Origin of the sequence: Oceanisphaera sp. (genome assembly GCF_048268965.1) — a bacterium.
GTDB lineage: Bacteria > Pseudomonadota > Gammaproteobacteria > Enterobacterales > Aeromonadaceae > Oceanimonas.
This window is the reverse complement of sequence record NZ_JBLWUK010000022.1, coordinates 1-56,784: the sequence shown is the minus strand read 5'-3', so window position 1 is coordinate 56,784 and position 56,784 is coordinate 1. Positions and strand designations below refer to the sequence as shown.

The 56,784-nt window shown below is 56.4% G+C and carries 53 protein-coding genes and 1 pseudogene (1 of these 54 only partly in view); 20 read left to right on the top strand and 34 right to left on the bottom strand.

The annotated features are described in order from the left end of the window. The 3 genes from ACN0VL_RS10940 to gorA all read right to left on the bottom strand — a co-directional run. Positions 1–633, bottom strand: partial view of a DUF3482 domain-containing protein gene (locus ACN0VL_RS10940; protein WP_417617279.1) — the 5' portion only. The gene continues 765 nt to the left of window position 1, outside the view; 633 of the gene's 1,398 nt are visible here — the first part of the coding sequence; its start codon is at positions 631–633; its stop codon lies off the left edge, out of view. After that, positions 626–2,008, bottom strand: coding sequence for a DUF2868 domain-containing protein (locus ACN0VL_RS10935; RefSeq protein WP_417617277.1), 1,383 nt, complete (start codon positions 2,006–2,008; stop codon positions 626–628). The genes ACN0VL_RS10940 and ACN0VL_RS10935 overlap by 8 nt, the downstream gene beginning before the upstream one ends. Positions 2,009–2,596: 588 nt before the next feature. Continuing rightward, the gene (gene gorA / locus ACN0VL_RS10930; RefSeq protein WP_417617275.1) at positions 2,597–3,949 is read right to left on the bottom strand and encodes a glutathione-disulfide reductase; all 1,353 of its coding nucleotides are present in this window, start codon (positions 3,947–3,949) and stop codon (positions 2,597–2,599) included. A 247-nt stretch (positions 3,950–4,196) separates the two neighbouring features. On the opposite strand from gorA, the gene prlC reads away from it, so the two are divergent. From prlC to ACN0VL_RS10915, 3 genes are all read left to right on the top strand, one after another. Next, positions 4,197–6,239 (top strand): oligopeptidase A, encoded by a 2,043-nt coding sequence (prlC, locus tag ACN0VL_RS10925; RefSeq protein ID WP_417617273.1) that lies wholly within the window; start codon positions 4,197–4,199, stop codon positions 6,237–6,239. A gap of 158 nt (positions 6,240–6,397) precedes the next feature. Continuing rightward, positions 6,398–7,090, top strand: coding sequence for a class I SAM-dependent methyltransferase (locus ACN0VL_RS10920; RefSeq protein WP_417617287.1), 693 nt, complete (start codon positions 6,398–6,400; stop codon positions 7,088–7,090). 175 nt (positions 7,091–7,265) lie between these two features. Beyond that, on the top strand, positions 7,266–8,156 hold the full coding sequence (locus ACN0VL_RS10915; protein WP_417617271.1) for an MBL fold metallo-hydrolase: 891 nt from the start codon (positions 7,266–7,268) through the stop codon (positions 8,154–8,156). A gap of 619 nt (positions 8,157–8,775) precedes the next feature. Here ACN0VL_RS10915 and ACN0VL_RS10910 read toward each other — a convergent pair. The 3 genes from ACN0VL_RS10910 to speB form a co-directional block, all read right to left on the bottom strand. Further along, positions 8,776–9,777, bottom strand: a complete 1,002-nt coding sequence (locus ACN0VL_RS10910; protein ID WP_417617269.1) for a CobW family GTP-binding protein — start codon at positions 9,775–9,777, stop codon at positions 8,776–8,778. A 176-nt stretch (positions 9,778–9,953) separates the two neighbouring features. Continuing rightward, positions 9,954–11,342: a YjiH family protein gene (locus tag ACN0VL_RS10905; RefSeq protein WP_417617266.1), complete on the bottom strand. Its 1,389-nt coding sequence runs from the start codon at positions 11,340–11,342 to the stop codon at positions 9,954–9,956. A 51-nt stretch (positions 11,343–11,393) separates the two neighbouring features. Beyond that, the gene (gene speB / locus ACN0VL_RS10900) at positions 11,394–12,353 is read right to left on the bottom strand and encodes an agmatinase (RefSeq protein ID WP_417617264.1); all 960 of its coding nucleotides are present in this window, start codon (positions 12,351–12,353) and stop codon (positions 11,394–11,396) included. A 221-nt stretch (positions 12,354–12,574) separates the two neighbouring features. On the opposite strand from speB, the gene ACN0VL_RS10895 reads away from it, so the two are divergent. Further along, positions 12,575–13,975: a sigma-54 interaction domain-containing protein gene (locus ACN0VL_RS10895; RefSeq protein ID WP_417617262.1), complete on the top strand. Its 1,401-nt coding sequence runs from the start codon at positions 12,575–12,577 to the stop codon at positions 13,973–13,975. An 84-nt stretch (positions 13,976–14,059) separates the two neighbouring features. Here ACN0VL_RS10895 and ACN0VL_RS10890 read toward each other — a convergent pair whose 3' ends face one another. Then, the gene (locus ACN0VL_RS10890; protein ID WP_417617260.1) at positions 14,060–15,034 is read right to left on the bottom strand and encodes an MDR family oxidoreductase; all 975 of its coding nucleotides are present in this window, start codon (positions 15,032–15,034) and stop codon (positions 14,060–14,062) included. Positions 15,035–15,141: 107 nt separating this feature from the next. Beyond that, positions 15,142–16,005, bottom strand: coding sequence for a carboxylate/amino acid/amine transporter (locus tag ACN0VL_RS10885; RefSeq protein ID WP_417617258.1), 864 nt, complete (start codon positions 16,003–16,005; stop codon positions 15,142–15,144). Positions 16,006–16,456: 451 nt separating this feature from the next. Here ACN0VL_RS10885 and ACN0VL_RS10880 point away from each other — a divergent pair, with 451 nt between their 5' ends. Next, on the top strand, positions 16,457–17,380 hold the full coding sequence (locus ACN0VL_RS10880) for a LysR family transcriptional regulator (protein WP_417617256.1): 924 nt from the start codon (positions 16,457–16,459) through the stop codon (positions 17,378–17,380). Positions 17,381–17,387: 7 nt separating this feature from the next. Here the strand turns inward: ACN0VL_RS10880 and ACN0VL_RS10875 are convergent, their stop codons facing one another. The 3 genes from ACN0VL_RS10875 to ACN0VL_RS10865 form a co-directional block, all read right to left on the bottom strand. After that, positions 17,388–17,828, bottom strand: coding sequence for a universal stress protein (locus tag ACN0VL_RS10875; protein WP_417617254.1), 441 nt, complete (start codon positions 17,826–17,828; stop codon positions 17,388–17,390). Between the two features lie 204 nt (positions 17,829–18,032). Further along, positions 18,033–18,830 carry an ion transporter gene (locus tag ACN0VL_RS10870; protein ID WP_417617252.1) on the bottom strand — a complete coding sequence of 266 codons (798 nt, stop codon included), beginning with the start codon at positions 18,828–18,830 and terminating at the stop codon, positions 18,033–18,035. Between the two features lie 89 nt (positions 18,831–18,919). Continuing rightward, positions 18,920–20,092: a methyltransferase gene (locus ACN0VL_RS10865; protein WP_417617250.1), complete on the bottom strand. Its 1,173-nt coding sequence runs from the start codon at positions 20,090–20,092 to the stop codon at positions 18,920–18,922. A 109-nt stretch (positions 20,093–20,201) separates the two neighbouring features. Between ACN0VL_RS10865 and ACN0VL_RS10860 the strand changes: the two genes are divergently transcribed. Next, positions 20,202–21,374, top strand: a complete 1,173-nt coding sequence (locus tag ACN0VL_RS10860) for an NAD(P)/FAD-dependent oxidoreductase (protein ID WP_417617249.1) — start codon at positions 20,202–20,204, stop codon at positions 21,372–21,374. A gap of 151 nt (positions 21,375–21,525) precedes the next feature. On the opposite strand, the gene ACN0VL_RS10855 is transcribed toward ACN0VL_RS10860, so the two are convergent. The 4 genes from ACN0VL_RS10855 to ACN0VL_RS10840 all read right to left on the bottom strand — a co-directional run bounded on the left by ACN0VL_RS10855 (position 21,526) and on the right by ACN0VL_RS10840 (position 23,937). Then, on the bottom strand, positions 21,526–21,693 hold the full coding sequence (locus ACN0VL_RS10855; RefSeq protein WP_417617247.1) for a hypothetical protein: 168 nt from the start codon (positions 21,691–21,693) through the stop codon (positions 21,526–21,528). A gap of 1 nt (position 21,694) precedes the next feature. After that, positions 21,695–22,786, bottom strand: a complete 1,092-nt coding sequence (locus tag ACN0VL_RS10850) for a YeeE/YedE thiosulfate transporter family protein (RefSeq protein ID WP_417617246.1) — start codon at positions 22,784–22,786, stop codon at positions 21,695–21,697. A gap of 1 nt (position 22,787) precedes the next feature. Then, complete coding sequence (locus ACN0VL_RS10845; protein ID WP_417617244.1) at positions 22,788–23,663, bottom strand: sulfurtransferase; 876 nt, start codon at positions 23,661–23,663, stop codon at positions 22,788–22,790. Positions 23,664–23,808: 145 nt separating this feature from the next. Continuing rightward, positions 23,809–23,937, bottom strand: coding sequence for a hypothetical protein (locus tag ACN0VL_RS10840; RefSeq protein WP_417617242.1), 129 nt, complete (start codon positions 23,935–23,937; stop codon positions 23,809–23,811). A 269-nt stretch (positions 23,938–24,206) separates the two neighbouring features. Between ACN0VL_RS10840 and ACN0VL_RS10835 the strand changes: the two genes are divergently transcribed. Next, a complete protein-coding gene (locus tag ACN0VL_RS10835) occupies positions 24,207–24,530 on the top strand; it encodes a hypothetical protein (RefSeq protein WP_417617240.1) in 324 nt (107 codons plus the stop codon). 131 nt (positions 24,531–24,661) lie between these two features. On the opposite strand, the gene murQ is transcribed toward ACN0VL_RS10835, so the two are convergent. The 8 genes from murQ to ACN0VL_RS10795 form a co-directional block, all read right to left on the bottom strand. Next, complete coding sequence (gene murQ, locus ACN0VL_RS10830) at positions 24,662–25,579, bottom strand: N-acetylmuramic acid 6-phosphate etherase (protein ID WP_417617238.1); 918 nt, start codon at positions 25,577–25,579, stop codon at positions 24,662–24,664. 126 nt (positions 25,580–25,705) lie between these two features. Next, a complete protein-coding gene (locus ACN0VL_RS10825) occupies positions 25,706–26,809 on the bottom strand; it encodes an anhydro-N-acetylmuramic acid kinase (protein WP_417617236.1) in 1,104 nt (367 codons plus the stop codon). 2 nt (positions 26,810–26,811) lie between these two features. Beyond that, positions 26,812–26,997, bottom strand: coding sequence for a hypothetical protein (locus ACN0VL_RS10820; RefSeq protein WP_417617234.1), 186 nt, complete (start codon positions 26,995–26,997; stop codon positions 26,812–26,814). 144 nt (positions 26,998–27,141) lie between these two features. Continuing rightward, positions 27,142–28,179 (bottom strand): alpha/beta fold hydrolase, encoded by a 1,038-nt coding sequence (locus ACN0VL_RS10815; RefSeq protein ID WP_417617232.1) that lies wholly within the window; start codon positions 28,177–28,179, stop codon positions 27,142–27,144. Between the two features lie 141 nt (positions 28,180–28,320). Beyond that, complete coding sequence (gene spoT / locus ACN0VL_RS10810) at positions 28,321–30,438, bottom strand: bifunctional GTP diphosphokinase/guanosine-3',5'-bis pyrophosphate 3'-pyrophosphohydrolase (protein ID WP_417617230.1); 2,118 nt, start codon at positions 30,436–30,438, stop codon at positions 28,321–28,323. A gap of 83 nt (positions 30,439–30,521) precedes the next feature. Next, positions 30,522–30,797, bottom strand: a complete 276-nt coding sequence (gene rpoZ / locus ACN0VL_RS10805; RefSeq protein WP_417617228.1) for a DNA-directed RNA polymerase subunit omega — start codon at positions 30,795–30,797, stop codon at positions 30,522–30,524. Between the two features lie 49 nt (positions 30,798–30,846). Further along, the gene (gene gmk, locus ACN0VL_RS10800) at positions 30,847–31,476 is read right to left on the bottom strand and encodes a guanylate kinase (protein WP_417617285.1); all 630 of its coding nucleotides are present in this window, start codon (positions 31,474–31,476) and stop codon (positions 30,847–30,849) included. Positions 31,477–31,779: 303 nt separating this feature from the next. Next, entirely contained in the window at positions 31,780–32,568 is a 789-nt protein-coding gene (locus tag ACN0VL_RS10795; RefSeq protein ID WP_417617226.1) for a glycosyltransferase family 32 protein, read from the bottom strand. A gap of 119 nt (positions 32,569–32,687) precedes the next feature. On the opposite strand from ACN0VL_RS10795, the gene ACN0VL_RS10790 reads away from it, so the two are divergent. Next, a complete protein-coding gene (locus ACN0VL_RS10790) occupies positions 32,688–34,463 on the top strand; it encodes a hypothetical protein (protein WP_417617225.1) in 1,776 nt (591 codons plus the stop codon). Positions 34,464–34,546: 83 nt separating this feature from the next. Here the strand turns inward: ACN0VL_RS10790 and ACN0VL_RS10785 are convergent, their stop codons facing one another. From ACN0VL_RS10785 to ACN0VL_RS10775, 3 genes are all read right to left on the bottom strand, one after another. After that, a complete protein-coding gene (locus ACN0VL_RS10785; RefSeq protein ID WP_417617223.1) occupies positions 34,547–37,702 on the bottom strand; it encodes an SNF2-related protein in 3,156 nt (1,051 codons plus the stop codon). Between the two features lie 113 nt (positions 37,703–37,815). Next, the gene (locus ACN0VL_RS10780; protein ID WP_417617221.1) at positions 37,816–39,783 is read right to left on the bottom strand and encodes an LTA synthase family protein; all 1,968 of its coding nucleotides are present in this window, start codon (positions 39,781–39,783) and stop codon (positions 37,816–37,818) included. A gap of 185 nt (positions 39,784–39,968) precedes the next feature. Continuing rightward, complete coding sequence (locus tag ACN0VL_RS10775; protein WP_417617219.1) at positions 39,969–40,832, bottom strand: YicC/YloC family endoribonuclease; 864 nt, start codon at positions 40,830–40,832, stop codon at positions 39,969–39,971. Positions 40,833–40,989: 157 nt separating this feature from the next. Here ACN0VL_RS10775 and rph point away from each other — a divergent pair, with 157 nt between their 5' ends. Beyond that, the gene (rph, locus tag ACN0VL_RS10770; RefSeq protein WP_417617217.1) at positions 40,990–41,709 is read left to right on the top strand and encodes a ribonuclease PH; all 720 of its coding nucleotides are present in this window, start codon (positions 40,990–40,992) and stop codon (positions 41,707–41,709) included. A 191-nt stretch (positions 41,710–41,900) separates the two neighbouring features. Next, positions 41,901–42,542: an orotate phosphoribosyltransferase gene (gene pyrE, locus ACN0VL_RS10765; protein WP_417617216.1), complete on the top strand. Its 642-nt coding sequence runs from the start codon at positions 41,901–41,903 to the stop codon at positions 42,540–42,542. Between the two features lie 143 nt (positions 42,543–42,685). Here the strand turns inward: pyrE and mscS are convergent, their stop codons facing one another. The 4 genes from mscS to coaBC are packed head-to-tail and all read right to left on the bottom strand — an operon-like array spanning position 42,686 to position 45,867. Next, a complete protein-coding gene (gene mscS, locus ACN0VL_RS10760) occupies positions 42,686–43,540 on the bottom strand; it encodes a small-conductance mechanosensitive channel MscS (RefSeq protein ID WP_417617214.1) in 855 nt (284 codons plus the stop codon). Between the two features lie 38 nt (positions 43,541–43,578). Beyond that, complete coding sequence (gene slmA, locus ACN0VL_RS10755; protein WP_417617212.1) at positions 43,579–44,187, bottom strand: nucleoid occlusion factor SlmA; 609 nt, start codon at positions 44,185–44,187, stop codon at positions 43,579–43,581. Positions 44,188–44,204: 17 nt separating this feature from the next. Further along, complete coding sequence (dut, locus tag ACN0VL_RS10750) at positions 44,205–44,660, bottom strand: dUTP diphosphatase (RefSeq protein WP_417617211.1); 456 nt, start codon at positions 44,658–44,660, stop codon at positions 44,205–44,207. Beyond that, entirely contained in the window at positions 44,641–45,867 is a 1,227-nt protein-coding gene (gene coaBC, locus ACN0VL_RS10745; protein WP_417617209.1) for a bifunctional phosphopantothenoylcysteine decarboxylase/phosphopantothenate--cysteine ligase CoaBC, read from the bottom strand. The genes dut and coaBC overlap by 20 nt, the downstream gene beginning before the upstream one ends. 151 nt (positions 45,868–46,018) lie before the next feature. On the opposite strand from coaBC, the gene radC reads away from it, so the two are divergent. The 4 genes from radC (at position 46,019) to mutM (ending at position 48,146) form a co-directional block, all read left to right on the top strand. Next, the gene (radC, locus tag ACN0VL_RS10740; RefSeq protein ID WP_417617207.1) at positions 46,019–46,693 is read left to right on the top strand and encodes a RadC family protein; all 675 of its coding nucleotides are present in this window, start codon (positions 46,019–46,021) and stop codon (positions 46,691–46,693) included. A 132-nt stretch (positions 46,694–46,825) separates the two neighbouring features. Next, the gene (gene rpmB, locus ACN0VL_RS10735; RefSeq protein ID WP_417617205.1) at positions 46,826–47,062 is read left to right on the top strand and encodes a 50S ribosomal protein L28; all 237 of its coding nucleotides are present in this window, start codon (positions 46,826–46,828) and stop codon (positions 47,060–47,062) included. An 11-nt stretch (positions 47,063–47,073) separates the two neighbouring features. Further along, entirely contained in the window at positions 47,074–47,241 is a 168-nt protein-coding gene (gene rpmG, locus ACN0VL_RS10730) for a 50S ribosomal protein L33 (RefSeq protein WP_071472289.1), read from the top strand. A gap of 92 nt (positions 47,242–47,333) precedes the next feature. Continuing rightward, the gene (gene mutM, locus ACN0VL_RS10725; protein ID WP_417617203.1) at positions 47,334–48,146 is read left to right on the top strand and encodes a bifunctional DNA-formamidopyrimidine glycosylase/DNA-(apurinic or apyrimidinic site) lyase; all 813 of its coding nucleotides are present in this window, start codon (positions 47,334–47,336) and stop codon (positions 48,144–48,146) included. Between the two features lie 80 nt (positions 48,147–48,226). On the opposite strand, the gene coaD is transcribed toward mutM, so the two are convergent. Continuing rightward, entirely contained in the window at positions 48,227–48,706 is a 480-nt protein-coding gene (gene coaD, locus ACN0VL_RS10720) for a pantetheine-phosphate adenylyltransferase (RefSeq protein WP_417617201.1), read from the bottom strand. Between the two features lie 81 nt (positions 48,707–48,787). On the opposite strand from coaD, the gene ACN0VL_RS10715 reads away from it, so the two are divergent. Beyond that, positions 48,788–49,807, top strand: a complete 1,020-nt coding sequence (locus ACN0VL_RS10715; RefSeq protein WP_417617199.1) for a glycosyltransferase family 9 protein — start codon at positions 48,788–48,790, stop codon at positions 49,805–49,807. Here ACN0VL_RS10715 and ACN0VL_RS10710 read toward each other — a convergent pair. Together ACN0VL_RS10710 and ACN0VL_RS10705 are read right to left on the bottom strand one after the other, a co-directional pair. Further along, positions 49,776–50,555 (bottom strand): glycosyltransferase family 2 protein, encoded by a 780-nt coding sequence (locus tag ACN0VL_RS10710; protein WP_417617197.1) that lies wholly within the window; start codon positions 50,553–50,555, stop codon positions 49,776–49,778. The genes ACN0VL_RS10715 and ACN0VL_RS10710 overlap by 32 nt on opposite strands. Further along, positions 50,555–51,616, bottom strand: a complete 1,062-nt coding sequence (locus ACN0VL_RS10705; RefSeq protein ID WP_417617195.1) for a glycosyltransferase family 9 protein — start codon at positions 51,614–51,616, stop codon at positions 50,555–50,557. The genes ACN0VL_RS10710 and ACN0VL_RS10705 overlap by 1 nt, the downstream gene beginning before the upstream one ends. A gap of 86 nt (positions 51,617–51,702) precedes the next feature. Between ACN0VL_RS10705 and ACN0VL_RS10700 the strand changes: the two genes are divergently transcribed. The 4 genes from ACN0VL_RS10700 (at position 51,703) to ACN0VL_RS10685 (ending at position 56,179) form a co-directional block, all read left to right on the top strand. Then, positions 51,703–52,410, top strand: coding sequence for a 3-deoxy-D-manno-octulosonic acid kinase (locus ACN0VL_RS10700; RefSeq protein ID WP_417617193.1), 708 nt, complete (start codon positions 51,703–51,705; stop codon positions 52,408–52,410). A gap of 13 nt (positions 52,411–52,423) precedes the next feature. Then, positions 52,424–52,774: a hypothetical protein gene (locus tag ACN0VL_RS10695; protein WP_417617191.1), complete on the top strand. Its 351-nt coding sequence runs from the start codon at positions 52,424–52,426 to the stop codon at positions 52,772–52,774. A gap of 103 nt (positions 52,775–52,877) precedes the next feature. Further along, positions 52,878–54,260, top strand: coding sequence for an NAD(P)-binding domain-containing protein (locus ACN0VL_RS10690; protein WP_417617189.1), 1,383 nt, complete (start codon positions 52,878–52,880; stop codon positions 54,258–54,260). A gap of 1,256 nt (positions 54,261–55,516) precedes the next feature. Further along, positions 55,517–56,179 (top strand): transposase, encoded by a 663-nt coding sequence (locus tag ACN0VL_RS10685; protein WP_417617187.1) that lies wholly within the window; start codon positions 55,517–55,519, stop codon positions 56,177–56,179. A 21-nt stretch (positions 56,180–56,200) separates the two neighbouring features. Here ACN0VL_RS10685 and ACN0VL_RS10680 read toward each other — a convergent pair. Beyond that, positions 56,201–56,566 (bottom strand): annotated as a pseudogene (locus tag ACN0VL_RS10680) (IS4 family transposase); the annotation flags it as partial. Between the two features lie 84 nt (positions 56,567–56,650). Here ACN0VL_RS10680 and ACN0VL_RS10675 point away from each other — a divergent pair. Next, positions 56,651–56,784 (top strand): DUF4277 domain-containing protein (locus ACN0VL_RS10675; RefSeq protein ID WP_417617283.1); only part of this gene is annotated, 134 nt, incomplete at its 3' end.

Below are 56,784 nucleotides of genomic sequence, written 5' to 3'. Positions count from 1 at the left end.
TTGCAGGCGGGGGCGCTGGCTGTCGAGGACCAGGCTCAGGTTTTCATAGAGCCGCTGCTCACCGTCTTCTGGTGGTGCCACGCTGTCAAAGCGTACCACTGCATGCAGCCCCAGGCGCGCCAGCACCTCTCGCCATGCGGCTTCTCGCTGCTCGGGTGCGTTAACAAAATTCAGTACCGGCAATAAGGGTTTGCCACACATCGCCAGAATGGCCAGCTCATCACGATATTTGGCCAGCACAGGTTCGCGCGAGTCGATCACATAAAAACCCGCATCCGACTGCAGCAGCTGGCGTAACACTTTCGCTTCTTGCTCGAAACGCTGGCGGGCTTCACTGCTATCGAGAAAGCGCTGTACCTGCTCCGGGCCATCCAGTCGCTGGTCGGTTTGCGGCAGTTGCTCGATGTATTCATACAGCGCAATCGCATCTTCAAAACCCGGCGTGTCATAGAGCTCGATCAGCGCCTCGCCATCCACCGACAAGCGCGCCCCTTCCACATGCCGGGTGGTGCTGGGGCGATGGGAGATAGCCCCAAAGCCGACGTCACGGGTCAGGGTGCGCAACAATGAGGTTTTGCCCACATTGGTGTGGCCGACTACCGCCAGTGTTAACGGAGTTGATTGTTCAGTCATTCGCTTGCTCCAACCAGTCCCAGGGGGCGGCACGACTATGCACTATTTTTAATTCATCCAGTTGTTCTTGCCAATAATCCAGCCGCTCGGCAGGTGCATCCACATCCAGCAACCAGACCCGGGTTTGGGTGGCGGCGCGTGAGAGCTCGGCAATTAAATGCAGGGTGCCCCTATCTGCCGAGCGTTGTGGATTGCAGGCAACCAGCAGCCGCGCGGGCGGGTGGGCACTGAATTGCTCGAGTATCTGCCGACGCTGCTCGCGGGTATCGATCACTCCTGCGTCCTGCACCTTGGTCGGCTGCCCTGGCCTTAGGTGCTCGGGCGGCCAGCTGATGCTGTCATCCAGTTCAATGGCGAGCAACACGGCGGCGTGCCCTGCCTGCTGCGAGCCGGCGGTGGTGCTGGGCAGTGCTGCGGGTGCCGCATCGACGACGCCCAGTCGTTCGCTGCTCGGCTGTACGCGCTCATGCAGGGGCTGCCAGACAGGGTCATCGGCGTTTAGTTGCAGGAGCCTGGTGCCCCGGCGCCACCGCCACTCGCAGAACAGGCTACAGACCAGGCGCGGCAGAATGCCGTAGATTAACAGCATGCCCAGTAGCCAGCTGGCCCAGATATGCCGCGCCTGTTCGCCGGCTGCCGCTTGCAGGCTGCTTTGCTGGATAAGCTCGGTGGTCGGTACGGAAAAGCCAAGCCAGGCGGCAGGGGTGCCCAAAGAATGCACCAGCATCACAAAGGAGTCGCTGGCCACTATGGTGGACTCCCAGACAAAGCCATAGCGCCGCGTGGCCAACAGTGCAATCAAGGTGAGCAGGGCGCTGCATAAGGCAAGCAGCCACCAGCCGTGTAATAACCGGCCCAGCCCCCAGCGCAGTAGCCGATAACGCTGTAATAACACCAATAATGCGGGTGCCAGCTGTGCCGCCCTGGCATCGCGCGCCAGCTTGTTGCTGAGCCACAGCCAAAGGTGGCTGAGGGGGGAGCTGGATTGTGTGGAAAATACCATCCCCACCCCCCAGGCCAGCAGGCTCAGCAGGTTCAAGCCGATTAAGCCTGCCAGCGCCCAAAAAATATTAATGGTCTCGGCATTGCCACTGAGTGCAGTTTTGGCCAGCACCACGCCGGATACGACGGCACTGAACATCAGTAACCAGAGCGCCAGTCTGGCACCTTGCAGCCAGTGCTGCTGAGCGGTAATCAGGCCGTCACGCCGGGCGAGAAACAGTCCACGCACCTGCAGGCGATCGCCCAGTGAGCCCTGGGTGGCACGAGCTTTACGGCAGGCTTCGCTGTCTTCGAGCAAGCCGGTTTGCTCTTCGCGTAAACGGACGGTTTCGCAGAGCCAGAGTGTTTGTAAATGTGAAGTTGAGTCAGTCACAAGCATCCCAAAGAATCACGATAATAGCCCTATTGTGCCTGAGAATAGGCCCTGAATAACGCGAATGCAGCGCAAATTATTAAAGACTCAAGACTTTCTCGCCACGGAATCCACTGAACCCACGGAAAAATTAAGATTAAGACCAAAACGAACGTTGACTTGGTAAAACCTTATACCAAACAGATTAAATAGCAGATCTATTTTCTTGCTCTATAAAGGTCGGATAAAGGGCCTCCTCCCCCGACACGCTTCAAGCACGCTCCCTGTGACGCTCAACACATGACGTCCCTGTCATGTGATGGTCGGTGGAGCAGAACCCTTCATCCTCCTTGAGGCTACGGAGTTGCCTGTTAGGGCTGTCTACAGGCAACTCGGTGCTTGAGAAGAGGCAGCAGAGATCGCCTCCCACGACCGTGAAATGACAGGGATGTCATTTCCCGAGCCCCCAAGGATGGGTTCATGGCGTGTCGTGGGAGGTGGCTGTGTTGCCTCTGAGTTCCAGTTTAAAATAGAGCATAAATTTATGTAGATAGGTATAAACAAAAAAGCCGAGCATTCGCTCGGCTTTTTACTCGTTATATCAACAAATTAGCGCATGGTAACAAACTCTTCGGCGCCCGTCGGGTGTATGGCTACACAGGCGTCGAAGTCGGCCTTGGTGGCGCCCATTTTCACGGCGACCGCGAAGCCTTGCAGAATTTCGTCCATGCCAAAACCAATGCCGTGTACGCCCACGACTTTCTCGTTCTCGCCCACACACACCAACTTCATCTTGCAGGGCTGGCGGTGGCTGGTCACGGCGGTGTACATGGAGGTAAAGGTAGAGGTGTATACCTTGACCTGATCGTCGCCATGCTGCTCGCGGGCTTCGGGTTCGGTTAACCCCAGGGTGCCGATAGGCGGGTGGCTGAATACCACGGTCGGGATCAGGCTGTAATCCATTTTGGCGTTGGTCTGGCCATTGAATAACCGCTCGGATAACTGACGACCGGCCTTGACGGCCACCGGAGTCAGCTCGACATAACCGATGTTGTCACCGACCGCATACACGCCCTTGGCACTGGTGTTCTGGTATTCGTCTACCTTGATGTAACCCCGTTCGTCTGTGGTCACGCCGGCGGCGTCCAGGTTCAGGTTGGCGGTTAGCGGGCGACGGCCGATGGCCCAGATCAGGCAATCGACTTCCAGCTGCTCGCCGTTCTCCAACGTCAGCAACAAACTGTCGTCGGCCTGTTTTTCGACGCTTTTCGGCACGGAGTGGGTGTGCAGCTGCGGCCCTTCGGTGGCCATGGCTTCAACCAGGGTGTCGGTCAGTATGGGATCGAAGCTGCGCAGTGGTGCGTGCTTGCGCACCAGCAGGTGGGTTTCGGAACCCAGTGCATGCATCACGCCCGCCAGTTCAACGGCAATATAACCGGCGCCCACAACCGCTACGCGTTTGGGCTGCTCGTTCAGCTCGAAAAAGCCGTCGGAGTCGATGCCGTGCTCGGCCCCGGGGATCTGCGGAATAACCGGCTCGCCACCGGTGGCAATCAGAATATGATCGGCGGTGTATTCTTCACCGTTTACTTCCACGGTGTTGGCATCTTTAAAACGGGCAAAACCCTTGATTACCGTGATCTTGTTATTGCCCAGCACGCGATCGTAAGACTGGTGAATGCGGCCAATGTACGCCTGGCGGCTTTCTACCAGCTTGCTCCAGCTGTGGTCTTCCAGTTTAACGTCGAAGCCGTAATCGGCGGCATACAGTTTAATGGCATCGGCCACCTGGGCGCCGTACCACATCACTTTTTTGGGTACGCAACCCACGTTCACGCAGGTTCCGCCCAGGTCTTTGGCTTCTATCAAGGCGACTTTTTTACCGTGCATGGCGGCACGGTTAGCCGAGGCAATGCCGCCGCTGCCGCCGCCGATGGCGATATAATCGAAATGCTGTGCCATATAATATGCTCCTGAAAGAGTGGGAGAATGGAAATGTGATGAGGCCAAACAGGCTACACCCTAAGCTATCGGCCGATTGTACACCATGCTTCCTTGAATGGGATGGTCACTATCTAACCGCTTTCGCCGGGTTTTGGCCTTAATCACCATGAAACGCTTGAACATTGCGGCCAGTATCACCATCTTATTAGCATTCCCTCGATTGCTTGTGCAGAAGTCGATGGCCAAAACACGAAGAGGTATCAAGATGACGAACCCGCTACTGACCATGGATTGCTTACCACCGTTTAGCCAGATTAAACCGGAACAGGTAAAACCGGCTCTGGAACATGCCATTGCCGACTGCAAGAAGCGCGTAGAAGCCGTGCTGGCCAATGATGAAAACTTTACCTGGGACAACCTGGTGGCGCCGCTAGAAGAAGTGGGTGACCGCCTGTCGCGCATCTGGTCGCCGGTGAGTCATCTTAACAGTGTGCTGAACAGTGATGAGCTGCGCCAGGCCTATGAAGAGTGTCTGCCGCTGCTGTCCGAGTACAGCACCTGGATGGGCCAGCACGAGGGGCTGTTTGAAGCCTATCAAAGCCTGGCCAAGCGTGACAACTTCAAGAAATTGAGCCTGGCTCAGCAAAAAGAAGTGAACAACACGCTGCGTGACTTCCGCCTGTCGGGCATTGCGCTGGAAGCGGCCCAAAAGGAGCGCTTTGGTGCCATTAAATCCCGCTTGTCGGATCTGGGTTCGCGTTTTGCCAACCAGGTGCTGGATGCCACCCAGGCCTGGGTGAAGCAGGTAACAGACCCGGCACAGCTGGCCGGTTTGCCCGAGTCGGCCCAGGCCGCCGCCAAGGCCCAGGCCGAAGCCCGTGAGCTGGAAGGCTGGGTATTCACCCTGGATATCCCTTCTTATCTGCCGGTGATGATGTACGCCGACGATGCCGGCCTGCGCGAAGAACTGTATCGCGCCTACTGCACCCGCGCCTCGGATCAGGGCCCCAACGCCGGCGAGTTTGATAACACCGCCGTCATTGAAGAAACCTTAAGCCTGAAGCAGGAGCTGGCCGAGCTGCTGGGTTACGAAAACTATGCGCAGCTGTCTCTGGCCACCAAAATGGCGGAAAGCGAACAGCAGGTGCTGGACTTCCTCGACCAGCTGGCCGAACGTTCTTACCCTCAGGGGCAGGCCGAACTGGCCGAGCTGACCGAGTTTGCCCGCGAGCATCATGGGGTAGAGCAGCTGAATGCCTGGGACGTGAGCTATTACGGTGAAAAGCTCAAGCAGCATAAATACACCATTTCCGATGAAGAGCTGCGGCCTTACTTTCCGGCCAACAAGGTGATCCACGGTTTGTTTGAAACCGTCAAGCGCCTGTTTGGTGTAAAAGTGACCGAGCGCTTTGGCGTGGAAGTGTGGCATCCGGATGTACGTTTTTTCGATATCTATGGCGAAGACGGCGAATTGCGTGGCAGCTTTTATCTCGACCTGTACGCCCGTGCCAACAAGCGTGGCGGTGCCTGGATGGACGACTGCATGGGCCGCCGTTACCGTGAAGACGGCAGCCTGCAAAAGCCGGTGGCCTATCTCACCTGTAACTTCAATGGTCCGGTAGGCGACAAGCCGGCGCTGTTTACCCATAACGAAGTAGAAACCCTGTTCCACGAGTTTGGTCATGGTATTCATCACATGTTGACCAAGGTGGACGTGGCGGGTGTGGCCGGCATTAACGGTGTGGCCTGGGATGCGGTTGAACTGCCCAGCCAGTTCCTGGAAAACTGGTGCTGGCAGCCAGAAGCGCTGGCGTTTATTTCCGGCCATTATGAAACCGGCGAACCCCTGCCTGCGGATCTGCTGGAGCGTATGCTGGCGGCCCGTAATTTCCACTCGGCGCTGATGATGCTGCGCCAGCTGGAGTTTGCGCTGTTCGATTTTCGTCTGCACATGGACAAGGACGCTGCCAAGCCCGGCCGGGTGCAAGCGATTCTGGACAAGGTGCGCGAGTCGGTTTCCGTCTTGCCACCGCCCAGCTTCAATCGCTTTCAGCATGGCTTTTCCCATATTTTTGCCGGCGGTTATGCGGCCGGTTATTACAGCTACAAGTGGGCGGAAGTACTGTCGAGCGATGCCTTCTCGCGGTTTGAGGAAGAGGGTATTTTCTCGGCCAAAACCGGTCGCGACTTCCTGCATGCTATTCTGGAGCAAGGTGGTTCTAAAGAGCCGATGGAATTGTTTAAACAGTTCCGTGGCCGCGAGCCGAAAATTGATGCCCTGTTACGTCATTCCGGCATTGCTGCCTAATAGGTAGTTGCTGGCAGGGTAATGGGTATTTTTGTAACGGCTGGCCTGGCGCCAGCCGTTTTTAATGGTAATTCAGTATGTCTGAACACTTGATTCCGCTGCAAATCGAGCTGGTTGACGCCAGCTTGCAGCATGAGGCCGAGCGACTCACGGTGGCCATGCAGGGCATCAGCGCCGAGGCGCCCTTTGCCCTGGTGCTGACCGACGGGCGATTAGAGCTGCGCAAGCTGGATGAACCCAAGCTGGGTGGCGTGTATGTGGATCTGGCCGAAGGGGCGGCGGCACACAGGCGCAAGTTTGGCGGTGGCCGGGGCCAGTCTATTGCCAAAGCCGTTGGCTTGAAGCACGGCCACACTCCCAGTGTGGTGGATGGCACCGCAGGCCTGGGGCGAGATGCCTTTGTGCTGGCCTCGCTGGGTTGCACCGTGACCTTGTGCGAGCGTCACCCCGTGGTACATGCGTTGCTGGCCGATGGCTTGCGCCGGGCGGCGCTGGACGCCGAAATAGGTGACTGGGTGAGCGAGCGGCTGCGACTGTTGCCGTTTGGCCAGACCCTGGCCGATGTAACCGAGCAACCCGATGTGGTGTATCTCGATCCCATGTTTCCGCACAAGAAAAAAGCGGCACTGGTCAAAAAAGAGATGCGGGTGTTTCACTCCCTGGTGGGACCGGATCTGGATGCGGATGCACTCTTGCCACAAGCGCTACAATTAGCTCGTGCACGGGTGGTGGTCAAGCGGCCCGGCTATGCCGGTTTCTTGAACGAAGTGCCGCCCTCGGCGCAAATTGAAACCAAGAACAACCGCTTCGATCTCTACGTCAAGCAGGCGCTGGGTGACAAGAGCCTGTGAGGGGGAAGCGTGAAAGGTAAGGGGGTCATGCCTCACCCCTTACCTTTCACTGCTGGCGGCTGAGAGCATGCTTCCGTTATCGCCTGGCATTGTTGAACAAGCTGTTGCACCTGTGTGCTCAACAGTTAGTTTAGTATATGCTAATGTTTGATGGTGATGCCGAGAGGAAAATATCATGACACAGACAGCCCAGCCCCGGATGCCCATGCCTCAGGTCAGGGCATTTTTAGACGACAGCAGCGAAACCTTCAGTTACGTGGTGTACGACCGCCAAGGTGGCCAGGCCATGATCATAGATCCGGTGCTTGGTTTCGATCCGGCTTCCGGGCGTACCAATACGGAGCTGGCACAACGGCAAGTGGACTTTGTGCGCGCGCAGCAGCTCACCGTACCGTGGATTCTGGAAACCCATGCCCACGCCGATCATCTGTCGGCGGCGTCCTTCTTGCGGAAGCAGCTGAATGCCAGAATTGGCATTGGCGAGCAGATCACTCGGGTGCAGGGGGTGTTTCGCGAGATCTTTGCCCTGGAACCTGAATTTATGAGCGACGGCAGCCAGTTTGATGGTCTGTTTGCCGATGGCGATACATTCAGCGTGGGTCAGCTGCAGATCCGGGTACTGCATAGCCCGGGCCATACGCCGGCGGATGTGGCCTATCTGGTCAACGAGCAGGCGCTGTTTGTGGGCGACACCCTGTTTATGCCCGACAAGGGCACGGCGCGCTGTGATTTTCCCGGGGGCAGCAGCCAGCAGCTGTATCGCTCAATCCGGCGTTTGTTGGCCCTGCCCCCCGAGACCGCTATCTATGTGTGTCACGATTACCCCAACGAGGATCGGGACTATGAATGCCGCACCACGGTGGCCAGGCAACGAGCCGAGAATATTCATGTGCACGACGGCATAGACGAAGCCAGCTTTGTGGCGATGCGCGATAAAAGAGACGCCACCCTGGGCATGCCGAGGCTGATTTTGCCGTCCATTCAAGTCAATATTCGCGCCGGCGACATGCCCCCCGCCGACGCACAAGGCAAGGTCTTCCTGAAACTGCCGATTAATGCGCTGTAAGGCACAGCTGTCAGCTTTAAGCCTGTCTCTTAGTCACAACTATTTTTTGTTGGTGTTTTTTGAAATTAGTGTGGCTTGTCAGGCAGAGGGCACTACTCCTCCGACACGCCGTGGGTTAAAGCCATCTTTACTGGGTAACGGCTGCGAATATTCACTGGATATTCAGTCCATTACCCAGCAAAGATACACGGCAGCAAGCTGCCCCATAAAGGCTCAAACCGCGCCATCCCTGGCGCGGATGGTCGGCTGAGCAGACACCCTCTGCCTTTCCATTGGCACCGGTGCCGTCGGTCAGTGATGCTCACCGAAGACTCGGTGCCTAAAAAGAGGCGGCTGGGATAGCCTCAGCCGACCATCACATGACAAGGACGTCATGTGTTGAGCGTCGCAGGGATGCAGTTTAGCGTGTCGGAGGAGGGTACCTAGCTGCCTCTGGGCATTCATTTACTGGCTAGCGACTTGTGACTAAGAGACAGGCTTTAAGCCGTCAGCGATCAGCCTGAAAACCGAGACAGTACCCTGTCGTCTTGCTTGGGTTTGAGTGAAGTGCTGCTTTGCAGAATGGTGGTGTAGCGGTCTTTATCTGATAGCTGACCGCTGACCGCTGACCGCTGACCGCTTACTGCTTTTTAATGGTTTGCATCAGCTCTGTCTGTAGTTGCTGGGCGGGCAGGGGGGCTGCGTCGATCAGCTCGAGCCGACCCTCTGCCTGTGCGGCAATGCGATACACGGTGAGCTGGTCGTCCACCTTGTTGAAGGCGCGCCAACCATCCGCCGTGGGTAACACGGCTTTTAACCGTGCCACTTGTTGTGCTCGGCAAAAGGCTTCTACGGCGGCCAGGTCGAAACAGACTTCATCGAGAAAGCGCCAGCCAAGGGAATAATGATCCTGCCCCAGATTGCTGTAACGGCGCCAGGGCTGAGCGCGGCTTAGCCGTGGGGCCGAGTCGGCAATCAGTGGTCGAGGGCTGTTGGCGGCATGAGCCTGGGGCTTGGCGGCGCGGCGTTCCGTGCTGTGGGTTGCCTGCAGCCAGTCGAGGTCGAGCTGACCCTGACTCACCACGGCCAGCTGCTGGGCGGGCTGTTCGGCAAACAACCCCTGCTTGATGCCGTCCTGCAGGGCGGCCAGCTGTTCTGGCTGACACAGGTCGGTTTTATTGGCGACGATTACATCCGCCAGTACGAGTTGATCCTGATAGGTGTCGTGTTCCCGGTAGCGCGCATCAACCCACTGGCTCGGATCGACTACACAAAAGGTCGCGCCCAGCTGCAGTACATCCTGATAATGTTCGGCAGTTAGCGTGCTTAAAATCTTACTGGGGTGTCCCAGGCCGCTGGGCTCGATGAACAGCCGGTCCGGTTTGGCCTTGTGCAGCAGGGCGTTAAGGCCGATTTGAAACGGCAGGCCAGACACACAGCACAGGCAACCACCCGGTACTTCTTTGATCATGGCGCCCTGTTCGGTCAGCAAGGCGCCGTCTATGCCCACTTCGCCAAACTCATTCACCAGAATAGCCCAGCGTTCGTGCTCGGGTTTATTGGCCAACAGATGGCGCAGCAGCGTGGTTTTGCCGGTGCCAAGAAAACCCATCACTAGGTGGGTGATAACAGGAGAGGTCATGGTGCAGTCCGCAATAAATGGTTTTGTTACTTTATAACACATAATGTGCGGGCGTTTACAGGATCAGAAAAGCCATGGGGGCGCGGGAAGTGCCCCCATGGCAGGTTACGGTGGTGGGAGGGCAGTTGGTGCCGGCCCCATGCCGCTATGGGGCCGGCATGGGGACGACTCGCCGCCTAGAAAAAGAACAGGTGGGCCATCACGGCGATGATGGGTAAGGTCACCAGGGTACGCAGCACGAAAATAACCAGTAACTCCAGGAAGTTGAGCGGAATTTTGGATTTCAACAGCAGCGCACCCACTTCCGACATATACACCAGTTGGGTCAGCGACAGGCAGGCCACCACAAAGCGGGTCAGCTCGCTGTCGATATCCTTGACCAGTACAGCGGGGAGAAACATATCGGCAAAGCCGACCAGTGTTGCCGGTGCCGCCGCCGCGGCTTCAGGTAACTGCAGCAACTCGAGCAGCGGTATCATGGGGTAGGATAACCAGACAAACAGCGGTGTGTATTCAGCCAGTATCAGAGACACGGTGCCAATCGCTATCACCAACGGCAGCAGGGCAAGGAAGATGTCCATGACGTTGATTAATGCACTCTTGGCCAGCTGGCCGGCACCGGGAGCCCGGTCAGCACGGGTGACGGCCAATTCCAGACTGTAGCGAAACAGCCCTTTGTCACTAGGAGGCGTTTCATCAATCTGGCAACCTACCGGCTCGTGATAAGTATTAGGCTTACGGGACAGAGGTGGCAGGCGAGGCACGATAATGGCGGCGGTGAGTCCGGCGACCACGACGGTGAGGTAGAACTGGATAAACATGTGATTCAGTCCGACAAAGGTCGTGATGAGCAGACTGAACGCGATGGAGGCCACCGAGAAGTTGGTGGCAATGACCGCCGCTTCTCGCCGGTTATAGAAGCCCTGCTCATATTGCTGGGCGGTGATCAGCACCCCGACCGTCCCCGACCCCAACCAGGAAGCAGTTGCATCGATGGCACTACGCCCAGGCAAGCGGAAGATAAAGCGGAAGGGTTTGCTCACCAGGGCACCGATGAACTCCATAAAGCCGAAATCGACCAAAAAGGGCAGCAGCAAGGCGGCAGAGAAAAAGAATGTCAGTAATACGGGGGCCAAATCCTGCAGCATCACGCCGCCGGTGTTGCGGCTCCAGATAAACTCCGGGCCGAACTGGTACAGGGTAATGAGGCCGAACAGGGCACCCAGTCCGCGCATCATGAACCAGACGGGAGCGACATCAAACATATCGTGCCAGACTCCTTCTCTGGACCAGCCCGGCCTGACTACTTTGACCAAGGCCGTCAGTACGACAGACAGGCACAATATGGCAACGGTAATGGCGGGCAGGGTGTCACCAAGCAGGGTCTTGAGCCCCTCTGCCATCACCCCCAGACCAATAGTGACCTGATCACCCAGGCTAATGGGAATCAGGAACATACCTATGCCCAGCAGTGAGGGGAGTAAAAACTTCAGCAAGCGTTTCCAGCCTAGTGATGGACCGGCGGTTTTTGCCTGTTTTGCGGTGGCTTCCAGAGAAGAAGACATGGGAGTACACTCCATTGTTTATTTAATAAGCATTCAGTGCGTCAGTATCCGTTACTTTCGTTGCACACCAGGCAACACGCACAGCATTTCATATAGCAGGTTGGCGGCGAGCAGGGCGGTATTACCACTGGTATCGTAAGGAGGAGAGACTTCTACGAGATCCCCGCCCACTATATCCAGCCCCCAGGCGCCACGAATAATCTCCAGTGCTTGCGGCACGGTTAAGCCTGCAATTTCAACGGTGCCGGTGCCTGGCGCGTAGGCGGGATCGATGCCATCGATATCGAAGCTGATATAAACCGGGCCACTACCAATTTTTTCCCGTACTTCTGCCATCAATGACACCAGAGAGGTGTTCCAGCACTCTTCAGCGGGTACGACTCTAAACCCTTGCTCCCGGCTCCAGTCGAAGTCATCAGCGGCGTAGCCGGTGCCACGCAGACCGATTTGCACCACGCGATCACAATCGAGTAAGCCTTCTTCCACTGCCCGGCGAAACGGAGTGCCGTGCGCAATCTTTTCACCGAACATATGCTCGTTGATATCGGCATGAGCATCCACATGGATCAGACCTATGGGGCCGTACTTCTTGCGCAGGGCGCGCAGTATGGGCAGCGCTATGGTGTGATCGCCCCCCAGGGTCAGTGGGCGGCAGTCATGTTCGAGTACTTCATCGTAAAAGGATTCGATAATGGCCATGCTTTTTTGCAGGTTGAAGGTGTTAATCGGAACATCGCCGATATCTGCTACCTGCAGGCTATTAAAGGGCGCGGCGCGGGTGGCCATGTTGTAGGGACGCAGCATTCGCGATTCGTCACGGATCTGGCGAGGGGCCAGGCGGGCTCCCGGGCGGTTCGAGGTGCCGATGTCGAAGGGGACACCGATAAAGGCCACATCGAGACCGGCTGCCGTCTCTTGAGTAGGAAGACGCATCATGGTGGCGGGGCCACCGAAACGGGGCATTTCATTACCGCCCAGAGGCTGATTAAAGGTTTTCGGTGCTGTGCTCATGTGTCTCTCCTGTAAATCACTATTGAGTAATATGATCGAATTTCAAAACCTGTATGTTAATAGGCAGTTATCGTGCCAGTTTTAACTTATTGAAAAGTATGTATTTTTAAATCTGGTGATGCATTTATGTATTAATTACGGGCGCTTGATGATTCAATTGTGGATTGTGATTCTATTTTGTATCGACAGGCGTATTCTCAATCAGTGAGTAAGGAAACGGGATGACGGATATCAATACCAAGGTGCTCGATACCATTATCGACACCGCCTACGATCATCTGTTTTTGACCGATGCCGCAGGGCGCGTGCTGCAGGTGAGCCCGGGTAGCGCTGCTGTTTACGGCATGAGTCAGGATGAGCTGTGCGCCAGCACGGCGCAGGAGCTGGAGCAGCGAGGGATTTTGTCGCCGTCGGTGACGCTGGAAGTGCTCCGGACCGGTCGGCCAGCCCAGGTCATGCAGAATACGGGGACCGGGCGGCGGGTGATCGCCGAGGGTTATCCGGTTTACTGGAACGGCAAGCTGGCCCGTGTCATCAGTCGCTCCCGGGATCTCACCGATCTGCAACTGCTACAGGATGAATATGCCCTGCTGCAACAGCGCTTCAGCGAGCATCTGAAACGGGGAGGCGCCCCCTTGCTGGATGATGCCCTGGAGCTGGACAACCTGGAGGTCCGTAGCAGCCTGTTGCGGGAAGTGGTGATGCTGCTCAAGCGGGTCGCGTCTACAGACGCCACCGTCATGATGCTGGGGGAGTCCGGGGTAGGGAAAACGGCGTTCGCGCACCAGCTGCATCGTTGGAGCCAACGCAGCCGGGAGCCCTTTATCGACGTCAACTGTGCCGCCATTCCGGAGACCTTGTTTGAGTCGGAAATGTTCGGTTATCAACCCGGTGCCTTCAGTGGTGCGGCGCGGCAGGGGAAGGCGGGGATCCTGGAGCAAGCCCAGGGAGGCACCTTGTTTCTCGATGAAATAGGCGAGCTGCCTCTGGCCATGCAAACCAAGCTACTCAAGGTGATTCAGGATGGGAGCATCACCCGGTTGGGGGATACGCGTTCCAGACGGGTGGACTTTCGCTTGGTGGTGGCCACCAACAGAGACCTGGCTCAGCAGGTAGAGGAGGGCTCCTTTCGCCTGGATCTCTACTACCGGCTCAATGTGATCCCGGTGACCATTCCTCCGTTGCGTGAACGGCGGGAAGATATTCCCAGCCTGGTGGAGCTGCAACTCAGCCGGCTAAACCAGCGCTATGGAAGCCAAAAGATATTGCATCCCAGTGCCTGGCCCGAGCTGATGAACAATGACTGGCCCGGTAATGTGCGGGAGCTGGAAAACTGGATGGAGCGCTCCTGGCTATCCACACCCGGGGATCAGATAGGTGCCAGTGATTCAGAGATGCAGGTAAAGGCATCCCGGTCTGCCGGGCTGGCAGAGGACGAGGGGGTGGGAGGTCTTGCTCCAGACCAAAGCCTGAAGGCTGCCCTGGAGAGTTACGAGCGAGAGATTCTGGCCGAGCTGTGCCAGCAGTTACCCAGTACCTATGCACTGGCCAAACGTTTGGCTATCAGTCAGCCCAGCGTGGTCCGCAAACTACAAAAATACGGGCTGCGGATTACGCGCTGAAGCGTGCGGCAGCGCGTGCAGATGGTAGGTATCCATCTGCACGCTTTTTGTGTTATCTGCTGTTAACCGACCGCTTACCGCTTTTTAGGGCTGGATCAGCACTCGACCCTTGAGCTTGCCGGCCAGTAGATCCTGTGCGGCAGTAATGCTTTGCTCCAGAGTATAGACTTCCGACTGTTCCTCAAAATCCAGCGGCAGGCTTTCCTGCAGACGTTGCCAGGCCGCCAGGCGCCGCTCTTTCGAAATATATACAGAGTCGATACCCAGCAGTTTCACACCGCGCAGAATGAATGGCATTACCGTGGTATTCAAGGCCACGCCACCGGCCAGGCCGCAGGCAGCAACGGCGCCGTTCATCCGGGTCTGGCTCAAAATCCTGGCCAGGGTACGGCCACCGACGCCATCGATAGCACCGGCCCAGCGTTGAGACTCCAGCGCGGCAGGCTCTTTATCAAACTCGGCACGTTCAATGACTTCGTTGGCACCCAGATCACGAAGCCAGGCCGCGTGCTGAGGGCGACCGGTTTCGGCATGGACTTCATAGCCGGCCTTGGCCAGCAGCCGTACTGCTATGGAGCCCACACCACCGGTGGCCCCCGTGACCAGAACAGGGCCTTGTTCGGGTTTAATACCGGCCTCCTCAAGTGCCATCAGAGACAGCATGGCGGTCAGGCCGGCGGTGCCGATGGCCATGGCACGCTTGGCACTCATGGTGCCGGGCAGGGGTACCAGCCACTCTCCTTTAACGGAGGCTTTTTCTGCCATGCCGCCCCAATGTTGTTCGCCGACGCCCCAACCGGTGAGGATCACTTCATCACCGATGCGGTAGTCCGGGTTATCCGAGGCCAGTACGGTACCGGCAAAATCGATGCCGGGTACCATGGGCCATTGGCGAACGATTTTCCCTTTGCCGGTAATGGCCATGGCATCTTTATAGTTGAGGCTGGAATAGTCCACCTTGACCAGCACATCGCCGTCGGCGAGCTGGTTTTCGTTAAGGCGTTGCACACTGGCTTTGGTTTCTTTGCCCGATTCTTCTAATAGCAGTGCATTGAACATGATGGTTTCTCCTGGCACGGTTTCCTGCCAGCCAGTGTAAAGGGGCAAGCGCCGATTGCCATGGTTTGGGCGCACAGAATTGTGATTCTGTGAGCTTGTCGAAAGGTTCAGCTGGTTTCCGTGACGGCGGGTTTGATCCAGGCCTCATTTATCCAGAGTGAGGCGATCAGGATCAGGCCTCCCAGACCCAGGCGCAGCAGGTCGGCATCCCGATTCCAGATCAACAGGTTCACCAGCAGGCCGGCGGGCACCAGGGCATTGTTCATGATGGCCAGCGCACCGGCATTCACCCGGGTCGCGCCCTTGTTCCACAGAAAATATCCCAGGCCGGAAGCGCCCAGCCCCAGCCACAGTAAAATGCTCCATTGCAGGCCGGACGTTGGATACTGGTCGCCCCCCAGCAGCAACCAGGCCGGCAGCACCACCGCCAGCGCACCCAGGTAAAAGTAACCGAATAGCCGGTGCTGGGGCGAGTGATTGGGGTGGCGTTCCATTAACACCTTGTAGCCGACCTGACCGAGGGCGAAGCACAGGTTGGCACCCTGCACCACGGCAAAGCCCAGCAGGTAATTCTGGGTCAGTCCGTCGAAGCGGATCACCAGGGCGGCCAGCACGGCCAGGGCGGCCGTCAGCAGATAACCCGGGTTGAAGCGGCGGTGCAGCAGGTCGTAAATCAGGGTCACATAGACGGGGGTGAGCACGGTGAAAATCAAGACTTCCGGCACCGTTAACAGCAAAAATGACTGATAGTAAAACAGGTACATCAAGCCCAGTTGCAGGGCGCCGCAGCCCATCAGCCCCAGGGCCAGACGGGGAGGCTGGCGCCAGGACATGAACGGCATAAACAACAAGGCCGCCATGCAGATGCGGCTGAATACCGAAAAGTAGCTATCCACGGCACCGGCAAGATACACGCCAATCAGACTAAAGGAAAAGGCCCATAACAGGGTAACCGACACTAAATAAGACATGAGTCACAAGCTGTTGAGAATGAAGATAGGGCGCATAATGGCGCAAAGTCGGACGGCAAGCCAGAAAACAGCCATAAAAAAAGCCGATGCAATGCACCGGCCCGGGACCCATTTCAGGTTGGTCATACAGGAGAAGATGACGCCCCTAAACAAGGTGGTTTAACACCACTCGCAGCATTTAACCATCAAGAGGTTGTCAGCGTGACTACCGACGCTGTCAGATCGTGAATATTCCGTTGGTATTGCCACCATCGAATGACCTCGAATCATTCGTTAGCGACGATAGACAGGCAGTACCCCCCATGATGCCACCATGCCCGGAACCTGCAGATCCGACTGTCAGATGAATGACTTCATCACGCCGACGATAAACGTGTTCAAGTGGGCTATTTTATGGTCTGATCACTTATGTAAAAAATGAATTATCATCATAAAGCTATGGTCAATATCGATGGATAACCTTTATCAACGGCTCGATCTGAATTTGCTGCGCGTGTTCGACGTGCTGATGCACAGCCGCAACGTCACGCGTGCCGCAGAGCAGCTGAATCTATCCCAGTCTACCGTCAGTCACGCGCTGGCTCGGCTGCGCCAGGCGCTGGACGATCCCTTGTTCGTGATGACCCGTAAAGAAATGCGCCCCACGCAACGGGCGCTGGCGCTGGCGGCCCCGGTACGGCAGGCACTGCTGCTGCTGGAGCAAGGGGTGCGGCAGTCGGCGAGCTTCGATCCTGCAGTATCGGCCCGTACCTTTCGGCTGGCGGTGCCCTCTTCCATTGAACATGGCGCCGTGCCCCAGCTGGTCGATCTCTTGCATCAACGCGCGCCTGGCTGCCGGCTGGCAGTGACCGAGCTGGTGCACTCCGACTACGAAGACAGCCTGTCGCGGGACGGCATGGATCTGGTGGTGGCGTTTGCCGACGGCAACCATCTGTCGCCCAGGCTGAGAGTCGATCCCTGGTTTGACAACCCCATGGTGTGCTTGTCGGCACAAGGCAGTGGCTTGCCCGAGTGCGTGTCGGCGGAGCAGCTGGTGAGCTGGAGCCATGTGTCTACTTCTACCTGGGGGCACAATCAAACCCTGGTCGAGCAGTGGCTAAAGAAAAAGGGGCTGGAGCGGCATATTGCGGTGTGGGTGCCCAGCTTTGAGGCGCTGCCCAAATTGCTGGCCACCGGACGTTATCTGGCCATGGTGCCCGAGCTGATCGCACGGGATTTTTGCCATTACTATCCGTTGCAGCAGCACAGCTTAAGCGAACCGCTGCGCAGTACTTACATACTGGCCCAGCATCCGTTAACCGAATTTGACCCGGCCTTGAGCTGGTTTCGGCAATTGTTGGCAGAGGTGGGCGACCGGCTGCGCCAGTCGCCCTGAATAGCCGTTATTTTTTGGGAAGTGGCACTACCAGCAAATCGCAGGGTACCGTATTCATCAACTGGCGGGCAGAAGAGGTTAACAGGCTCCAGAAGCTCTGTTCATGGCCACAGATCAACAGGTCTACGCCGTGCTGCTCGACGGCTTCGTTCACTTTCAGCGCCAGATCGCCGCAAATGACCAGCTTTTTTTCGATCGGGTAGTCGAGATTGCCAATATATTCTTCGAGTCGCTGTTTGGCGTCGGCGACAACCTGATCCTGAATGTTGTCGATGTCGATGTCGATCATCTCGGTATAGAGATCTTTGAGATCCACATCCACATGAATAACGGATAGCTTGGCATTATTTGCCCTTGCCCTATCTACCGCCTTGGCAATGACTTTGCGGTTGCTTTCGGTCATGTCGACCGCCGCAAGTATATGCTTATACTGGTAGGGTTCATTCATAGCGCTTCTCCTTTTTTACAAGCCTATCAATCCATTAGTAGATAAACCGTGAGCTGGATGGAACTTTACACCTCCAGCAGCATAGGCCACAAAATGGCCCTTAGACAAGCAAAACCCGCTAGTCCAATAGTCTACGAGCGGTGAGGAGTGAGGCGTGATACGCAACACTGAGTCCGCAGGTTTGGTGTTCCCCCCCCTCACTGCTTACTCCTTACCCTTCACGTTTTGTTGCAGCAAAGATTTAAGCGAGCTGATCTCTTCTCTGAGCTGGCCGACCTCTTGCTGTAATGCGCCAAGCTGGGTTTTTACATCCTGTCGATATTGCAGCTGGTTGGCCTTTTGCTGCTTTTCTGCTTCTTCGGCCTTGGGCGTTAACAGCGTAGAGGCGACCAGGCCTGAGATGCCCGCGAATATGGATACGCCGGTAAAAATAACGACCGCAGAAATGATCCTGCCGGCAGTGCTGACGGGGTAATAGTCGCCATAGCCGACGGTGGAGATGGTGACCAGTGCCCACCAGATGGCATCTTCGGCCGTGACGATATTCGAGCCTTCATGACCGGCCTCGGTCATCAAGATGGCAATGGCACTGCCGCCCAATACCACCAGCAAAATCAACAGCATGGAGGCCAGCATGGTGCTTTCGCTGTGTTTTAACAAATGCCGGATAACCTGATTGGCCACCCGCAACATGCGTAACACCCGTAATACCTGAAAGATCCGCCCATAACGGAGAATATCGATGGCCGGAATGGAGGCGATAAAGTCGATCCAGTGGGTGGCCAAAAACTGCTTTTTATCTCTGGCGCTAAACAGGCCATAGAAGAAATGACTCAGCAGCACCAGACAGATGCCGGTATCCAGCTTGAGCAACAGATCTTTTTCTGCCTCATCAAAGGGGCCAAACTGGTGCAGGACGATAATCACCACCGAGATGATGGATAGCACCATCATGGCGAGATCGAAGGCACTGGGCGGTAAGATGCGTATTTTTGCGGTCACGGGCGCTCCTGTCCGTTTTAATCATTGTAAAGCAAGCTAAAAGGGCGTGTCTCTAGGGTGGCTACCTGATGGTGAAATAGTGCCATGAGTCAGCTTCTGGTGGCCTGCAACAGGTATCTCCGAGGCGTGTTGCTGACGGCGGTAAAGGTGCCCAGGGTGACCCGGTAGCCTTGCTCCTCCAGAAACAAGGCCCTGTCCAGCAGTAACCACAGCTCCAGCAGATAACGATAACGGTGGCGGATCAGCTCGATACGTTTCACGAGCAAGCGGCGTTGTTCGGCCAGTGCCAACCAGTGCTGACTATCAATAGACTCGGGAATGGCCAGGCCCTTTTGTGTGCAGGCCCAGCGAGCAAAGTCGGCAAAATCGCCGCTAAGCAGCCGTTTGGGGAAGGCGGGCAGCGGTAAATAACGGGCTTGCCCCGTGATCTGTTGTTGCAGTTCATCGAACGCCAGTCGCCAGCTGAGTTCTATGTGTCGCAGGCGACGCACCCGCTCACCCCCGGTCACTTGTTGCTGCAAGGGCAGGCGCAGGCTGTGGCGATCCAGCTGTAAGTCCTGCTGTTGGCCGGCCACGGAGAGCGGCTGATAACGATCGCCGCTAATCAGGTGATAACAACAGGGCGAAAGCGCCAGTTGTTGCGTGCCTGCCTGTGCCGCCTGGCGCAAAAAGCGCAGGTGCAGCTCGCCACAGGCATGCAGGGCCACCGCCAGTTGTTGGGGCTGAAACAGGCAGGAGGTGTGGCTATCCAGGGCATCGGCACAGTGAAACTGGTGGTTGAGATCCAGCTGTTGCGCCAGCTGCTCGCCCTGGGCGCAGAGATCGGCATTCCATTCCAGGCTGGTAACGGAAGCTGCCCCCTGTTGCGCCAGCAGGCGGCCCAGGTGCCCCTTGCCGGCACACCATTCCAGAATCGGATGCTCCAGGGTCACATTGGCGGCAAAATCTTTGATTTGCGCCCACTTTCGCCCGCCAATGCCATTACTCCAGCGCGGAGTGGCGTAGTCTGGCGCGCGTTCAAGCTCGGGTAAGCGAAGGTGATGGGCCGCGACCGTGTCGGGCCGCTGGGGGGCCAGCCAGGCAAGGGCGGCCGCCTCGTTTTCGTCCAGGGCGTCTATCTGTGTTTCATTCAGCGCCATCAGCATGGGGGTGAGTTCGGGCCAGGGCAACTCACGACAGCTAAACGGAGTCTGTTGCCAGTCGCCGCGGGTGTGATGCAACAGGGCACTGAGTTGCTGGAAGTGTTCGGCGAGTATGCTCATGGCGCAGATTATAACCTTGTGAGGAAGTTCGGCATAGTTTATCGGCATGGCTCTATGGCGGCACGACCGTTAGAATAACGCCTTGTCGACAACAACTGTGTGAAAATCAATGAAAGCGTGGGATGTGATAGTGATTGGTGCCGGTGCCGCCGGTTTGATGTGTGCCGCCGAAGCGGGCAAGCGGGGCCGCCGGGTGCTGTTGCTGGATCACGGCAAGCGCATTGGCCGAAAAATCCTGATGTCGGGCGGCGGCCGCTGTAACTTCACCAATTATTTTATCGAGCCTGGCGCTTATCTGTGTGACAACCCGCATTTTGTTAAGTCGGCGCTGGCCCGCTATACCCAGTGGGACTTCATTGCCCTGGTAGAAAAGCACGGCATTGCCTATCACGAAAAGACCCTGGGCCAGCTGTTTTGTGATGACTCGGCACAAGATATCGTCGATATGCTGGTCAAGGAATGTGAAGACGCCGGAGTGCGCATACAGCTGCGCACCGAGATCCTCGATGTAGAGCGACTGGGTGAAGGCTTTATGGTGGCCACGGCGGGCGACGAGTACAGCTGCCAGTCGTTGGTGGTGGCCAGCGGTGGCCTGTCGATGCCCAAAATTGGCGCCACGCCTTTCGGTTACAAGCTGGCTGAGCAGTTTGGCCTCAAGGTGCTGCCTACCCGTGCCGGCCTGGTGCCTTTCACGCTGCAGCCGGAAGACAAGGCGACGCTGGAGCCGCTGGCGGGGGTCTCCTTGCCGGTGGTGGCCGAGAGCGAAGACGGCACTCGCTTTGCCGAAAACCTGCTGTTTACGCACCGGGGCATCTCCGGGCCTTCTGTGCTGCAGATTTCATCTTACTGGCAAGCCGGCGAACAGGTTAAGTTCGAGCTGTTACCCGCGGGTCGGCTGGCACAGGGCATCGCCGACCACCCCAATCAGGAACTGAAAACCTGGCTGAGCCATCAGCTGCCCAAGCGGCTGGTGGAGGCCCTGCTGGAGCGGGAAAAGATAATCAGCAAGCCGCTCAAGCAATATGTGCCGAAGGAAGTGGCCGCCATAGAGCAGTTGTTGGCGGCCTGGCCCCTGAAGCCGGGGGGCACCGAAGGCTACCGTACCGCCGAGGTGACCCTGGGCGGGGTGGACACCAACGAGCTGTCGTCCAAGACCATGATGGCCAACAAGGTACCCAATCTGTATTTTATCGGCGAAGTGGTGGATGTAACCGGCTGGTTGGGAGGCTACAACTTTCAGTGGGCCTGGAGCGCCGGCTGGTGTACGGGGCAGGTGGTTTAAAGAAAAATATTTATTATCAACGTCTTATGTTGGTGCTGATGAATGCCGTGAAATGCCGTTCATGGCATTTCACGGTTGTGGTGGTATCTGCTGTCAAGCAGCGAAAGCGCCAGAGACAGCGCCAACGCGCAATGTGATAGGCCGACAAAGCCTAGAAGGTGGCGCAATGCCCGCCAGAAGGCGCCTGCCCCGAGCCGATGGCAATGATGGGGGCTTCCAAACGCAAGTTGACGGGTTGTGAGCAGTGCCAATCCCAAACGAAAAATCCGACCAGCAGGGCCCAAAATACCACCATACGTAAGCTGTTTAATCTACTCATATCAGTACCCAAAGTAACGGCGCACGCGTACACCCATCAGCGAGCCCAGAAAAGCCATGACCACCCAAATCCAGCCATGAAGGCTGCCGGTCGAAATACCGCTGACCATGGCGCCTACGTTACAGCCGAAGGCCAGGCGCGAGCTGTACCCCAACAAGAAGCCGGCAATAATGCCCACCATCCACTGTTGGCTATTGAGCTTGTTTGACTTGCCAGACTGCTTACGAGAGAAAATCCACAGGGCACCGGCCAAAATACCAATATTGGTGATCGACGTGATATCTAAAAATACTGATTGTTGTAGTGTCGTTGCGTTGACTGGCTGGCTCCAGAAGGCATTGCTGGCTGGGTCAAACAGGTTGCCCGCCTGAGCAATTTTTGCGCCCCACAAACCAAACCCATACACCACGCCCCAAGGCTGACCGGCAATCACCAGATTTAATACTGCTAATCCCGCAATCAGCACGGCCCCCATGATTAAGGTTTTATTGAAGAGGCTGCGTGACACGCCACTGGTTTTTGACCACCACCAGGCAGCCACACCAATCACGACCAAACCCAGATAGGTAAGCCCGAGTGCGCCGCTTAAGCCCACTTCTTCTACCAAGCCTACGGGTTGTACGTGGCCTAACTCCAGCCACCAGCCAAGGTGTGCCGAACCCAAAAAGCTGCCCAGGGCAAACACCGGCAGAATGGCCATGTTCAAGGGAATACCCAGCCCGGCTTTATACAGGGTGCCGGAACCACAGCCATCGGCAATTTGCATTGCACCGCCAAATACCAAGGCGCCCACCAGCAGGCTGATACTTGGCGGACCTAAAGCGGCGCTCAGCTCAGTCGGGAAGCTGGCCAGCAAGGGCATGGAAAAGGCGGCGGCAATGGCGAGCAAGAGTAGTTGCGCAAATACGCCACTGGCATCACGCTGCTCAATCAGGTTGCGCCAGCCAGTAGTAAAACCAAAGCGCGCCCCCGCGAGCACGGCACCCAAGCCAATCCCCACGATAAATAACAGGCTTTGGCGTACGGAGACAAACCAAAATAAAAAGCCGGTAAAAACGACGAACACCAGGGTTAAAGCCAAACGATTGTTCATGTTATTGAGCTACCAACTTGGAAAGTTTAGTTTTCAGCTGCTCGAAGCGGCTGGGGGTATTGTCCATCGGCAAGCTTTCTTGATCCTGAGTCCATTCCGCCAGAGAGGCGGGGTAAAGGCGTACATCTTGCAGGCCTGCCAGTTCAGACAACACAAACCAGTTGGTGGCAGCCCAATGGCCGGTATTACAAAAGGACACGGTTTCCTGGGCTTGGTCCAAGCCTTGTGCCCGTACTAGCGCTTTAATTTCAGCCACGGGGCGGACGCGCATATCGTCTTTATTAAACCATTGCCCAAAGGGCGCATTTTGCGCAGTGGCAATGGTACCGCCGATGCTGGCAGTGGGTGCCTTTACTTTACCTTGGTAGAAAGCAGGTGGACGGGCATCCAATAATTGGTAGCGGGTGTCTTGTTGCGCAATTTTATTCAGCAGCTCTTCTTTGAAAATCACCACCTTGGGATTATTTTGCACCGTGAATTGGCTGGCTTGCACCTGGGGTGTGTCGGTGGCAATGGATTGCCGTGTTTTTTGCCAGTGCAAGAAACCACCATTGAGCACACTTAAATCTGTTAACCCCAGATATTTAAGTGTCCAGTAGACCCGTGCGGCTGCGCCAAAGTCCGTGGTATCGGCACCGCTAGAATAAACAACGATAGGCTGTTGGTCGGTTAAACCAAGTTGGCGGGTGAGTTGCTCGAAATACGCGGTATCCGATAATTGACCGGGGTTATTCGCCGGGCCGCGCCATTGGCCATAAGGTGCTGACACCGCGCCTGGAATATGCCCTGCTGCGTACTCTGCTGGGCTGCGAATATCGACAATATGCAGTTTTGGTTCGGCCCCAAGCGCGTTATTCAGCTGCTGCGCTTCCAACAAGGGCGGGTAGGTTGCAGCCTGAGCGCTGTCAAATATCAAGCACAAAAAAAACGCCAGACTGGCGTAGTAGTGTTTCATCGCGGTGAGCTCCTTAATGGGGCATTTATGCTCGCACAGAGCGTGCTGTTGCAAAAATAATTATTTCTTATAACTTATTTTTCGGCAGAGGAGCACTGAACGAAGGTCTACCGGCCCCAGCTTCACCCACTATCTCTTCGACGCCACCGTCGGCGTACATCTCGGCGGTATCAATCAGGGCCAGCCCTTCGCCCATGTACCAGGTGCCCTGGCCAATGGCGGGCAGTGTAACGGTGGACTTGGCAGTGGTAGCCTGAGAGTAACGATAGCGTCCATGATAGCCTCTTGATAATGTGGTAGATGATTTTTTGCCTGTACTGAGCCAATATGTTGACAGAGCAAGCTAGGGGCAATAGCCCCCGGGGATGCAAATGCCCGGCTCGGCTTTATCCTTTAATCAGGGGGTGGCTCAGCTGTCGTCAGGCAGCCGCTTAACTAAAGTAAAGAGCAAGCAAGGAGGGACAGATGACCACATCAGGCAATAATGACCATGCCGAACTTGTTCCGGTACGGCGGAGGCTGCGGCTGGATAATCTGAATCAGCTACAGATAGAGCTGCTGGCCAAGCAATTTAACAGTGAAACCGGTGTGTCCAAGGTGGTGGTGCGCAAGCAGTGGCTCGAAATCGAGTACGATGTGGCGGTGTTGACTCTGGAGCGGGTCATCAAGCTATTAGAGGCCTACGGCGGCGAGCTGTCCCATGATTGGTGGACATCGTTCAAGGCCAGCTGGTATTTGCGCCGCGAAGAAAAGCTCCGCGCCCAGCTGGGCGAAGATCAAGATCCGTAAAGATAGCGGTAAGCCAACTTATCGTGAGGGGTGAGGTGTAAAGGGTGAACAGCAAACCCTGAGCCTGCAGATTCGGTGTTTACTCGCCCTTCACTCCTCACCCCTCACCCCTCACCCCTCACGTATTCCTTTCACTCTTCCGTTACGGCTTTGCTTAATACGCCCTGGTGTTGCTGTAATCGAGCTTGGGCTGTGGCTTTATCCAGCCCCGAAAGCAGCATTAAAATCGCCAGTTTGACGTTGTTATCTGCCGCACTCAGAGCCGCCGCTGCCTGCGTTTCGCTTACCTCGGTGGCCTGCATCACGATGCGCTGCGCGCGGGCCTGCAGCTTCAGATTGCTGGCGTTCAGGTCCACCATCAGATTCTGATAAACCTTGCCAATGCGGATCATGCTGGCGGTGCTCAGCATATTGAGCACCAGCTTTTGCGCGGTACCGGATTTCAAACGCGTCGAGCCGGTAATGACCTCGGGGCCGACTTCGGGCTCGATGGCAATGTCGGCAGCCTTGCCAATCGCCGAGCCACTGTTGCACGCCAGTGCGACCGTGGTGGCGCCTATACTGCGGGCGTAGTGCAGGCCGCCCAGTACGTAGGGGGTACGCCCACTGGCGGCTATGCCCACCACCACATCCCTGGCGGTGAGTGTCAGCTGCTGCAGGTCGTCGGCACCCAGCTGCGGGTTGTCTTCGGCGCCTTCCTGAGCGCGAAACATGGCCTCGGGGCCGCCGGCAATCAAACCGATGACCATATCCGCAGGTACGCTGAAGGTGGGGGGACACTCAGAGGCATCCAGCACGCCCAGGCGACCGCTGGTGCCGGCACCCATGTAAATCAGCCGTCCCCCCTGTTGAAACGCCGTCACTATGTGATCGACGGCGGCTGCTATGGCGGGCAGCACGCGGGCAACCGCCCGGGGTACCTGGCTATCTTGCGCATTCATGGTGGTGAGCATATCGAGGGTGGACTGGCGGTCGATATGCAGGGTGTCGGGGTTGCGCCCTTCGGAAGCCAGTTTGGCCAGATCACGCAGCAAGTTCGGGGTGGGCATGAAGTACTCCTATCTGGGGGAAGGTGGGGGGAATAGTGAAGCGTAAAGAGTGAAGGGGAACAACCAAAGCCTGAAAGAGTGCTGTTGTGCGTAGCTTCTCATGCTTTCCCCTTTACCCTTCACCGTTTATCCCGGTAGGTGAATGGCACCTAAAATGGCCGGTCGGCTGGCGCCGGTGACGGCGGGCAGGTTGCCAGGCAGGCCATGCCAGGTTTGATGGGCCAACCAGGCAAAGGCCATGGCTTCCATGGCGTCCATATCGACGCCGGCACTGTTGGTGGTGTCCACGTGCCAACGGGGCAGCAGGGCTGCCAGGCGCTGCATTAATAACGGGTTGTGGCCCCCACCACCACACACCAGCAGCTCGCCGGCTGGCCACTTGTTGACTTCGTTGGCAATGGCGCTGGCAGTAAACTCGGCCAGGGTGGCCTGTACATCGGCTACCCTGATGCTTGCGGGTAAGGTGGCGGGGAGGCGAGCGGTAAGCCAGGCTTCGTCAAACAGCTCGCGGCCTGTGCTTTTAGGAGCAGGCAATGCCAGCCAGGGCTCGGCCAGTAGCCTGGCCAACAGGGCAGTATCAACCTGCCCCTGCAACCCCAGGGCGGCGTCTTTGTCATAGGGCTGGCCACAGTGCCGCTTGCACCATGAGTCCATCAACATATTGCCCGGGCCAACATCGTAGCCGAGCACCGGTTGCCCCGGGGCCAGTACGGTAATGTTGGCGATGCCACCTATGTTCACTACGATGCGCATCTGGCCGCTGTTGCCCAACACCTGCTGATGAAAGGCGGGTACCAGGGGTGCGCCCTGGCCACCCAGGGCCATGTCTTTACGGCGAAAATCATTAATCGCCACTATACCGGTTTGGGCGGCTATCCGGTTGGCATCACCCAGTTGCAGTGAGAACGGCAACGGTCCCTGGGGGTGGTGCCACACGGTTTGACCATGGCAACCAATGGCACGCACCTGCGCGGCCGGAGTGCCAGACTCCTCGAGCAATTGCAGCACAATATCGGCATAGGCCTGGCCCAGCTCGGTATCCAGTTCGCCCCATTGCCTGGCGGTAATGGCACTGCCTCCGGCCAGGCTCAGCAACTGTTGGCGCAAACGAGTGGCAAACGGGCGGCTGGTGCTGGCTTTTAGTTCAACTTGCTTGCCATTGGTGGCCACCAGCACCGCATCTATCCCATCCAGACTGGTGCCCGACATAATGCCGATAAAGAGTTCCATGGTTACCAGTCACCAGGCAAGGTTAGGATGGGGGGCTCTGGGATGCTGATCACCTCGTTTTCAATCGGTTTGGGCTCGGGCACCGCGACAACGGGAGTGGGCTCAGGTGGCGGCGGGGGAGCGCTACAGGCGGTTAAGGCCAATGCCACCCCCAACAAAGAAAGCGCATAATATGCAGTGTGACGCATGAGAGAGGGTTCCTTGAATAGTCGGGCACAACATCAACCCGTTGGGCGGCGGTCAGCCCCATACACAGCGGTGAGCTTGCTACCGACCGCTGTGCCGGGTCTGGTCTTTAGCTGATCGCTGACAGCTTACGGCTTCCCGCTGTCTCACGGGTGCTGCTCAAAAAAAGATAGCACGGCTTCCAGTGCGGGGCGACGCTGCCGGTCCTGCTCGATAAACAGCTCGTGGGATGCCTTTTTAATGACTCTGGGTTGTCCACCATCACAATGGGCCAGGGCTCGGCAAAAGGCATTTTGTGCGGTGTTGTCCACCACCACATCGTTAGCGGCCTGCAAGACCAAGAGCGGAATGGTAATGCGACTCGCCTGTTTGATGGCCTGGTCCCCCGCCAGTAACGCCTGTTTTAACCAGTGCACGCTCACACCGCCCAGCTGTACTTGAGGCTGCTGCTGATAGAGATCCCGAAACAGCTGATAACGCACTTCGCTTTGGGTCAGCACGTTATCCTTGAACTCCAGGTCTTGATAATCGGCCTGGCCCGGTGCGTAACACGCCGTATGGCCCAGCCAGCGGCAGCCGCTATCAAATACGGTGAGCAGGCCGTTGACCAGCCAGCGAGGCAGTGGTTTGTGGTAAATGCCCATCATGGGGGATGACAGCGCCGCCGCCTGGAGTCGAACCTGGGTTTGGCTCAGCCACAGCGCCGAAATGGTGCCCCCCATGGAGTGAGACAGCAAGTAGAGTCCCTCTACCGGCTCCTGCAGCACTACTTGCTGCACAAACTGCTCCAGGTCTTGCACGTAGTCGTCAAAGTCGGCCACATAGCCTATTTGGGGATCGTCCAGCAGCCGCGGAGCCAGCCCCTGGCCGCGATGATCATACAGGTAGACGTTGTAGCCGTTGTTGAATAAGTCCCGCGCCAGCTCCTGATATTTCAGGAAGGTTTCGGTGCGGCCATTCACCAGTATGATGGATTTTTGATGCTGGCTGTTGAATAGCTTGGCATAGGGAAGTGTCAAACCGTCGTGGCTGCTGAATTGCCCGCGTTCGGCCTGCCGTTGCCAATAGGCATTCAGCCCGGGGCCTCCCAGGTCGCTCAGCTCGGATTCAGTGGTTAACTCGGGTGCGGCAATGGCGATATTCATAAACAGACACATTCCGATCAGCAACAGGCGGGCAAGCATATTAGGCTCCGAACGGTTTACTATTGGACAAAACGGATAGCAGTGTAGCGTGAAAGGACGGGGGATTACACCAGGCCCGACATGAGAGGTTGTGCCTCCTCACCTGCCGCTCTTTCCCCCACTTTTCACTCCTCACCGGATTCATTTCCGAAGCCGGTAGACCTTGAGTACGTTAGGTGTAACGCGGATCTTGCGCATGATATTCGCCAGGTGAATACGGCTCTTGGTGGTGATCAACAGCTCTACCTGGTAGACACGGCCATCTTTCTCTTCGGTGGCAATGCTGTGAATATTGGCGCCGGTGGCGGCAATCACATTGGCCAGCTCGGCCAGCGCACCCTGGTGGTTGATGAGTTCGATGCCAATTTCGGTTTTAAACTCAAAATCGAAATCCTGCTCCATGTCCCACTGCACCGGCAGATATTTGTCCTGTTCTTTGCTGTAACCACGAATATTGGTGCACGACTCCAGATGCACCACCAGACCGCGACCGGGGCTGATATGCGCCACTATGGGGTCGCCAGGGATCGGGCGGCAACAGTTGGCGAAGTTGAGCAGCATGTCGTCGGCGCCGCGGATCGGCATCTTCTTCATGGCCCTGTTGCGTTCTGTCGGCATCTCGTTCGGCTTGCTCAGCAGACGGCGGGCCATGACCACGCTCATGGCGTTACCCAGGCCAATATCCGCCAGCAGGCTGTTGATCGAACCATGTTTGGTGTCTTTCAGTACCTGTTCGATACGCTCGACCGGAATGTCTTCCAGGTTCTTGGCACCCAAGGCATGGTTTAGCAGGCGTTTGCCCAGCAAGATTGATTCTTCGGTACGCAGGTTTTTAAGAAACTGACGAATTTTGGTGCGCGCGCGCGACGTGACCACAAAGTTGAGCCAGGCGGCATTAGGTCGGGCACTGGGAGCGGTAATGATCTCTATGGTCTGGCCTGAATGCAGCTGCTGACTGAGTGGATAGGGCTGGCGATCGACTCTGGCGCCCACGCAGGCATGACCAATATCGGTATGTACCGCATAGGCGAAATCGACCGGTGTAGCACCAGAGGGCAGTTCTAAAATACGGCCTTCAGGGGTAAACACATAAATTTCGTCCGGGAAAAGATCGGTTTTAACCCCTTCAATAAACTCGAACGAGGAGCCGGCACTTTGTTGCAGCTCGAGCAGGCTTTGCATCCAGCGTTCGGCGCGAACCTGTGCAGTGCTATTGGAGCGCTCCGAGTCTTGTTTATAAGCCCAGTGTGCCGCCACTCCCTTATCGGCCATTTGATCCATGTATTCGGTACGGATCTGCACTTCTACCGGCACGCCATGTGGGCCCACCAGAGAGGTGTGGAGTGACTGATAACCGTTGGTCTTGGGAATGGCGATGTAGTCTTTAAAGCGACCGGGCCGAGGTTTGTACAAGGTATGCATTTGGCCCAGCACCCGGTAACAGGTATCAATATCCTTAACGATCACCCGAAAGGCATAGATATCCATTACTTCGTGAAACTGCAGCTCTTTTTTTACCATCTTGTTATAGATGGAGAACATGTTCTTTTCGCGACCCGATACCGACGCTTCTATGTGAGAGTCGTCTAACCGACCACTGATTTCTTCCAGAATCGACAGAATAATCTCGCGCCTATTACCGCGTGCACGGCGTACAGACTCACGCAGCACGCGAGTGCGCATGGGATACAGGGCTTCCAGTCCCAGCTCTTCGAGCTCGTTTTTAATGCTGTGTATGCCGAGGCGGTTAGCGAGGGGGGCGTGAATTTCGAGGGTTTCCCGGGCAATGCGACGACGTTTATCCGGCCGCAGTGCGCCAAGGGTGCGCATGTTGTGGGTGCGGTCGGCCAGTTTAATCAGGATGACCCGAATATCCTGGGTCATGGCCAGTACCATTTTGCGGAAGTTTTCGGTTTGCGCTTCCTTGTGGTTCCGGAACTTGATTTTATCGAGCTTGGATACGCCCTCTACCAGTTCGGCGACTGTATCGCCAAATTGCTCGGACAGCATCTTCTTGGTAACGGGAGTGTCTTCGATAACGTCGTGTAACAACGCCGCCATCAAGGTTTCATGATCGAGATGCATCTCTCCCAGAATGCGTGCCACAGCCACCGGGTGGGTGATATAAGGCTCGCCACTGGAACGAGTCTGCCCCTGGTGTGCATCTCTGGCGACCACATAGGCAGACTTGAGCTGCTCTACCTGCTCGGCCGGGAGATAACTGGTGGCAAGCTCTTTTAGAGATTCAAATAGATACAATCTATACCTCGATAAACGATATCGTCAATACGCCATTCTGAGGCAGGGCCCGCACGGTAACGGGCGGGCACATTGGTGCAAGCTTACAGGCGGCCTTCGGCAATGGCGGCAACGGCAGCCAGCTCGGCGGCGTCCATTTCCTGCTGCTCTTGGCGATCTTGTACATCCATCACCGCATGGTTAACCAGGCCTTGCTCTATTTCGCGCAGTGCAACAACGGTCGGCTTGTCATTTTCCAGCGGAACCAGGGCGTCTTTGCCCTGAGTCGCCAGTTGGCGGGCGCGACGGGAAGCAACCAGAACCAAATCAAAACGGTTGCCAACTTGCTCAACAGCATCTTCAACAGTAACGCGTGCCATAATGGACTCCAATGATTAAAAAAGGTGCAGAATTCTAATGGATCTTAGCTTATTCCGCCAGTAGGCCGGAAAGCAAGTCCTGGAAACGTATCGCCTGCTTGCCGGTATTGGCACGCTCGGCTTCGATAATGGCGCTAAGCTGGTTCAATGCATGGTCGAAATCGTCGTTGACCAGCAGATAGTCGTATTCGTCGTAGTGGGACATTTCCGATACCGCTTTATCCATGCGGCCCCGGATGACCTCGGCGCTGTCTTGCTGCCGGGCATTAAGGCGGCGCTCCAGCTCGACACGGCTGGGAGGCAGAATAAAGATGGATTTGGCGCTCGGAGACTGAGCGCGGATCTGGCGGGCGCCCTGCCAGTCGATATCCAGCAGAATATCGATGCCTTGTGCCAACTGCTCGTCAATCCATTCGCGCGAGGTGCCGTAGTAGTTGCCAAACACTTCGGCCCACTCGTAGAAGGCACCGCGTTCAATCAGCGTTTTAAACTCGGGCTGGTCAATAAAGTGGTAATGAATGCCATCCACTTCACCTGGCCGCACGGCCCGGGTGGTATGAGAAACTGAAACCTGTAGCTTGCCGTCGGCGCTGGGACGTTCCAGCAAGGCCCGGATCAGGCTGGATTTGCCTGCGCCACTAGGAGAAGAAATAATAAATAAGGTACCGCAGTGCGCCATAAGTATCGTGCCCATTCGGGTTTATCTGCCAGCACCGCGCATGGGCTGGAACCAAGGGCGGCGGATCTTACCAGAATACGAGGAATAAAAAAATGGCCGCTGTAAAGACAACGACCAGTCAAAAGTAACTATAGCTTGCTGCGGAAGTGCCCTCCACGCAAATTTCATTATGATCAGGTAGTGGCTTCGGCTCTATCAGTTTTTTCCTGCCGAATGATTCGTAAAAACCGAGTTATTACGAGTGTCAAGGAGACCTGCGGCCGTCTTTTCCCCGATCGAGGTGCGACTTTCTGACCAGAGAGTTCACTCCTCCGGCGAGCTCTTCCGGACCACGTCAACCTTGTGCTGTTCCTTGGTCCACTTTCCCTGGGGCTTGTCGATGTACTGAAAGTGCTCGTTGGTAAAGCTGCCCTGATTACAGGTGGTGCGATAGAAGGTTGTGGGCACCTTCTGGTAATCCAGCACCTGGTTGAACACGCCCGGGCCGGTCATGTTGTAAACCCCGTTAATTTTATTTTCCTGAATATTGGTCAACACAGTATCGATCAGACGGGCCAGATTGGGGTTGTCGGGTTTGCTGGCGATGAAGTAGTTGGTCAGTTCGTTGCCTTGGCGAATGATGTACAACTCTTGATGTTCGGGCTTGATGATGTAGCCCAGCGGCCAGACCGCGTGGGCGTCTATATCCAGATAAACGCCACCATGCTTTTGCAGCACCAGTAACCGCCAGAAATCGGCCTGAGCGGCGCCGATTTGCAAGCGGGAGTAGGCGTCGAAAATCTCCGGAGAATAATTGGCCCTGATAAAGTCGGCCCGGGCTTCGGTGATCATGAAGCGGTATTCGAAGGTCGGCGACATCAAACGGTTAAACAGATAGTTGAGATAAACCGGCAGTGTGGCCTTGTTGGTGTAGTTGGTCTGCCAGATGATTCGGGGAATGGGCCTGTCTTTGCCCTTTATCAAGGCACCGGAGCGTTCCGGCAGGGTAAAGCGCTTCTTGGGCAGTAGAGCGTGAAAGCCGTAGCTCAGCACTTTGGTAATGTTGGCAACGAGCTTGATTAGCCGGTTGGTCAGTAGTCTATGCGCCGTCACTGGAGCTCCTGTGGCAAGTCGTGGAGTTAAAACCTGATTTATTCTAGCATGTTCGGCCAGCAGACCGACCGCTGACGGTCCACAAAGATGGCATAACCCCAATTTAAAAGGAGCTTACCGTGCCGGCCAACCATAATGATCAAGACTTTCTGGATATTTTGAACCTGCTGACCGTGGATCAACTCAAGCCCCGGTTCAAGTCGTGTCCAGCCGCCGGCACGGCTCCGGCCCGCAAGGCGGAGCTGGTAAACGCAATGAAGACATGGCTGTCCGGGAACGGACTGGCACTGGTGTGGCAGTCGCTTTCGCCACTGGAACAGCAAGCGGTGCGTACCAGCCTTTACAGCAGCGACGGCTGGTTTGACGAGCGTCGCTTTGAAGTGGAATTTGGCGCCTTGCCGAGCTGGTTTACCGAGCGTTACCACTATTACCATACCCCGGCCGAGCAGTACAAGCTGGGGTGGTTCTTCTATCCGCCGGGGCGAAACCAGTCAGGGCAGCGCATTCCGGACTGGCTGCAGGAGCGGCTAATATCGCTGGTCTCGCCTCCGGAGCCGGCGCGGTTGCTGCCCGATGAATTGCCGGCCTCGCAGCCTGCCAATATGGTGATAGTGGAACGAGAGCGGGCGGCGGCAAGAGAGTTGCGACTGATGCTGGTATTGCTGCAGGAGGGAAAGCTTAAGGTCAGCGATAAAACCGGTCTGCCGGGCAAGGCGCTGCTGCAAAAGATCTCGACCCGGTTGGAAGAGTATTATCCGGACGCCCCTTGCGAAGATGCCCCGGGTGTGGCGCATATCAAGGCCTTTGGCTGGATCATGTTGTTACAGGCTTCACGCTGGGTACAGCGACAAGCCGGCCGGCTGGTGCTGACTTCCGAAGGGCTTGGACAAATGTCGGCCCCGCTGCATCAGACCCTGAGGCATTTGTGGCTGGACTGGCTGGATAGCCAGATACTGGACGAGTTTTCTCGCATCGATATTGTCAAGGGACAGACCGGCAAAGGCGCCAAGAGCCTGACGCCGGTACCGGATCGCCGGCATGCGATTGCGGCGGCCCTGACCGAAGCTCCGGCCGGAGGCTGGGTTTCTTATCCGGCTTTGTCCCGTTTTATACTGGTCGGCGGCCATGAATTCGAGATCACCGAGGATGTCAGTACCCTTTACCTCTGCGAGCGCCATTATGGCACTCTTTACCATGCCGAGTGGGAGGTGCTGCAGGGGCGTTATTTGCGCTGTGTGCTGATGGAATACGCCGCTACCCTGGGGTTGATTGATGTGGTGCTGGTACCGCCCCAGCAGCCGGAGCCCGACTACGGCTATATGTGGGGTGCCGATGATGTGTATTGCCTGAGCCGTTACGATGGCCTGCTGTATGTGCGGCTGAATGCGTTGGGTGCCTATTGCCTGGGGCTGACCAGAGACTATGAGGACCCGTCTGCCAGCCAGCGGACACCCCTGACCATGCAAAAGGGTGGGCGACTCGGCTTTAGCCAACCTCCGACCGAAGCGGAGCAATTGCTGATCGAGGGGTTCGCGGATGCCCTGGGCGAGCATGGCTGGCAGTTGTCCGGGGAGAAAATGCTGACCCTGCTGGAAAACGGGGGCAGCCTGGAGCCGCTGCGCGACTTTATTGCCAAGCGTGATCCCCAGCCCTTTTTGCCGGAAGACAGCGAGCAACTGCTGGTCAGTTGCGAGGGCAATGCCCGGGCGGTAGCGGTGGCCGGCTCCCGTTTGCTGCTGCATTGCCGGGACGAGCAGACGGCGACCGCCATTGCCGCTCATCCGCTAACTGCAAATCTGTGCCAGACGGCGGGCGATAATCGACTGTTGATTGAGCCTCGCCGGGAGCAGGACTTCCGTCAGGCCCTGCATCAGGCCGGTTACGGCATGGTGTAATCTATTGTGAGGCGTGAGGCGTGAGGCGTGAGGCGTGAGGAGAAGGAGTGCAGCCGGCAGGTTTGCTCTCCTTCGGCCTCGTTTTAACTCAGCAGTGCCAGCAGGCTGTCTGAATCCGAGGGCAGGCCGGCGCTGCCGGCGTCGCTGAACAGGGCGTCGGCCAGCGCCTGTTTCTGTTGCTGCATCTGCTGGATGCGCTCTTCCACCGTGTCGGTGGCCACCAGCTTGTACACGAACACCGGCTTGTCCTGCCCGATGCGATGGGCCCGGTCGGTGGCCTGATTTTCCACCGCCGGGTTCCACCAGGGGTCTACATGAATGACCACGTCCGCCGCCGTCAGGTTCAGGCCGCTGCCGCCGGCCTTGAGGCTGATCAGAAACACCCGAACCTCGCCCTGCTGAAAGCGGTCGATGGCCTGCTGGCGTTTGCGGGTCTGGCCGGTGAGCTTGCTGTAGGCGATGCTCTGCTGTTTGAGTTCGGTCTCGATCAGGCCCAGCACCTCGGTAAACTGGGAGAACACCAGAATATTACGTCCCTCTTCCAGCAGCCGGGGAATGGTGTCCGCCAGCCAGTCGAGCTTGGCATGTTCCCGGATATCGGCGGCTTTCTTCAGCTTGACCAGACGCGGATCGATACAGGCCTGTCGCAGTTTGAGCAGGGCGTCGAGAAACTCGATATGACTGCGGGCCATGCCCTTCTGTGCGATCAGGGTGCGCAGCCGTTGCTCCATGCTGACCCGGATGCTTTCGTACAGGGCCCGCTGTTTGCCCTGCAATTCCACATACTGGGTGATTTCGGTTTTCTCCGGTAATTCTTTCACCACCTCGGCCTTGGTCCGGCGCAGCATAAAGGGGGCGACCCGTTGCCCCAGCTCTTGCTGGCGCTGCCGGTTACCGTCGTTTTCGATGGGCTGGCGATAGTTGCGCTGGAATCGGCTGCGGCCACCGAGCAGGCCGGGCAGCACGAAGTCCATCAGCGCCCACAGTTCGCCCAGGTGATTTTCCATCGGCGTGCCGCTCAGGCACAGGCGCAGGCCGCCCTTGAGCTCGCGCACCCGCTGGGCAACCTTGGTGACGGGGTTCTTGATGGCCTGGGCTTCGTCCAGCGCCAGTACGCTGAAGTGGTGCTGTGCATAATGTTCGCCATCCCGCAGTATCAGTGGATAGGTGGTGATCACCAGATCGTGCTCGGCTATTTGCTCGAAGGCGGCATGGCGCTGGGGGCCGTGAATGATCAGCACCCTGAGATCCGGAGTAAAGCGGGCCGCTTCATGCTGCCAGTTGCCGACCAGACTGGTGGGGGCCAGTATCATGGCCGGTTGCCGCAGCTGGTCGGTTTCCTTGAGGTGCTGGATCAGCGCCAGGGTCTGCAGCGTCTTGCCCAGCCCCATGTCGTCGGCCAGAATGCCGCCCAGGCCATAACGATGCAGAAAGCCCAGCCAGTCCAGCCCCTGTTGTTGATAGGGGCGCAGCTCGGCTTTGAGCCCTGTCGGGACCGGCACCGGCTGCAGACCGGTGAAGTCCTGTAGCTGCGCCATCATGGCCTGGGTCAACGGCGCCTGGCGAGCATCCAGCTCCAGGCCCTGCAGCTGCGCCGCCTGAAAGGCGGGCAGGGTCACGGGCTGATCGAGTCGGTCCTGGTCGAACAGCTCCATCAGCAGATCGCGAATGGTCCAGAGCGGCTGGGTATCCACCCGCAACCAGTCGTCGCCGACCGGCAACAGCAGTTCGGCAGGCATGTCGGCCTGCAGCCAGGCACCGATCACCTCCATGGTGTCGAGTCTGGTCTCGCCCAGCTGCAACCCCAGAGAGAAATCGAACCAGTTGTTGTGGCTGTCTTGCAGCTCGATGTCGAAGCGGGCGTCGTGTATCTCGAACCGGTAATCCGGTGCCTGGCTGATGTGCCAGCCCTGACGTTCCAGCTCGGGAAAGCCTTCCGCCAGCAGCGTCTGCCATTCGCGCACGATCTGGACGTCGTCATCGGTATCCGGCGTCCAGAGTTCGTCCAGCCCGGCGTTCAGCCAAAGATTCAGATCGTACAGCTGATCGCAGTAGTCATTTTCAGCCGCTTCATCCCGCTTAACCAGGTACTGGTGGCCAGCGTGCTCATGGATCTGTGCCTGTTCGGGAACGTCGGAAAAATAACAGGGGCGCTGGACGATACCGGAATAGTCGAACTGCAGTTTGGCACCGGGTCGCGGCAGCCCCGCCTGTGTGTGTGCCACCGTCAGGATCAGATGAGGAATGGGGGTATCGGCGGTAATCAGCTCCGGCTCCTGCTCCAGTGGCAGTTGCTCGGGAGTAAAAACCCGGCGCAGATGGGCGGCAATGGTGGGCATCTTCTTGTTGGGAACCGGTGGCATGGCGCACAGATGGGCAATCTGCTCACCGCCGAGCGGCGTGATGATGTCACCAATAATCGCTTTTTCCCTGTTCAGATAGCAGGGCGGATTAACGGCCAGCAGCTGCCAGTCGGTTAACCCGTCCAGCTTGGCGAGTAGTTGCTGGTCGCTATCGGACGCCTGCCACTCCCAATTCAAGGCGCGTGGCTCGGCTTGCTGTAATGGCCGATTGCCAAACACCGGCATCAAGCGTTGGCTGTTTAACAACCGGGACAGCGCCTGATAACCGCTCGTTCCCTGAAGGGGAAGCATGGCACTGTTGTATGTCAGTGCAGGCAGCTGCTTGAGGGTGACGAGATCGTCCGGCAGGTAAAAGTCCGGCGTGTCCCATGTCAGGTGATAGGTGCTCACATAATAGGGCTTTTGCTGGCCCCAGCTGCCGTCTTTTTTCAGATAGGCCTTGTACAGCGCCAGCACAAACTGGCCCTGATGGTGTTCCAGCCGATACAGCAGATAATGCCGGCCCGGCTGCAGCCCGCCGTTGCCTGAGTCCGGCTCTGTTTCGGCGGGCAGGGCGGCCAGCCATTGTTCCAGGGGCGACACCGCCGAGGCACTGTCCGTTGCCTGTGAGCCGTTGAGCCACTGCAGGGCGACGGCTACCCCGTGTTTGCAGTTGTAGCCCACCGGGCAGCTGCAGTCCGAGACCAGGGTGTCGCCTTCCCAGAACAGGTACACCTCATAGGGAGCAGACTCGGTGCCCTTTACATCGGCAACGATCTGCTCATGTACCTCGTCCAGGTTGACTGACAATACTCTGTGCTGGCGAAAGTAGGCTTCACCCCGCTTGAAGGCCGCGGGGGAGGTCATTTTCTGAATCTCGTCGGTGGTAAAGTGCATGTCGTTCGTCGCTGTTGGTGGAACTGTCAGTCGCTATGATAATGGAGCGGAAGTACAGGAGAAACGGACAAGCCGGCCTCGGTACGGCAGCTGTCGAGTGCTCTTCCGGATGACTACTCGCTCCGCTCCGTCATCGCCAGGTTAGCTTGCTGCCGGGTGGCTGCGTGCGACAACAACTCTACAAACTCGCCGGTTTTGCCCGCAAACAGCAATGATTGAGTGTATCGGGTGTACGCCCGGGCTCGCTCCTGCATATCGGCGTAATGTGCGCCGGCGCAGCTGTCCGGGGTGAGCGACAGGCCGTTATCACTGATGCGCAAGCACTCGATATTGTCATTGCTGGTGACATCAAAGCGTACCAGCCGGTTGCCTTCAATCCAGTTAACACTTTGGCCTGCGGAGTAGTGAGCAAAGCCATCATAGTGTTCCGCCAGCAGGGATTGTCCGGTAAACCAGGGCACATTCCCGCCCAGCCAGTCGATAATGGAGGGGGCGATATCCAGCTGGCCGGCACTCACTGAGGCCGCTTGCGCCGGCACAGAGCCATCGGTGGCAAACATCAAGAAAGGAATGGCATTGCGCTCCAGCCCCCTGGGTTCGACGGATGCGGTGTGATCGGCCATCAATACTACCAGGGTGGGCTCGGTAACCACCTGGGGCAGCCGGGTTAAAAAACGCTGCAAGGCACCATCGGCACTGTGAATGACATTTCGACGCAGCGCGCTTCTGTTCTCCTTGCCAAAAATATAGTCGCTTTCGTCGGGCAGATAAGTGTCGTGGGTGGTACCGGTATTCACTGTCATCAGATAGGGGGCTGACAGGGTGGCGAGTTTATCCAGGGTAAAGCGATAAATATCATCATCCATGTACCCCCAGTAATTCTCGGTGCCGGCAAAATCATAGTCGGATTTACCGTAGGAGTGGGTGAAGCCCAGGCTTTGCGCAAAGGCCCCCACAATGCCCTTGCCGCTGCCTTGAATAAAGTGGGTATCAAAGCCCTGCTCTTTAAGCAGGCGGGGCAGGCAATAATAGTCGGCACCTTGCAGCTGAGTGCCGGCTACACCGCCACCAACAGGATTGGGAAACGAGCAAAAGGTAGCGAACATGCCTTCTACGGTGCGATAGCCATCGGCGTACAAGGCATTGGTGGTCAGGCTTTGCTGGCGCAAGGCATCAAAATAGGGGGCCGCCGAGGGCGGGGCGGCATCGCCATTGGCCTGTGTATAACTTGATAAGTCGACCGCGGGCCAGCTTTCGAGCAGCACTATCAGCACATTGGCCTGCCTGGTGGGTAATTGCAGATCTTGCTGGTGATGACTGCTGAAATAGTCGGCGAGCAGGGCCATATCCTGGGGAGTGGGAGCAGACGTTTGTTGTCGAGCGGCGCGCTTTTTACCTTTGGCCAGATAATAGCTGATGGCATAAGGCGCATTCCATGCCAGGGCGGCCTGATTGGGATCGCCGATTTTATAGACACTCATGGGGGATTGTGGCGCATCGCTCCAGCCGCCGCGCACCGCTGTGGTAGTGAAGGCCAGCCAGCCTACTAATATGCTGACGGCGGCAGGCCAGCGGGCTTTTTTATAGGCGTGATTCTGTGAGGTGTGGCCAGGTGGTGGGCCGGACAGCGGCAACATCCAGGTCGCCACGGCCAGCAGTAGCGTCAAGCCTAGTCCGGTGAGCGTCTGCGCAATATAGGTCGTCAATGCAGTGGCCACCAGCCCCTGTTCCAGCCCACTGCCGGTAAAGACTTCAAAGGTGACATGGCGGCCCGCTTCCAGCATATAGATGGCGTCGGCCGTGGTGGTCAGTATCAGCCATAAACCGGCCAAAAACAGCAGTGGTTTTATCAGACCGGGGCGGCCACCACCCAGATGAATTGCAAACAATAGCAAGACAATCGGCGTTGCCAATACGGTAGCGGCGGTCATGTCCAGGCGCAACCCCCACCACAGGCTGTAGGCACCTTCGCGACTGAATAACTGCGCCGCCAGGTAGGGGTTAAGCGCGGCAAGGGCAACTTTGCTGATCACGGCGGTGGTCAGCAGCAGTAATAGAATGCGTAGGGTATTGGTGAACAAAATAAGGTCTCGGCAGGTTAAGGCATTGCAGCAGATAGTCGATTGACCAGGCCGATAATCCAACGGTGAAAAGCCGATGTCAACCACAGAGGCTGGGCAATAAAAACGCCCTTGGCAAGCAAGGGCGTTATTAAGCGGCAGTCAACATGATCGCGAAAGGTCAACAGACCCTGAAACGCGATACATTATTCGATGTTTTGAATTTGTTCTCTCATTTGTTCAATCAGCACTTTCAGTTCGACCGCAGAGTTGGTGATGTCGGTGCTGATGGACTTGGAGCCCAGGGTGTTGGACTCGCGGTTGAACTCTTGCATCATGAAGTCCAGACGACGGCCACAGGCGCCGCCTTTTTTCAGGATCTTGCGGGTTTCGCCAATGTGGGTCACCAGACGGTCCAGCTCTTCGGCCACATCGACCTTCTGGGCCAGCAGTACCATTTCCTGTTCCAGGCGCTGGGGTTCGAGTTCAATTTTGGCTTCTTCAAAGCGATCCTGCAGGCGTTGGCGCTGCCAGGCCATAATGGCCGGCATGTCGGTTTTTACTTTATCGACTTCCTGCTCGATGCCGGCCAGGCGCTGCTCAATCAGTTCCTTGAGCTTTTCACCTTCGCTGGCGCGGGCCGCCAGAAAATCATCAACGACCTTGTCCAGGCAGGCAATCAGTTGGTTGCTCAGGGCGTCCATATCCTGAGCCTGCGCTTCCATCACGCCTGGCCAGCGTAAAATGTCTACCGGGTTCAGCGTGCCCTGGCCGGCTTCTTCCATTACCCAGTCTGCCCCTGCGATCAGTTGCTGGGCGAGCGATTTATTCATTTGCAGTTGGCCCTGGTTGGCCAGGTTGGACTCAAAGCGCAGGCTGCACTCTACCTTGCCGCGCTGTAAACGCGCGCGCAGTTTTTCGCGGACCAAAGGCTCCAGGCTGCGAAACTGCTCGGGCAGGCGGGTGTAGGTTTCCAGGTAGCGCTGGTTAACGGAGCGGATTTCCCAGACGGCGGTGCCCCAGTCTTGTTTGAATTCTTGTCGCGCATAGGCGGTCATGCTGTGGATCATGTGACTCTCGATGTGTGTTGCACGTTAATGGGCCCGAGTTTGACACAGCCACGGGCATGCGCCAATGGCTGGCCGCATGCAATGGGCGGACAGTTTCTTTATAATGGCGACGTTTCGCCCGCCGGGCGGCACGATTTTACCCCTATTGGAGAATGCCATGTCTACACGAGCCAGCGGCCGCGCGGTTGATGAAATTCGACCCGTTACCATTACTTCTAATTATACCCGCCATGCCGAGGGCTCTGTACTGGTGGAGTTTGGTCATACCAAGGTGCTGTGTACCGCCTCGGTTGAAAAGGGCGTGCCCCGCTTTTTACGCGGTAAAGGCCAGGGCTGGGTGACCGCCGAATATGGCATGCTGCCCCGCTCGACGCACAGCCGTATGCACCGTGAAGCCGCCAAGGGCAAGCAGGGTGGGCGTACCATGGAAATTCAACGTCTTATTGGTCGTTCGTTACGCGCCGCCATGGATTTGAACAAGCTGGGTGAATACACCATTACCGTGGATTGCGATGTGATCCAGGCCGATGGCGGTACGCGTACCGCGGCGATTACCGGTGCCTGTGTGGCCCTGGCCCACGCGATTACCTGGATGCAGGAACAGGGCATGATCACCACTAATCCGCTGAAAACCCTGGTAGCGGCCATTTCGGTAGGCATGGTGAATGGCCAGGCAGTATCCGATTTGGAATACACCGAAGACTCCACCGCCGAAACCGACATGAATGTGGTGATGACTGCCGAAGGCAACATGATTGAAGTGCAGGGCACCGCAGAGGCGGCACCTTTTACTCATGAGCAGTTGCTGGCCATGCTGGCCCTGGCTCGCAAGTCCATCGACGAGCTGGTGGCCCACCAGCGTCAGGCTATTGGTTAACAATAAACATACCTTCGCCACGGAATACACGGACTCCACGGAAAAATACTAAAATCTAAAAGATTTAAGGTCTTGCCAGTAATGGAAGTGTTTTTTCCGTGTTCTGCTGTGTATTCCGTGGCAAAAATATATACAGGGCTCTTAATGGCCGGATTGGCCGCGAGCTAAATGAAGATATTTGTGAGAAACATATGAAAGCCTACCAGCGTGAGTTTATCGAATTCGCCATGGCCAAAGAAGTGCTCAAGTTTGGCGAATTCACCCTGAAATCCGGGCGCAAGAGTCCCTATTTCTTCAATGCCGGCCTGTTCAACAGCGGTCGGGACCTGGCCCGTCTGGGGCGTTTTTACGCCGCGGCTCTGGTCGATGCCAACATTCAGTACGATGTTCTGTTCGGCCCAGCCTACAAGGGCATTCCCATTGCCAGTGCCACCGCAGTGCAGCTGGCAGAAGTGCACGACCAGGACGTGCCCTACTGCTTTAACCGTAAAGAAGCCAAGACGCACGGTGAAGGCGGCAACCTGGTCGGCAGTCCTTTGCAAGGCCGTATCATGCTGGTGGACGATGTGATCACCGCCGGCACGGCCATTCGTGAGTCGATGGACATTATTCAGGCCAACGGTGCCGAACTGGCCGGAGTACTGATTGCACTGGATCGCCAGGAGAAGGGCAAGGGCGAGCTGTCGGCCATTCAGGAAGTTGAGCGCGATTATAACGCCGAGGTCACCGCCATTATCACCCTGGCCGATCTGATCGACTACCTGAGCGAGCAGCCGGACATGGCCGGGCACCTGGAACGGGTGCGCAGCTACCGGGAGCAGTACGGTATTTGATGTTCGGTGAGGGGTGATGAGCCCTCGAGCAGGCACACTCACTGGCGAGCTCGGGCTGGCTAACAATAAAACAGCTTTTACCAGCATGTTTCATAAAAAAGCCGCGAATTCGCGGCTTTTTTACTGGGCGTGGAAATGTGGGCCTAGGCCACGTCGTCTTTTATGATGTGCACATCCATTTGCGGGAACGGGATGCCGATGTTGTTGGCGTCCAGCTCGTTCTTGATTTTCTCCAACAGATCGAACTTGAGCGCCCAGTAATCGCCAGACGCCACCCAGGGGCGAACGATAAAGTCCACCGAAGAGGCGCCCAGGTTGCTGACCGCAATGCGGCATTCAGGCTCTTTGAGCACCCTGGGGTCTTCGTTGATGATGCGGGTCAGCACCTCTTTGGTCAGCTTCAGATCGGCGCTGTAAGACACGCCAATAACCAGATCGAGCCGGCGGGTTTTCTCTCTGGAATAGTTGATGATGTTGTCGTTCAGGATCTTGCCGTTGGGCACCACTATCATGCGATTGTCTGCCGTCATCAGTATGGTGGTGAAAATCTGTACCGATTGCACGGTGCCGGCGGTACCGCCGGCTTCCACATAGTCACCGGCCTTGAAGAAACGAAAACCGATCAGCAAGACACCGGCGGCAAAGTTGGACAAAGACCCCTGTAATGCCAGGCCCACGGCCAGACCCGCGGCACCGATAATGGCGATAAAAGAGGCGGTTTGTACCCCCACCCGGCCCATAGCGGCAATAATCACGAAGGCCAGCAGCCCATACCGGATCAGGCTGGTGATGAAATCGGAAATGGTGTTATCCACGTTTCGCTTTTTCATCACCGAGTTTACGCCGCGCGTGAGCATACCCACCACGATGAAGCCGATGACCAGGGTCAGAATCGCCGCGGTAATATTGACCGCGTACTGGATGATCAGATCCTGGTTGTTACTGATCCAGCTTTGAGCCTGATTGACGATGTCGGGGCTGAGCATGTCTGTATCCATCGGTGTACCTCTCGCTATTTACGGGTGAACGACCATCCTCAGGGCTGAGGGGTCAGCGTGGTTAATTGTGCCAGCAGTAGCTGCCAGTGACTGTCGAAGTTCAAGGTGGGCTTGAGGCGAAACTGGCTGCGAACATACTGGTTGATACGACCTTCAAGGTAGGCCAGTAACAGGTTGGCCAGTACTTTTTCGTCGGTCGCAAAGCCGTCGCCTTCGTATAATCGCCGCTCGCGCATCACCTGCTTGAACTGAACATCCAGCCGTTCAAACAGTTGATTGATACGCGCCAGCAGTCGTTCGTGCTCACCCTGCAGGGCGTCACCATTCAGCAGACGGGTGATGCCGGGGTTGCGCTCACAAAAACCCAGTATCAGTTGCATGATGTAGCGCAGCCGCAAGGCGCTGTCTTTTTCATCCTGCAGGATCAGGTTGATGCGAGAGAACAGCGTGTCTTCAATAAAGTCGATTAATCCCTCAAACATCCGCGCCTTGCTGGGAAAGTGACGATATAGCGCCGCCTCGGAGACCCCGACTTCCGCCGCCAGCTTGGCGGTGGTAATACGTTGCCCCGGGCTGGTTTCCAGCATATGCGCGAGCGCCTGCAGAATTTGCTCGCGCCGATTTTTTTTGATTTGGGTGTTGGCCATGGCTACGCGTGACTCGGTTATTGACGACCGGAAGAGCCGAAACCGCCTTCTCCCCGCTCGCTTTGGTCAAACTCGTCAACGAGCGTAAATTGAGCCTGCACCACGGGCAAAATAACCAGTTGTGCAATACGCTCACCGGGCTCTATGGTAAAGGCGGTCGACCCACGGTTCCAGCAGGATACCATTAGCTGGCCCTGATAATCGGAGTCAATCAGTCCCACCAGGTTGCCCAGTACGATACCGTGTTTATGGCCCAGGCCAGAGCGGGGCAATATGGTGGCGCACAGACCGGGGTCGGCAATATGAATCGCCAGGCCGGTGGGCAGCAGTTGGGTGTCACCGGGGGCCAGGGTCAGTGGCGCGTCCAGACAGGCGCGCAAATCCAGGCCGGCCGAGCCGGGGGTGGCGTAGGCGGGCAGGGGAAAGTCGGTGCCTACGCGGGGGTCAAGAATCTTAAGCTCTATGGGTGTCATGGTATCTTTCTGCAATCAAGGTGAGAAGAAGGCTGGCCAGCTCGGACTTGCCAGCCAGTGGCAAGTCGGTCTGCCCGGTCGGCCACAGCACGGTAAGCGCATTGTTATCGCTGTTAAAGCCTTGTCCGGCTGCGGCCACGTTGTTGGCCGCTATCATATCTAATTTTTTTCGGTTGAGCTTGTCACGGGCGTATTGTTCCAGATCTTGTGTTTCCGCCGCAAAGCCCACCGTAAATGGCTTGTTTGCCCGTGCCGCCACATCGGCCACAATATCGGGGTTTTTGGTCAACTCGATGACCATGGCATCGGACTGCGTTTTTTTGATTTTATGCTCGGCGACCGTTTTGGGGGCGTAGTCTGCCACGGCGGCGCAGGCGATGAAAATATGCTGCTGATCGATATCTCGCATCACGGCGGCATGCATCTGGGCGGCGCTTTCCACATCGACGCGGGTAACCCCTTCGGGGGTCGCTAACGTCACCGGGCCACTGACCAGCGTCACGTCGGCACCCAGTTGCACGGCGGCCGCGGCCAGCGCAAAGCCCATTTTCCCCGAACTGTGGTTGGAGATAAAACGCACCGGATCCAGGGCTTCCCGGGTGGGCCCTGCGGTCAGCATCAGCTTGAGGCCCGCCAATGGGCGTACCTCTGGCTGGCATGGGAGGGCAAAATGTTGCTCGACGAGTGCCACCAGCTCCATGGGCTCCAGCATGCGGCCCGGACCCACATCGCCACACGCCTGTGCGCCTTGAGCGGGGCCCCATATCAGAGTGTGTCGTTGGGCCAGCACGCTCAGGTTGTCCTGGGTGGCTGGGTGGCGATACATCTGCTGGTTCATGGCCGGCGCCACGGCCAGGGTTGCCGGCGTGGCCAGGCACAGCGTGGTCAGCAGATCATCGGCCATTCCTGCTCTGAGCCGTGCCAGGGTGTGGGCGCTGGCAGGAGCAATCAGCACCAGATCGGCCCACTTGGCCAGTTCAATATGTCCCATACCGGCTTCGGCCGCGGGATCCAGCAAGGCATCGGACACCGGCTCACCGGATACGGCCTGCAGGGTCAGCGGGGTAATAAAAGCCTTGGCCGACTCTGTCATCACTACTCGCACCTCGGCGTGACGTTCTTTAAGGCGGCGCACCAGCTCGGCGCTTTTATAAGCGGCTATGCCGCCACTAATCCCTATTAAAATGCGTTTTCCCGTTAATGGCATGACTCTTTTCCACCTGCTGAGAGAGCGGCAAGATTATCATAAAAATGGCCTTTTCGGCGCCGGCTTGGCTTTAGGCTAGGCTTAACCCTAATCAGTACAAGACGTTAACAGTCAGCTTGTGTCGCGTAATCCTTGCGACAAGGAGGTGGTGATGAGCATCAAAGATTGGCCCCAGGGAGAGCGGCCGCGTGAGAAGTTACTCAGTCGTGGGCCAACCAGTCTGTCGGATGCGGAGTTGCTGGCCATATTTTTACGCACCGGGGCCAAGGGCATGGATGCGGTGACCCTGGCCCGGGCCCTGTTGAATCAGTTCGGCTCTTTGCGACAGCTGCTAATGGCGGATCAACAGAGTTTTTGCTCAGGGCCGGGTCTGGGGTTGGCGAAATATGTACAGTTGCAGGCCAGCCTGGAGCTGATGCGCCGCTTTCTGGATGAAAAACTGATCCGCGCGCATGCCCTGACCAGCCCCGAGCTGACCCGGCAGTTTTTGCAATCGCGATTACGGGATCAGCCCCGGGAAGTGTTCGCCCTGTTACTACTGGATAATCAGCACCGGGTCATGGAGTTTCATGAGTTGTTTTTTGGTACCCTTGATGCCGCTGCCGTGTATCCGCGTGAAATTGTCTCACTGGTGTTAAAACGGGGTGCTGCGGCGGTGATTTTGGTGCATAATCACCCATCCGGCGTCGCCGAACCCAGTCGGGCCGACCGCATGATTACCGAACGCATTCAATCGGCCCTTGGCTTGTTAGATATACGCGTACTGGATCATTTAGTGGTGGGTGATGGCGAAACCGTTTCTTTTGCCGAACGTGGCTGGATTTAATGGTCGCGTTTATGGCTTTTTGTTGATCTTGCGCTCGGTATGCTGTATAAATTGCCGCCTTATTTTGCCCCGATAGACGGCCAACGGGGTGATTAATTGCTCGAGCAAAAGTAAGTTTTGGAGAAGACTGACATGTCTAAAGTATGCCAAGTAACTGGTAAGCGGCCAGCTGTTGGTAACAACCGCTCTCACGCCAAAAACGCTACCAAGCGTCGCTTCCTGCCTAACCTGCAAACTCACCGTTTCTGGGTTGAAAACGAGAAGCGTTTTGTAAAACTGCGCGTTACCACTAAAGGTATGCGTATTATCGACAAAAAGGGTATCGACACTGTCTTAGCTGACATGCGTGCCCGTGGCGAAAAGGTTTAAGGAGCTAACCAATGGCTAAAGGTATTCGCGAGAAGATCCGCCTGAACTCAAGCGCTGGAACTGGTCACTTTTACACCACGACCAAAAACAAGCGTAACATGCCTGAAAAGATGGAGATCAAAAAGTTTGATCCCGTTGTACGTCAGCATGTGATCTACAAAGAAGGCAAAATCAAGTAAGATTTTGTGTTCTTAAAAAACCCGGCTTCGGCTGGGTTTTTTTATGCCTGCAATCTTGGATATACTGCGGCCGAGCCGAGAGGGGAGTGTCAATGCCTGAGTTACCGGAAGTAGAAGTCAGTCGCCAGGGGATCACCCCGTTCATGTTGGGCGAAACCGTCATGCGGGTTGTGGTGCGCAATGCCAGCCTGCGTTGGCCCATACCGAGTGAAATACAGGAAATGGTCGGGCTGACCATTACCGGGATCCGTCGCCGTGCCAAGTACCTGCTGCTGGAAACCGACTGGGGAACGGCCATTTTGCACCTGGGGATGTCGGGTAACTTGAAGGTGTTGCCTCACGGCAGCCCGGCCGGCAAGCACGACCATGTGGACATAGAGCTGGGTAATGGCAAATTACTGCGTTTGAACGATCCGCGCCGTTTTGGCTGCCTGTTATGGACCCGGGAGCCGGCAGAGCAGCACCCTTTGCTGGTCAAGCTGGGGCCAGAGCCGCTGACCGAAGACTTTAATGGCGATTACCTCTACCAACGCAGTCGCAAGCGTAAAATCGCGGTCAAGCAGTTTATTATGGACAACCACGTGGTGGTGGGAGTGGGGAATATCTATGCCAACGAGTCTTTGTTCAGCGCCGGCATCCACCCCCAGCGCGCCGCGAATGAGGTAGAGCAGGGCCAGTATCAGGCATTGGCCGCCGACATCAAGAAGGTGCTGGCGCGGGCGATTACTCAGGGCGGCACCACCTTGAAAGACTTTACCGGCAGCGACGGCAAGCCCGGCTACTTCGTGCAGGAGCTGCAAGTGTACGGCCGAGCCGAGCAGCCCTGCTCGGGGTGTGGCGCCCTGCTGCAAGAGGTGCGCATGGGTGGCCGCAGCACCGTATTCTGTCCGCTGTGTCAGCGCTGAAAGCGCGTGAGGGGTGAAGAGAGAGGGGAAACAACTCGTCTCATCCTCATCCCTTATCTCTCATCCCTCACCGAATACAATCAAATCAGTTTGTTGGCGATTGCCTTGGTGACGGCCTCGGGCACAAACTGGCTGATGTCGCCGCCGTGAATCACCACTTCCTTGACCAGGCTGGAAGAAATAAAGGAGTTTTCTTCTGCCGGCGTCAGAAACACGCTCTCCAATTCCGGCATCAGGCGCCGGTTCATGTTGGCCAGCTGAAACTCATATTCAAAGTCGGAAACCGCCCGCAAGCCACGGATCAGCACCTTGGCTTGTTGCTGCTGGGCAAAGTCGACCAGCAAGCCGGAAAAGCCCACCACTTTCACGTTGCCCAGAGACCGGGTCACCTGCTTTACCAGCTCGACTCGCTCTTCCAAATCAAACATGGGGCGCTTGCTGGGACTAAAGGCCACGCCGACGATGACTTCTTCAAACAGGAGCGAGGCGCGCTCAATTAAATCCAAGTGGCCATTGGTGATGGGATCGAAGGTGCCGGGATAAATGACCCTGGTACTCATATTGCTTCCTTATTAACAAACGACAGAGATAAAGATTAGGGTAGAATAGCGCAGCATAACGGCCAGTGGGAGAGCGATGTGATGAAACGAGTTTTGGTAGTGCGTAACGATAAAATTGGTGATTTTATGCTGGCGTGGCCGGCCTTCGCCATGCTTAAAGCGTCTGCCAACTGCCATGTTACCGCCTTGGTGCCCGGTTATACTCAGCCCTTGGCCGAACTTTGTCCCAGTATCGATCAGGTGATAATTGACCCCGGCAAGGGAGCCGACGCTGGGGCCCAGCAAGATCTATTGACCCAGCTTAAGTCCGGCCAGTACGATGCCGTTATCTGCTTGTTCTCTAATTTTCGCAACGCAAAGCTGATGTGGCAGGCGCGTATTGCCCAGCGCTGGGCGCCGGCCACCAAGCTGGCCCAGCTGCTTTATAACCACAGAGTCACTCAGCGCCGCTCTCAGTCGGCCAAGCCGGAATATGAATACAACCTGGATCTGGTACGGGATTTTTTGCAGCACAATGGGATCAAGGTGATAGAGCCCAGGCCACCCTATCTCGGCTTTAACGAGGCGGAGCTGGCCCTGTTCAAGAACGAGCAGGCACGGCAGTTAGGCATTGATGCCAGCCAACCCTGGCTATTGATACACGCAGGCAGTGGCGGCTCGGCCAATAACCTGTCCGTGGAGCAATATGCCGACTTGCTGGCGCGCATGTGGCAGGCTTACCCCAGATTGCAGCCTGTGTTGACCGCCGGCCCCGGCGAGCAGGCGTTGGCACAACAGGTGGTAGACAAGGTGGGGGAGCGGGTGGCGTTGGCTCATGGCCTGGCGTTGCCCGACTTCTGTCGGCTACTGGCCTGCGGCAGCCTGTTTGTGGCCGGCAGCACGGGGCCATTGCACATAGCCGCGGCATTGGACGTACCGACAGTGGGCTTTTTTCCGCTGCGCCGTTCCGCCACCCCGTTGCGCTGGCGGCCCTTGAACAGCGAAGGACGCCACCTGGCATTTCATCCACCGGCTAACGCCGAAGTGGAAGACATGAGCCAGGTGGATATCGCCGAGGTGGCGGCTGCCGTTACTCCCTGGGCCCGCGAGTACTTGTCTTGATCCACAAGTCTGCGTATTTGACGAAGGTAGAGTGAGCCGAAAGCAGGCTCAATAACAAACCTTGCTTGCCATCCAGAAAGCCGGCTTTAAGCACATACATCTTCATAAAACAGCCCACGCCGTGCAGCAGGCCCTGGCCCAGAGAGCCTTTTTTCCCTCTTTGCCGGCGCTGTTCGGCCCAGGCGGCGGCATAGCCGGCAGACTTCACCAGATAATGCTCTAAATCACGATAGGTATAGTGCAACAGGTCGCCTTTGAGCTTTTTGGTTTTAATGCCCTTCTTGATGATGACTTTTTCATGTACCAGGGCATCGTTATAGCCGGTGAGAACCTTGGGGTACAGCCGTAACACGCGGTCAGGATACCAGCCGCAATGGCGTATAAAGCGACCAAACACCCAGGATAACCGCGCCACCGAGTACACCGTATTCGTGGTTGGTTTGGCCAGAATGGCTTCTATGCTGGTTTTCAGCTCGGGGGTGACGCGCTCGTCGGCATCGACCCAGAGTATCCAGTCCGATTGCACATGGGCCTGGGCAAGCTGCCGTTGTTTACCAAAACCCGGCCAGTTGTCATTAACAAAAAAGCGCGCCCCGGCTGCTTCTGCCACCGCCTGGGTGGCATCCGTGCTGCCCGAGTCCAGCACCACAATTTCATCTACCCAGTCCAGAGTAGCCAGGCAATCGGCCAGGTTTTCTGCTTCATTTTTAACGATTAATACGGCGGCTAAAGTGGGGCGAGTGCTCATTAAGAAGGATCCTGCAGCAAGTTAAAGTCAGTGATAATACGGTCAAACTGCGCCGTTACCTGGCTGATGCCGATACGTTGCATGGCGCCAGTGTCTTTGATTCGAGTGCGCCAGGGCAGCTGTTCGGCGGTTTTGCCGGTTTCTGCCAGCAGGGCCTCGTCATACACGCTCACCACGTAGTCGCGGCAGTAGTAGGGGCCGGTGCGCTTGGGGTTGTGATGGGCATACAAGCCCAGCACGGGGGTGCCCATCAGGGTGGCCATGTGAGCGGGGCCCGTGTCGGGTGCCACCACCAGGCGAGCCGCGTCAATCAGGGCCAGCAATTGCGGCAGGCTGGTTTCACCCACCAGGTTGTTGGCGACATGATCCGTTAATTGCATGATGCTGGCTGCCAATGCTCGTTCTTGTGGTGACGGGCTGCCAATCAACATCACCGTCATGCCTGAATGGTGAGCATGATCAACCAGGGCGGCATAACCTTCGACGGTCCAGTTTTTATAGGCCTTGCTGGCGGCAGGGCAGAGTAACAGCAGCGGCTGTTGTGCCGCATAGGTTTGGGCCCACCGCCGTGCCTCCTCCGGCACGGTCAGCGACCAATGGGGTTTAACCTCGGTTAACCCCAGCGCCTGGCCAAAGGCCATAAAGCCATCTACGACATGCTCGCCAGTGGCACTGACCTTGTAATTGGTGAATAGCCACTGACCGTCTTTGGCGCGCTGGCGATCAAAACCCAGCCGGTGCCTGGCGCGAATCCCCAGGCTGGCAATGCTGGCCCGGAGTGCCGCCTGCATGTGCAGCAAGACGTCAAACCTGCGGCCACGCAGCTGTTTCCAGAGTTCGAGGTAGGCGCGGAGGCCCGCAGATTTATCTAATACGATTATCTCGACATTCGGTACCAACTGCAGCAATTTGGCTTCAATGTTGCCGGTTATCCAGGTAATTTTCGTCTCGGGCCATTGGCGCTGTATGGCCTGCACCAGGGCGATGGCATGACAGCAGTCGCCAATGGCGGATAAGCGTAATAAACAGAGGCTAGCGGGAGCCGAACTGAGCAAGGCCATATAAAATCTCCAGGATCTGAGTCCGGCATTATGCAAAGGCTGGCGTGCCATGTAAAATCTGTCTTTTCGGCCTGGGGGAGACGGTAGTGGAACGGATAGAGCATGGTTCTGAAATTATCTGGTATGACCCGGAGTGTTTTGACGGGTTCAAGCGTGATTTTTTTGAAATTGATTATTGGCGCGAACAAAATGCCATTCGAGGCAAGGCGATTGGGCGCAATACCACCTGGTTTGTAGAAGATGCCGTGAGCCACAAGGTGCTGCGTCATTACTATCGTGGCGGCATGATTGGCCGGGTAATGGAAGATACCTTCTTGCACGTTGCCGAGTCCAAAAGCCGTGCCATGGCTGAGTTTACCGTCCTGGCCAAGCTGTATCGTCGCGGTTTGCCAGTCCCTCGTCCTTGTGCGGCCCGCATGGTGCGCTCCAATCTGGTTTATCGAGCCGACATTATCCTGAGTCGCATCAGCAACTCCCGTGATTTGGTGGCTATTTTAAAAGAAAGGGCGCTGGATAAGAGCGAATGGCAAACCGTGGGCAAGACCATCCGCCAGTTTCATGATGCCGGCCTGTATCATGCCGACTTGAATAGTCACAATATATTGCTCGATGATGACGGCAAGGTCTGGCTGATCGACTTCGATAAATGCCATTTTCGCCAGTCCGGCATCTGGACTCGGGAAAATATGGACCGGCTGCTACGCTCATTTCGCAAGGAAAAAGGCCTGCACCCCGAGTTCCACTGGCAAGAAGCCGATTGGCGTACTCTGCTGAACAGCTACAAAGCAAAATAACACCTGACCACTCATGATCCGCCGCCACGATACCGGGTTGAATCGTGGTCGGCGGCTCGTCCAGCAGTGCCCTCGGCTTTTTGCCACCCGTCCACGTCGAACCAGACACCCATATGATATCGCCGGGCTCAGTCATGCCGGGGATCACAGCACTTTTCTCTTGTTGGCCACAGGCGGTGTTCACCAGGCTAAACTGGCCGATATTGTGGCGATCGGCGACGATGAAATCGCTCCGCTATCGGCGATTTACCAGGCGGCTTGCCTGCGTTCGCTCAAACAGAATTTACTGCTGGAATGGGCCGATAAAACACACGTTTTTATCAGCCAGCATGGGAAAAATTGTGAACATTTGGTGTCAAAATAATCTGCCCCATCTGGCTACTTTTAGCGCAAATTTATTTTTTTATTTGTAAATCAAAGACTAAATCCTTTAGTATGGCAAGGTTATTGCACTAGAGGAGATGATTTTGAAGCAGCAGAAAATAGCGATATTAGGCGCGGGTCCTAGTGGTTTGGCGCAGTTAAGAGCGTTTGAGGCAGCTCGCCGGGCGGGAGTACAAAACCTGCCGGAAATCGTCTGTTACGAAAAACAAAATGATATTGGCGGCATGTGGAATTACACCTGGCGCACGGGTTTAGATAAAAATGGCGAGCCAGTTCATGGCAGCATGTATCGGTATTTGTGGTCTAACGGACCCAAAGAGTGCCTGGAGTTTGCAGATTACTCCTTCGACGAGCATTTTGGGCAGGCTATTCCTTCTTATCCGCCACGTGCCGTGCTTAAAGACTACATCATGGGTCGAATCGACAAGCAGGCCATTTTTAAATACATCCGATTTGAGTGTCCCGTTCGTTGGGTGACGTATGACGAAAGCAGCAAAATGTTTACTGTTACCGTCATGAATCACAAGACCGGCGAGCAGGAAACCAACGAGTTTGATTATGTGGTGGTGGCGACCGGCCATTTCTCTACCCCGAACATGCCGTACTTTGAAGGCGTAGAGCAGTTTCCCGGTCGCGTATTGCATGCCCACGACTTTAGAGACGCGCTGGAGTTTGAAAACCAGAATGTACTCTTGGTGGGTGCCAGCTATTCGGCAGAAGACATTGGCTCCCAGTGCTTCAAGTATGGCGCCAAGTCGGTGACCATCAGTTATCGCAGTCAGCCGCTGGGCTTTGACTGGCCGGAAGGCATGGCAGAAAAGCCGCTGTTAGCGCACTTTGAGGGCAATACGGGTTATTTTGCCGACGGTAGCAGCCAAGAGTTCGATGCCATTATCATGTGTACCGGCTATCTGTTTCACTTCCCGTTCCTGCCGGACGAGCTGCGTTTGCAAACCCATAACTGCCTGTATCCGGATAACCTGTATAAAGGGATATTCTTCCAGCAGAACCCCAAGTTGATTTACCTGGGGATGCAGGATCAGTACTTCACCTTTAACATGTTTGATGCTCAAGCCTGGTATGCAAGAGATGTGATGCTCGGCAACATATCCGTGCCCGAAGCAGACGAGCGCCAGCAGGATATGCAGCAGTGGCTGGCCCGTCATGAGCAACTGGACGACTGTCACAAGGCGATTGATTTTCAGGCCAGCTACATTCGTGACTTGCTCGACCCGACCGACTACCCTGATTTTGCAGTAGAAAAGCAGGGTGAGTTGTTCAAGAAGTGGCTGCAGGATAAAAAAGAAAACATCATGGCATTCAGAGAGAAGTCCTACCCTTCTACCGTAACCGGCACCATGGCAAGCAAATTGCCCTCCAGGTGGCTGGATATCAAGGACGACTCGCTGGAAAGCTTTATGTCGCTCAATTTCGTAGAGAACAAGAGCTTCGATAAAGTCGATTAATCATCAATTATTGAATGATTTAAACAGCCTGTCCTTTGTTGGGGCAGGCTGTTTTTGTTGGTGCGCTAGGCATGGCGCGTAGTGCCTTGATGGGCGCTGTTCCGGTACGCGTGGTGGCGGCTGGATGACTCGGAGGTGTAAGTCCTCTGTGAGCCCGGTAAGGGGAATCACTAGCCGAACGGCAAGGGTGCCCATCGTGAGGTGGGATCTGAAGGAAGCCGAAGGCAAAGCACTGGCCTGACGAACAAAAATCGCATACGAGGCGTTGATGGTGGGTGAGGTAGCCATTACTGCTAAAGCCCAATACTTACACGGAAGCCATCGGCGTATATGCGGCAGGCATAAGTGTGAAGGTCATGCGAATTACCCTGGGAGGTCTGTTTTCCTGCCTTGGGCTACTGATGCCGTGAGGTATCAGGATGGGAGAGCAGAAGTCAGCAGACGCCGTAGTAGGTCTGTTACCGCAAACTGAAGGGCTGAACATGAATGATGAATCGGAGCCGGTTTATTCGATGAGACAACGAACCACAGCAAGAGCAAAAGGCTCGCTCGACCCGGAGCCGGCGGCCAGAAGCCGACCTGACACGGTCGGGTTGTGCAGTGTCTCACGGTATAGACCAGAGTCCCTCCGAGCGGGGCTGACATGGAACTGATGTCAGCGATAACCGAACAGTCGAACATGTGGCGAGCCTACCAACGCGTGTGCCGTAACAAGGGTGCGCCGGGGGTAGATGGGATGCGTACCGATGAGCTGAAAGCCATCTGCAAACCCACTGTCCACACATCAAACAACAGCTGCTGGACGGCAATTATCATCCGCAACCGGTGCGCAAAGTGGACATCTCCAAGCCCGCATGCTGGGCATTCCCTGCGTGATAGACCGACTTATCCAGCAGGCCCATACATCAGGTATTGAGCGACCAATTTGAGCCGATGTTCTCTCCTCACAGCTATGGTTTCAGGCCGGGAAAAAGTGCCGTATAAGCGGTACAGCAGGCCCGGGACTACTATGGAGTCAGGCAAGCGCTGGGTGGTGGACATCGATATGGTGGCCGCCTTCAGTTAGGGCAATACGTCGTCTGTCGCTGCACTGCAGAGCCAATTTAACGGTATGGAACTCAGCGATGCTGACTTTGTCGCTTACAAACCGTTTCATAACCAGTATTGCTGCATGATAGCTCATCATTTGCCATTCACGACAACTTGAAAGACCTATTTCCCGGTCGTTTCAGTACGGTATCGCCAGCCGCCGTTGGGTGCCATGTCACCATGTCGTTACTCGAGCTGGCTTCGGTGAATATGGCCATTGCCGCCGAGCCCTCTCGGAGCATGACTTCCGGCCGGCAGCCAGTGAGCTGAAAGATCAATTGCTGCTCGCTGATGTGGGTTATCTGGTTCAGGAGTATTCCCACCAGATTGAGCAACACGGTGGATGTTCTTTGGTCCGGGGAAAGCTGAACCTGAACCCGACCCTTGAGGAGGCGCGTAATGGTCAGGGCCGCTTGTTGTCCAGGCTGACCGGTAAGCGGATCAAGGTCGTAGCGCGCCGTGACAACCGCTCTGAGGTGCTGGATATGATCGTTCGCTCCCGCAAGCTGCGGTATCGGCTTATTCGCCGCTGGTTTGCACCGGAGAAACGCTTCATTCTCTGGATGACCTACTTGCCAGGTGATGAGTTCAGTGCCGTTGATATCATGTTGTTGTACCGTTGTCGCTGGCAGAGCGAATCGCTGGGCAAAGAGCTGAAATCCCATACCAATCTGCGGCAATTTAATACCGAGCAAAAAGCGATTGTTGAAGGGCTGATTTGGGCCAGTTTGCTGACATTACTCCTGAAACGGCTCATTGTGAATTCGGCTTCGCCGGGCTTGTCGCTGTTTAAAGCCACAAAAAATGCAGATATCTGGTTCTGCCCTTAGAGATCCCCTCATTTTCATTACTCAAATAACTCCGAAGATCCGTTTGTATAAACGATGCTGAGACAGGTAGTAAGAAAACTTCTCCATAAGCTTAATGGCATTTTCTTCTTTCATCTTCGGCAGCATTTGATAATAAATTCACCCTTGTCGGAAGAAGGAATAGGTACGGGTTTTACTGGTATTGGCTTTTATGGTCTTCTCTAGACCAGCGGCGTCACCGGCCTTGCCCAGCAAAGTCAGCAGCACGATGGCCAAGGCGCTGAACAGGAACAAACGGTCGCGGCGCTTGGTTGAGCTGACATGCGTGTCAGCCATGCCCATGCCGAACTTGTAGTCCTTGATGTCACGAAAGCTACACTCTATTCCCCAGCGTTTGCCATACAGCTGTCATTCCGCACCTAATTTTCTGATTTTTGGTGCTTGACACCGATCCGCCAGTTTGATCTATTACTACTATTTGGCGGCAGCATTATGGCAACTCCTTCTTATCGCATTAAAAACCTCGATCATTTGGGCCTAGTGGCAGGAATGTGCCGTGAATTGGGACTGGCCCAGATGGTCGATGCCATTGTACCGAAACAAGGAGATTATCAAGTCTCGCATGG

What these genes read in the sequence shown, in the direction of transcription:
- murQ (WP_417617238.1), bottom strand. Translation starts at nt 25,579, where the DNA reads ATGCCCACCCCGAACTTGCTGCGTGATCTGGCCAAACTGGCTTCCGAA.
- ACN0VL_RS10920 (WP_417617287.1), top strand. Translation starts at nt 6,398, where the DNA reads ATGCAGGGCATCAGCGCCGAGGCGCCCTTTGCCCTGGTGCTGACCGAC.
- ACN0VL_RS10785 (WP_417617223.1), bottom strand. Translation starts at nt 37,702, where the DNA reads ATGCACTTTACCACCGACGAGATTCAGAAAATGACCTCCCCCGCGGCC.
- ACN0VL_RS10715 (WP_417617199.1), top strand. Translation starts at nt 48,788, where the DNA reads ATGAAACGAGTTTTGGTAGTGCGTAACGATAAAATTGGTGATTTTATG.
- gmk (WP_417617285.1), bottom strand. Translation starts at nt 31,476, where the DNA reads ATGGCGCACTGCGGTACCTTATTTATTATTTCTTCTCCTAGTGGCGCA.
- ACN0VL_RS10890 (WP_417617260.1), bottom strand. Translation starts at nt 15,034, where the DNA reads ATGTTCAATGCACTGCTATTAGAAGAATCGGGCAAAGAAACCAAAGCC.
- gorA (WP_417617275.1), bottom strand. Translation starts at nt 3,949, where the DNA reads ATGGCACAGCATTTCGATTATATCGCCATCGGCGGCGGCAGCGGCGGC.
- ACN0VL_RS10855 (WP_417617247.1), bottom strand. Translation starts at nt 21,693, where the DNA reads ATGAGTAGATTAAACAGCTTACGTATGGTGGTATTTTGGGCCCTGCTG.
- mutM (WP_417617203.1), top strand. Translation starts at nt 47,334, where the DNA reads ATGCCTGAGTTACCGGAAGTAGAAGTCAGTCGCCAGGGGATCACCCCG.
- ACN0VL_RS10820 (WP_417617234.1), bottom strand. Translation starts at nt 26,997, where the DNA reads ATGCGTCACACTGCATATTATGCGCTTTCTTTGTTGGGGGTGGCATTG.
- ACN0VL_RS10710 (WP_417617197.1), bottom strand. Translation starts at nt 50,555, where the DNA reads ATGAGCACTCGCCCCACTTTAGCCGCCGTATTAATCGTTAAAAATGAA.
- ACN0VL_RS10775 (WP_417617219.1), bottom strand. Translation starts at nt 40,832, where the DNA reads ATGATCCACAGCATGACCGCCTATGCGCGACAAGAATTCAAACAAGAC.
- coaD (WP_417617201.1), bottom strand. Translation starts at nt 48,706, where the DNA reads ATGAGTACCAGGGTCATTTATCCCGGCACCTTCGATCCCATCACCAAT.
- speB (WP_417617264.1), bottom strand. Translation starts at nt 12,353, where the DNA reads ATGAGCACAGCACCGAAAACCTTTAATCAGCCTCTGGGCGGTAATGAA.
- ACN0VL_RS10850 (WP_417617246.1), bottom strand. Translation starts at nt 22,786, where the DNA reads ATGAACAATCGTTTGGCTTTAACCCTGGTGTTCGTCGTTTTTACCGGC.
- ACN0VL_RS10705 (WP_417617195.1), bottom strand. Translation starts at nt 51,616, where the DNA reads ATGGCCTTGCTCAGTTCGGCTCCCGCTAGCCTCTGTTTATTACGCTTA.
- ACN0VL_RS10885 (WP_417617258.1), bottom strand. Translation starts at nt 16,005, where the DNA reads ATGTCTTATTTAGTGTCGGTTACCCTGTTATGGGCCTTTTCCTTTAGT.
- ACN0VL_RS10910 (WP_417617269.1), bottom strand. Translation starts at nt 9,777, where the DNA reads ATGACCTCTCCTGTTATCACCCACCTAGTGATGGGTTTTCTTGGCACC.
- ACN0VL_RS10880 (WP_417617256.1), top strand. Translation starts at nt 16,457, where the DNA reads ATGGATAACCTTTATCAACGGCTCGATCTGAATTTGCTGCGCGTGTTC.
- rpmG (WP_071472289.1), top strand. Translation starts at nt 47,074, where the DNA reads ATGGCTAAAGGTATTCGCGAGAAGATCCGCCTGAACTCAAGCGCTGGA.
- ACN0VL_RS10825 (WP_417617236.1), bottom strand. Translation starts at nt 26,809, where the DNA reads ATGGAACTCTTTATCGGCATTATGTCGGGCACCAGTCTGGATGGGATA.
- pyrE (WP_417617216.1), top strand. Translation starts at nt 41,901, where the DNA reads ATGAAAGCCTACCAGCGTGAGTTTATCGAATTCGCCATGGCCAAAGAA.
- coaBC (WP_417617209.1), bottom strand. Translation starts at nt 45,867, where the DNA reads ATGCCATTAACGGGAAAACGCATTTTAATAGGGATTAGTGGCGGCATA.
- ACN0VL_RS10835 (WP_417617240.1), top strand. Translation starts at nt 24,207, where the DNA reads ATGACCACATCAGGCAATAATGACCATGCCGAACTTGTTCCGGTACGG.
- rpoZ (WP_417617228.1), bottom strand. Translation starts at nt 30,797, where the DNA reads ATGGCACGCGTTACTGTTGAAGATGCTGTTGAGCAAGTTGGCAACCGT.
- mscS (WP_417617214.1), bottom strand. Translation starts at nt 43,540, where the DNA reads ATGGATACAGACATGCTCAGCCCCGACATCGTCAATCAGGCTCAAAGC.
- ACN0VL_RS10695 (WP_417617191.1), top strand. Translation starts at nt 52,424, where the DNA reads ATGATCCGCCGCCACGATACCGGGTTGAATCGTGGTCGGCGGCTCGTC.
- ACN0VL_RS10895 (WP_417617262.1), top strand. Translation starts at nt 12,575, where the DNA reads ATGACGGATATCAATACCAAGGTGCTCGATACCATTATCGACACCGCC.
- ACN0VL_RS10915 (WP_417617271.1), top strand. Translation starts at nt 7,266, where the DNA reads ATGACACAGACAGCCCAGCCCCGGATGCCCATGCCTCAGGTCAGGGCA.
- ACN0VL_RS10815 (WP_417617232.1), bottom strand. Translation starts at nt 28,179, where the DNA reads ATGCTTGCCCGCCTGTTGCTGATCGGAATGTGTCTGTTTATGAATATC.
- ACN0VL_RS10905 (WP_417617266.1), bottom strand. Translation starts at nt 11,342, where the DNA reads ATGTCTTCTTCTCTGGAAGCCACCGCAAAACAGGCAAAAACCGCCGGT.
- dut (WP_417617211.1), bottom strand. Translation starts at nt 44,660, where the DNA reads ATGACACCCATAGAGCTTAAGATTCTTGACCCCCGCGTAGGCACCGAC.
- slmA (WP_417617212.1), bottom strand. Translation starts at nt 44,187, where the DNA reads ATGGCCAACACCCAAATCAAAAAAAATCGGCGCGAGCAAATTCTGCAG.
- ACN0VL_RS10875 (WP_417617254.1), bottom strand. Translation starts at nt 17,828, where the DNA reads ATGAATGAACCCTACCAGTATAAGCATATACTTGCGGCGGTCGACATG.
- radC (WP_417617207.1), top strand. Translation starts at nt 46,019, where the DNA reads ATGAGCATCAAAGATTGGCCCCAGGGAGAGCGGCCGCGTGAGAAGTTA.
- rph (WP_417617217.1), top strand. Translation starts at nt 40,990, where the DNA reads ATGTCTACACGAGCCAGCGGCCGCGCGGTTGATGAAATTCGACCCGTT.
- ACN0VL_RS10865 (WP_417617250.1), bottom strand. Translation starts at nt 20,092, where the DNA reads ATGAGCATACTCGCCGAACACTTCCAGCAACTCAGTGCCCTGTTGCAT.
- prlC (WP_417617273.1), top strand. Translation starts at nt 4,197, where the DNA reads ATGACGAACCCGCTACTGACCATGGATTGCTTACCACCGTTTAGCCAG.
- rpmB (WP_417617205.1), top strand. Translation starts at nt 46,826, where the DNA reads ATGTCTAAAGTATGCCAAGTAACTGGTAAGCGGCCAGCTGTTGGTAAC.
- ACN0VL_RS10840 (WP_417617242.1), bottom strand. Translation starts at nt 23,937, where the DNA reads ATGGGCGAAGGGCTGGCCCTGATTGATACCGCCGAGATGTACGCCGAC.
- ACN0VL_RS10860 (WP_417617249.1), top strand. Translation starts at nt 20,202, where the DNA reads ATGAAAGCGTGGGATGTGATAGTGATTGGTGCCGGTGCCGCCGGTTTG.